Below are 51551 nucleotides of genomic sequence, written 5' to 3'. Positions count from 1 at the left end.
GCCGCATCCATGCGGCCGCGACAGCCTGACTCAGAACCTGGGCCGACAGGCCTCGACGAGGCGCCCATCGAGCGCCTCTCACCGAAGCCGATCCATTGCATTCGAGGTGCGCTACAAGAGTTCGTTGGGACGTGCAACCGTATTCGATGTCGATTGACGGGTTATCGTTCCGTGGATGGGAGCGATTCCAGTAGCGGCCTCCGGCAAGGGATCTCAGCGACGTATCGATCGCCGGGTTTCTATAGGCGGCCAGTGATGTGTCTTAGAGTTTGTCTAGAAAAGTATCTAATTCTGCCCATTTTGGCGACGGTGGGTGCCAGATGCCTGAGTAGGCTGCATGCCGTGTCAGAACTACGATATTAACACCAAATTGCCGTTAATTGTAAGAAAACATGCCAAAGGTAGACGAGTGGACCGGCTGGGATCATCTACCTATCGCAACGAAGGGTTGATCATGTCGCAAGTCGCGGAAATTATTGTTACGAATTACTCGGACTTGCGACGCCCTCATATGTTCTATGATCCCGCAACGCCTCCGACCATCATAGATGGGGTCGTCCATGTTTTCAGCCGCTCCGATGTCACTCGAGTACTGCAAAATGACGAGCGTATTTTCTCGCGTCAACTCGGTCCGAAGCTCCCGGACCCGCATCCGACTTTCCGAGCTCCGTGGGGTCTGGATTGGTATCCGCTGCATAACGTAACAGGTAGGCATACACACCTGCACTCGGTTATTGCTCCGTGGTTTCGCGCGACGGCAATCAAAACGATCGGTCCTGAAATCCAGGCTGCGCTAACCCTTTTGCTCGACGCTGTCATCGTAAGAGGCGAAGCAGACCTCGATCTTGCCACCGAGATTGCCTACCCCCTGGCATTACAAGCGAGCGGGATGCTCCTTGGCCTCGATCTGGAGCAGACGGATTGGCGGGAGAAACTCAACACCCATCTGGCGGCGCCCAGCTTCGATCAGATCCCCAGACAGCACGATGTGGACGCGGCCATTTGGCAGATTGTAGCCGAGCGCCTGATCTCGGGCGAATCTCGCGGCCAATTGGTGGACCGACTTATAGACGGATGGCGAGACGGGGACATCGAAAAGGACGATATAGTCCCCATTATCTGGATGAGCCTGGTTGCCGCGACCGATACCACCGCCGCCTCATTGGTAAGCATGATCGGGCTCCTCGACGAATTCGATCTGCTCGATCAAATCAGGGCCGGCCAGGCCGACGATCGGCTTATCGCGGGCGCCGTAGAGGAGTCGCTGCGGCTCGGCCAGGTCTTCGACAGTACCGCCACCCTCTGTACCGAAGCAACCCGGATCGGCAGCATCGACGTCCCACCCTACACGCTGGTAGTCGCCTGGTATTCGGCTGCAAACCGAGATACCGTCCGTGGAAACGAGTTCGATATCGCCCGGCGGCCTAATACTCATGTGACATTTGGACCACCACAAGATCCTCACGTTTGCCTAGGCGCTGCAATGTCTCGTTACATATTGAGGATCGCACTTCGCGAAGTCAGCTCCCGCTTCTCCGGGCTACGCCGCAATCGTTCAAAACCGACTAGGCAGATAATTGGAATTACCAACCGGTTTGCATCGGCTCCATTCACATACGATCCGTCACCGAGGTGAACCTTGATATTTCGGCTGCGTGGTGATCAAGAGGAAAATGTGGATGCGTGTCCACAATCAGCCGCGGCGGCGGTTTGAGTCAGAGAAACCTCGGTTGGACTATCGGGTTTATCTGAATCGAGCACAATTATTTCAAAACTCATCACCATCCAACTATGGGCCGCCCATCTCTGTGTTTGCTTGGGGCAAGTGGAATCAGGACTTTGGCTCGGCTAGGGCAGTCGTAAATTGCCCATCAAGGGTTCCGAACCGAGCCGTGCAGGTTAATCCCCACGAGTCCTGCGGACAGGTCATTGTTGCGTCTCCCACGACTCAGGGTGAGGCCACGTGGCTGAGGATTCACGTCGCAGAACAGGGGTTGAAATAGGGTGAGTATCGACCCGACTTCCGATCTTTTTCGCAAAATTAGAGATCTTCTTTCACACCGAATTCACTCGGTCAGCAGCGAGATAGCCCATCCGATACGCGATATCGCCAGAACCACACGAGCGGGTGTCAGCGAGCCCGTGTCGGCGGATGCTGACTTGGTGCGAGAAATCAGGACACGGGCGGGGTTGTCACCAGAAACTGAGTACCCCGATATTCGGAGATTGCGCTCTAATGAGATGCGCCAAACGGACGATATCCGGGCGGGCTACTTCCAACTGGGGCGACGGCCTCACGAAACCGAGCCTGCAACGTTCGAAGCGTCCCAGCTACGTACAGAACCGGCAGAGGACCTCGACGCCTTGATAAGTCAGGCCCGCACAGCTGAGGGCGGAGCTCGACTGGTGATAGGAGGAGGGCACGAGTTCAGACCTGCAGAACCCGGAGAAGTTTTCGTAAACGTGAACCCGGACTCCAGACCAGACGCTATCGCCGACTTCCGCAACCTATCGATATTCGACGACTCCGTATTCGATCGAATATATCTGGAAAAAGTGCCCCTCGCGGATGAGCTATCCGAAAACGGCGCATCCGAGCTTGGCCGTGTGATTAGGGGCGGCGGCCAGTTGCTCATTGCAACTGGAATAAGCAGCATTACGCCCGGAACGGAACGGAATATAAATGTTCGTGCGCTTCGAGCTGCCGGGTTCGGTGAAGTCAACTTCACCGTAGTCCGAGACGATCTGCTGGATCCAGATGAAATGAGCACTCTCGGCGATTGGTATGAGATCAGCGCTATCAAGACAGTAACAAGCAGCTCTGATGGTGTGCGAATCGATAGTAAACGGTCGAGTATCAATTTGCCGAATCAGCCGAACTCTGCATAGGTAGTTTTCGGCAATTTCTCATAAGGTCAAACCCTCCGAACCGCGTAATCTGAGCGGAAGTAGTGACGGAGGTGCGGCGCTGCGATGTCAATTTGCAGTGGTTTTCATAGATTTCGTCCGCGTGGACGATTCAAGCCATATCTCGTGTTAATGGATTCGACGATCAAGAATAACCGAAAACCTTGTGACCAGCGTAGGGGTAGTGGGGCGGGTGAATTTGACCGACGCCCTGTGGGTGCGGCTGAATCCGCTACTGCCTCACGGCCAGAAGGCTGACGCCCGGGATGGAGGAAGTTGCCGCTCATCGATAGGAACCCTGTGATGACCCCGAAGGATTGCCCGTCACGTGACGTTTTCCGTGCCATGGGTTGCGCGCAACCCATCGGTGACCTGCGGGCTCTTCGGGCTCCAAATAGGGTGGCGGGTGTTACCTAGTGATTGTGAAATCGCTGCAGGTCTTCGCCGAGGTCGTCGGCTGAGGCTGGTGGCGGATGGGCGCGTAATCGGCGATCGTGCGAGTCCGCCCGCACATTGACGGCGTGCTGTATCGACGGCGACCATCCGGCCGAGCCGCCGGACGAATCTGGACCTGCCGATCACGGTTCGGGTCGCGTCTAGCAGCGACAACTTGCAGTCCGATACCTGGCAAGCATTCACCTCGCTTGCTGCCTATCGGTTGCTAAGGCAGCCCCGACCTATCCCTTCGTAGTTCTGGGGCGAACGAGCCGACCTTGCGAGTTGGTCGTCAGGTCGACCGGCAGATGCCGAGACTTGCTCGGGCCAACGTGACGGTTTAGAACCGCAATGGTTCTATCGGTGATCTGTGGGATCTGGCTCACTTTCCGTGACGAAGACCGCGCCAGAGGGCTGCGGCGTCATCATTGTGCGGCCGTGAGAAGTCCAGATTCGCTCTGCGACTCCACCTGGCCCGCTCGGGCCCAGAGCCCCACTGCCGGGCCGGCTCGATCCCGGTTTCGTGCGGAGGAAGGTCCCTCTTGCTCTTCAGGGATGCTGCTGGTCTGTCCGATCGGAGCCGAGACATGCGATCAGTGTGTCCACCACAGACCGACCGAACACACCCTCCTCAGGAACGACCACGGTGATCATCCACAGTTCTGAGCCCACCACGGTGATCTCGTAGGGCTCGTAGATGAACCCTCCTAGGTGGATATAGGGGTCCTCCAGAGCCGTGGCCTGCAGCGATTTCCAGCGCAGTGGAGAGTACATCAGCATGAACGGACCTTCGTCCCGCCCGTCGAGTGCATAGCCATCCTCGTCCCAGGCGGTCAGCATCGCCTCGTCTCGAGCAACGAGTATTTCGTCGGTGAGTTCGCCCCATGCCACTGTTGCGGGGGTCCACGGTGAAAAAAACGCCTGAGTGTTCTCATCGGTCCCCGAGGCGACCAGGAGTTGCGGCCATTTCTGCGACCATCGGTCGAGAAAGCGCTCGATTGCCGCCGGGATGGGGCCAGGCGCCACCAGTACAACGTCGTTTCCTGTGATCATGATTTCCGTCCACATGGTGAGACCGCAGCGTCGGCCATTGTTCCGGGCACAGTAACCCGCACAGGTGGAAAGCCGTTCCGGCGGCGCCCTGGAAATCTGCGAAGTGACGTCCGCTATTCGAAACTGGCCCACCCTGATGGCGTGGCCTGAGCGCGGCGGGTGGTTGGGGTCTTGCGATCATGTCCGGCTGTGTGTTGATCATGGTCTGCGGTTGCTGCTGCCGCACCTGGCCGGAGTGGCCATCGAGGAAGTTACCGAGGTCAGCGGCGTGGTGTGCATCCGGGCGTCCGCGCTGGCGGCGGCTGTGGCTTGTGGGCGTTGCGGGTATGACGCGACCAGGGTGCACAGCCGGTACGACCGCTACCTGGCCGACGCACCGGTGGGTGGTGGTCCGTCTGCGGGTGCGGCGCTGGTTCTGCGACCAGCCGTCCTGTGGAGTAGGAACTTTCGCGGAGCAGGTCGAGGGGGTGACGGTGCGCCACGGGCGGCGAACGCCACTGCTGCGGGCGATGCTGGAGGGTGTCGCGATCGCGCTGGCCGGGCGGGCCGGCGCGCGACTGTCCACCGCGCTGCATTGCTCGGTAAGCCGGTCCACTCTGCTGCGGCTGCTCCAGATGGCGAAAGTGCACGATCTACTCGCGCAGGGACACAGCATCCGCGGGATCGCTCGCGGCCTGGGCTGGGGACAACGCACAGTGCAACGCTACTCACACGCTGCGACTTGGCAGGAGTTGGTCGATGGCAAATGGAAGGGCCCGCGGCCCAGCAAACTCGACCCGTTCAAGCCCTACCTGCATCAGCGCTGGGAATCCGGCTGTTCCAACGCCTTACAGCTCCACCGTGAGATCACCGAACTCGGCTACCCCGGCAGCTACGGAATTGTGCGCGCCTACCTGGAACAACACCGAACCAAACCAGGCCCCATCACCCCATCACCACCGACGGTCCGGCAGGTCACCGGGTGGCTCACCCGCCACCCCGACAAACTCGACGAGGACGATCGTCCACGCCTGAAAGCCGTGCTGGAGCGGTGCCCGCAGCTTCGCGCCGCCGCCGGGCACGTCCGTGCTTTCGGAGAAATGCTCACCACGTTGCAGGGCCAACACCTACCAGCCTGGATTGCCGCCGTCCGCGCCGGCCTGACCTCCTTCGCCAACAAGCTCGAGACCGACCTGAACGCGATCACCGCCGGGCTGACCGTCCGCTGGAACTCCGGCCCTATCGAAGGGCGCGTCAATCACATCAAGATGATCAAGAGACAGATGTTCGGCCGGGCCGGCCTTCCACTGCTACGCAAACGCGTGCTCCTCACAGCCGCACAACGATGACGCCGCGGCCCTCTGGCGCGGCCTTCGTCACGGAAAGTCAGCCAGATCCCGTAATTCGCTGGCACAACCAACCGCAAGGTTACCCATATGACCCCAGCGACGGTTAGCGCCCGCTGGGTGGCCGTAGTTTGAGAGAGTTGCCCGGCTCCGGTCGAAGGTCTGACGGCGAGCGGATCGCAGTGCCCCGTGGAATTATCGTGGCAACGACGGGCTTGCCGGTGGTTGCGTCGGTGAGCTGAACGGGCGGTCCGCTGACGTCGCCGCGGTAGCGGTCCCCCATTGCCTGAGGCCGACGATCACAGGCTACAGATCCCATGCCTTTGTCGTGGGTCGATAGTCGCAACGCTCGCAATTCCGTTCTCGCGGTCTGGCTCTCGGCTGAGCAAATCTTCGTCAACCATCTCTTTGAGCAGGTAACTCAGGGCAGGCGGTGAGATTCCGAGGTGATTGAGAAGTCCTCGAAACGATGTTTGTGATGCAATCTCGGGCCGCTCCGCGGTCTGCGGTGAAGTATCCGCAGTCGCCGCCGCTCATGTCGATGATCTTTGTTGTGGGACGACATCGGCGCTGGACATTGGCTGGCCGATCGGCAGCCCGATCGTGTTAGCGAATCATGGGGTGTGTCGCACTAGCGATGGGTGAGTTCAGCGGGACGGCCGGGCTGGCGGTTGCTTCCGCGATGGCTTGAAAGCCCGACGGCATGCCATAAACCCACGGACGAGGCTGCCTAGCTCGATCCGAGCCGGCGCGAAGCATCTGTAGTGCCCGAGGTGCGACGGGTAGCGGCTGACGATGTCCTCCAAGTGTTTGACTAGAAGTGAAACTTGGTCATATAGTCATCTCGTGGGACATCAACCGCGCGCGGACCGCATCCTGGATGTGGCGGCGGAGCTGCTGCTGCAGTGGGGGTACCGGAAGGTGACCATCGACGACATCGCCGAACGAGCCGAAGTTGGTAAAGGCACCGTTTACCTCCACTGGAAGACTCGGGCGGATCTCTTGCAGGCAGTGTTTCGGCGCGAATTAGCTGCTGCGGCAGATGAGTTGATTGCTGCTGTGCGCGCAGATCCGCAGGAAGTCAGGCTGCATCGACTCACAAAAAGACACTTCTTGTCCGTCATGAACCGGCCGTTGCTCAAGGCAATGGCACACGCTGACGTAGCAGTGCTCGGCGTCCTTGCCCGCGAACGAATGGCGAGTGGACATCAGAACGCACTGGAAGGTTACGTCGAGTTGCTCGCAGAGAATGGACTCGTACGGCCAGTTCTGCCGATCGACGATCTGGTGTACGCCTGGCATGCCCTTCTCACTGGCTTCTTCCTTGCGGAGCAGCACCCTCACGGCGTCGAACATGCAGCGAACGCCCTTGCGGTGAGCGTTAGTGCCGCGTTCGAACCCCGAGACGGAGGGTCGGAGCGAGTTCTGGCTGAACTTTCCGACCAAGTCGTCGCCCTGCTCACCGAGATCGCCGATAACCACCGTAGAAGCCTGCGCCACGCATACGGATAGGAGAAGAGATATGCGTATTGGTTTGATGGTAAACGAACGCGGCTTGACCATGGAGCAACTCGGCGACGAAGCGCGGATTGCCCGCGACGCCGGACTTGCAACCTTCTGGATGGGCCATCATTACGATTGGGATCCGCTGGTCGCCCTCACTGCAACAGCCCGTGAAGTATCGCGCATCGAATTAGGCACCGCGATTGTGCCGAGCTACCCGCTGCACCCGATTGCGCTTGCGAGTCAGGCGCTGAGCGCGCAAGCCGCGACTGGCAACCGCTTGACTCTTGGGGTCGGACTGAGCCACCGGCCGATCATCGAGGGCCGTTTCGGCTTCAACTACGACCATCCAGCCCGGCATCTTCGCGAGTACCTCACGGTGCTCGGTCCATTGCTCCGTGGAGAGACCGTCTCTTATCGAGGGGAAACGCTGAGTGCGGCTGGATCGGTCTCGGTAACTGGCGCGGTCCCGCCAGCATTGTTGGTGTCCGCCCTGGGCAGGCTCACATTGAAAATCGCCGGCGAATTAGCCGACGGCACCATTACCAACTGGGCCGGTCCGCGTACCCTTGCCAACCACATCGTTCCCGCTGTTATTCGAGCTGCAGGAAATCGTCATCCGCGCATCGTCGCGATGATCATGGTTTGCGTGACAGACGATGTTTCTGCTGCCCGCGAATCAGCCGCTACTAGCTTCCGGTTGGCCGGCCAACTCGACTCATATCGCGCGATGCTCGAACGTGAAGGTGTTGACACCATAGCAGACTTGATAATCACTGGTGATGAAGAGAGCGTCGAGTATCAACTCCGCCGCCAAGTAGACGTCGGCGTGACGGAGTTCGTAGCATCGCTTCTTGGCTCGGCAGCAGAGCGCAAGCGCGCGATAGAGTTGTTGGCGCAGCTGAATCAAGGTTCAAAGGAATCTTGACGTAGCGGGTGCAAATCGAATCGTATGTTCCGGGTACGAAGAATCTATCGACTGCCGGTACCTGCCGCTCGTGCTGCGATTCTGCCTGGTGAGACGTCAAGGCTACCGGATCGATGTTGTCGAGCCTCTCATGGATCGATGTTGCGTTTGCCCAGCGCCGCCGCTACAGCGGCGCGAGTGGAGACGTTGAGCTTGGTGAAGATGCGTGCGAGGTGCTTCTCGACGGTCTTCGGGCTGACGAAAAGCTCTGAAGCAATTTCGCGGTTAGTGAATCCCTGGACGACTAGCTCTGCTATTTCGCTCTCGCGGTCGGTCAACATCGGTGGCCTCCCGAGTTGATCACCCGTAGGCTGACGCCGTACACGTTTTCCCAGCGCTCGAAGCTCTTTGGCGGCCTCATCTCGCAAGCGCTCCGCCCCGGCGTCTCGAAGGATTCCGTAGGCGAGTTCGAGTTCACTCAGAGCCGCGTCTTGTTTGCCGGCATGGCGTAGGCCCTGGCCCGCAAGTAGCCAGCAGCGACCGACCCATACGCGCATTTCCACGGCGTCGAAGCATTGAACAGCTCTATGCGCACACTCTGTAGCGGCGAGGAAGTCGCCACGCGCTAGATGGATGCGGGCGCGAGCGTAATGAGCGCTTCCTCCAGGTGAGTCCTGTCCATAGGGAGCTTCCTCGACGCGTTGAGCGAGCGTTTCGGCGGCGTCGATGCGGCCAGTAGATAGTTCGGCCATGACCAACGCCTGGTACCAGAACGGACGGGTTATAGGAGGCAGGTGTTCGAGTCCAGGTTGGCTTACCGACAAGATTTCTTGCCGACCGCGTTCGTGCTCGCCGGCTTGGAGCAGAGCGTCGCCGTAGCACGCATGCGCCAACCACGCGAAGGTCGCATCTGGCTGGCGATCAGCGGCGCGTACTGCAGCGCGGCCAGCGGCCAGCGCCGCGGTCATATCGCCTCTCGTCGTTTCTACCCAGCAACGTAGTGTTTCTGCCGCAGATAGCAATTGGTCGTTCTCGAGGCATCGCGCTGCCTCGATCGCGGTGTGAGCGGCTGATTGAGCGTCGTGGAGATGACCGAGGTGCAACTTTGAAGTCGTTACACCAAGGGTGAAGCGACCGTAAGTGTAGGCATGACCGGTAGCGCGACTGACTCGCAGCCCACGTTCGGCATGCCTATTAGCGGCTCGAAATCGGTCGAGCGCCATCTCTGCGAAGACCAGGTCAGCGAGCGCTTCCAGTAGTAGGGGAGTGAGTGCGACATCGCGTGCGTCCATTCCGGCAGCAGCGATGTCTACCAGTGACCGAGCCTTCGTGGTTGCGCCCTGGAAACTGACGAACCAAGCGAGTGTGCAGGTTGCAGCGAGCAGCAGCGCCGGATCGCCCAGCGCTTGCGCCTGCATGCGGGCCTCCGTCGCCGCTTCAACAGCGGGCCCCCATTGATGCATCATCAAGCGGTTGTGAGCGAGCTCGAGACCAAGGGCAACGGCGTCTGCACTACCTTCGGATGCCTGCTCCAGGGCTGCGGTAATTAGAGTGCGTGCTTCTTCGGCCCGTCCTAGCCCGTGATCGGCGCGGGCGATCATACCGATGATCCGAACTCGGTCGCCGTCTGAGTCGGAGGGCAGGAGCTCCAGCGCCTGCTCCAGCGCGGTGCGACTTTCATGCAGACGTCCTACAGAGGCCAGGGCATCGGCCAGCGAGACGACGAGGGGCAGCCGTCGTTCACGTCCACTGTTTTCCGGAAGCAGCCGCAACGCGGCTTCGAAGTATCGTGCTGCAGCGGCGGGCGCTCGGGCCAAGACTGTGTGCCCGGCCTCGGTGAGAGTAGCTAAGGCCTTCTCGTCACCGACTGTGGCCGACCGCTCGATGTGATGTGCACGCGTAGTCAGAGAAGCGCCGCGCCCGGCCAGCGCAAAAGCGGCGCGCTTGTGCGTTCCCAAACGCCAGCCCGGCATAGCGCCGTCATACACCACACGGCGGACGATCGGATGTCGGAAGCGGAACTGCCCCGCGATGTCGGTCGCCCGGACCAAGCCTGTCGCGGTGAGCGAATCGATGCATTCCAAGACCTGGTACTTTCCGAAAGCCACGATCTCGGCCACCAAATCCACATCGAACGGATCGCCTGCGACAGCAGCAGCCTGGAAAATCTCAAGCGTTCGGGAAGGCAGGGCGGCGAGTTCCTCGTCGACCGTTGCCCGAATCAAGTCGGGAATACCAGCTCTTCCGATCCTGGGGGGTTTCGTCGCTATCTCATGCTTGGTGGTCTTTGCGAGTTGCTCAAGGTAGAAGGGGTTTCCGCCGCTCTCTCGGTACAGGCAGCGGACTGAAGAAGATTGCGGATCTTGGTTCAACAAGCCCGCCGCGTCTTCGATTGTCAGAGGAGCTAGCGTCATCTCATGTAGAAGCCCGTCGCGTGTTGCTTCCTCGATGGCCCGGAGCAACAACTTGGGGATGCGCTGCAGTCGGTACGCCAGCGCCAGCGCCATGCCGGGCACTGGATGACGAAGCAAGTGTCCGATCAGCTCCACGGAAGCCGGATCTGCCCAGTGGACGTCGTCAAGCGCCAGCATCAGCGGCCGGTCTCGTACCAGTCGCGCGAATGTGGCCCGAACTGCGCGATGAAACTCGAATCGCTCCACGTCGAGCGAGCTGGCAAGTTGCTCACCGCGAGTCGACATTGACGGCAGTACCGCGGCGAGTTCTGCTGACTGAGATTGTCCGAGCTCCTCGACAATTGTAGGTTCGAGAGCCCGGAACCGCCCATCGAGGGCATCGACAACCAGACCATACGGCAGTTCGCGTTCGATCTCTGACCCACGTCCCGTCAATACTTCCACGCCCTCCGTGGCGGCGCGTGCACACAACTCACCTAGCAAGCGAGATTTTCCAATACCCGGTTCACCTGTGATCGCCAGTGCGCCGGCCGAGCCCGCTATCACGGCGTCAAGCGTTGTTTGCATGCCAGCCAGTTCGTCTGCCCTGCCCATGAGCTGGCCCTCCCGGGAACTCAAGGCGCTGGGTTGCGGTGCCTTGAACGATCCCGAGATATGGCGACGTGGCAGACCGTGCGTGGCGAACCCTTCCTGAGCGGTGACCTTCCGAAGCTCGCTGAAACCGTGATTCCAGGTTTGACGTCGGAATTCCTTACCCATGCACCATACTCTGCAACGTGTGGCACGCCCGCGAGCGCGGATGTTGACAGTGTTTGCGGGACCTCCCGAATCTGTGTATGCCGCACGTGTCTGCCGATGTCTGCCGTGCCCGGACTGTGGGACGATCCGTAGTCGCTGTAGGTGAATCCCCCATACCGCGTCGGCCTGGGTAGTGGAAGTCTGGGTTAAGGCCCGGATCGAAGTTCAGCTACTACTTGGAAACTATGAGGACCTCGGCACGGAAGAGTGGTGGCGAGCTGCCGTGCGGGTCCCGAGGGGCGGCAATGCCAGCTGCAACCTAGTTGGTGGCAGTTCGTCGGCAGGATCGGGGCGTCGGTGCGGAGCGCTTTGCGGTACGCAGTCTTCGGTCTCGCGATCGACAGGCAACGTTGTCGCAACCGATCAGATATTTCTGCAGCTGGGGCATTGGAGATGTTCCGCCTCGACAAAGGGGTCGATGGTGGTCACAACGACGTGGAGTTCGAGTGATTCGACAGTCGCAATAACTAAAGTACCTGTTTGGCTCGACGAACATGCCATGTCCCGGGAAGGCAGGAATATCCATCTTAGTGTAGGTTTCGGATTTGATAACAGAACGGCGGTGTGGCAACTGTCAGGCTGACAATTCGGGCGCCTGTTATTTTTCTGTCGACGTTCATTGAATGCGCGAGGGTCGTGTGTCATATTTTGAAAGGAAATCAGTATGTAAACGTGAAATCAACGGCTATTTTTGCAGACTTTATCGACGTGTAACAGGCTGGAGCTTCCATGGAAAATATCGGGGTGGCGAGGTTCAAGGACGGATCCGTAGCTACCGGAGAGGAACTCGACGCCATCGCCCAGTGCCTGTTCTATGCTTCCGCTCTTGCTATGGAGCGAGCGCTACAGCGAGCGGCCGCAGCACGCCGCGCTCGTGAGTGTCTGCTCGAAAGTGATGAAGCGGCGAGCCTTTGTCCGCAAAGCCATGTGTCAGTGAGATTGGGCAATATTCGATCGATGAATTATCCTACCGGTCCTCAGGTTGGTCAAAAAGCTTCGGATTTAGTGTAGTTGGAAATCTGTATTGCTCGAAACCCATGGGTCGATAACTATGAAAGGAGTAATATGGGCAGCGTGGATTACAGGCCGAGTCAGATCCATCCCTCTGGTCAGTGGCAGGTTCGTCCGCTGATGTATGGATACCTCCGTCTTGACCTTCTGAAAGATGCGGAAGTCTCCGAGTGGAGCTTCCGAATGAATAAGTTCGCAGAAAAGCAGGGATATGAATTTGGGACAGTTTTCCACGAGGAGTCGCCCCAGACTTGGGCAGTTCCTGAGGCATTTGTCGAACTTGCGCATGAATGCCGCCGGACGGAGGCGCACGTCGTAGCAACACCCTATGGTCACCTCTCCGGAATGGCTATGCCGAAAATGTGTCTATTGAATTTTCTTGCGGCGCGTGGCCATGCCCACCTCGCAGAGTTGCCTGTATTGAGTGGGCAACTGTGGCGCCAGTGGGCATTTGCCAGTATTTCGATTCCTGAACTGGGGGCCGGCATCGAAGTGGCCGACAGGGCGGCACCGTGAAGTGCAGCAGATCGGACGACCTGGCTGGTCTGTGAGTATCACTGACTTGTGATTGCCATGCCGCTCACCACATTCTGCAGATGCTGCCGTGAGGCGGTCGGTTCTCTGCATCAACACCTGAGGTCCGGGCCGCTCGACCCGTTGCTGGTCCTAAATGAAGCCCCGCCCAAGGCCTGTCCTGCAATGCATCTTGCGCTCAATCGGTCAGTGCATAACGCGTGGATGATCATGTCGACGTGGCGGGTTCAGTGCGGGACTACGGGTGTCACCTGCTGGTCGGGATGAGCTGTGGAGACCGTGGCGTGCAGGTGAATCGCTCAGTTCGATGTCGCGGTCCCTCGGGATACCGCTGCAGCATGTGCGAGGGTTCCTAGCCCAGACCGGGGGAGTTGCAAGGTGACCTCTAACTCGGCGAAGCGGGAATTTGATGATCGCTGATCGGGAAGAGTTCTCGCGAGGTCTGGCCGTGGGCTTATCAGGAGGAACGATCGCTGTGTTGCCGGCGCACTCGCCGTCGACGATCTTGCGTGACATTGTCCGCAACGGCGGCCGGATCGCTCACTGGCCGCGGCTGCTGACCAGCTGGCCTAGCAGCGCGCGCGTCGACCGAAACCAGCCACACTCGCGGCCTGCCCGAAGTTGTGGGCGTTGGTGGAGGACAAGCTCAAATCCATGTCGTCGCCCGAGCAGATCGCCGGATGGCTCCTCCGGCTGTTCCCGAAAAGCTCGATGATGTGGATCCCACGGAGCGATCTACCTGTTACTGTCCGACCCGCGGCGGACAGCGGTCGACCGTTCTCTCACGCAGCGGTTCCGTACCAGACGCCCGATGCAACATCCGAAACGGGGCCGCAAGCCTGATGGGAGAGGCGTGATCCGGGAACTCGCGCCGATCAGTGAGCGTCCGGCCGAGGTCGAAACCCGGCAGGTCGCCGGTCACTGGGAAAGTGACTTGGTAATGGGCTCTCGGCCGTAGGCGATCGCCACGCCGGTGGAGCGGACCAGCTGGTTCACGGCTCTGGTGGCACTGCCCGACAGCACCGAATCCGAGCAGGTAACACCGCACCTGACACGCTTGCTGCTTTGGTTGCCCGCGGCGATGCGCCGGACCCTACCCGGGACCGCGGCCGCGAGATCAGTGGCCGCCAAACCATCATCGCGGCGACGCAGACACCGATCTATCTCCGCAAAACCGGCAGTCCTTGGCAACGCGGCACCAGTGAGAACACCGATCGGCTGCTGCGGGCTCGCATCAGTGTCGGCACCAGTGAAGTCTGTTATGACGACGTTGAGAATGGACCGTAGGCTGTGTTAAACGCTAGCTTTGCCGGCGTGCGCGTAGTTTTAGTCTTTGCCCGGGATATCCATCGGTAGTGAGGCCTGGCTATCTGTCGCCTCAGGTCGTGCCATAGAGGTACCCCTGGGTGCAGCTAGAGTTAGATCGCCAGCTCGCTGCAGGAAATACGCTCCAGCGAGTGCCGACAGAGGGATCAATAATAGGGCTGGGCGCAGCCCTCCCACCAGGCTGCTGACGATACCGACGGCAGAGGGGCCCAAGCTTTGTCCGATCAAGTTGATGGCAAAGAGGTATATCCCGGACGCGATGCCTCGCTGCTCGGGGCGACAAACGTTCTGCACTGCAGCGGCGAGAGGCCCCTGGAACATCCCGAGTAGTCCGGCCGGGATGGTGAGTACCGCCAGAGCCACGGTATCCGAGGGAGCGGCGAGGAACGCGGGAAACAAGACTGCGATCGCTAGTAACGACAGCTGGACCGTACGAGTGTGTCCATCGGCGCGTCGGCGGTAGAGATAGTCCCCGCACAAGCCTCCGGCCCAGATTCCGGTTAGTCCTAACACTCCGAACATCGGCCCCAATAGGATTCCGGCCCGGGCGGGCGTCCAGTCGAAGGCACGCTGGAAATATGTTGGTAGCCAAGCCAAAGCGCTGTACGCCGCAAAGGCACACATCATGCCTCCGAGGAGGACATAACGCAGCGGCCGGATGGATAGAACTTCCCGCGCGTGCGCCGGAAGAGTTTGTCTCCGTATGCTTGTGTGGCTTCGGCTCGCTACGTGCAGGCGCGGGCGGCGCAGCACGATAGGAATCAATAGCGTGAGCAGCAGACCTGGGACGGCCGAAGCGTAAAATGCAGCTCGCCAACCGTATTCCTGAGCGATCAGTCCGCCCAGTGCGAACGCAACCAAGAGACCTAAGGGGGATCCGGCCTGAATAGTCGCGATGGCGAGGCCGCGGCGCTCGGGCGGGTATAGATCCGAAGCGATGGAATGCGCTGGAGGAGTCGCCCCCGACTCTCCGACTGCGACACCCATCCTCGACAAGAACAGGTGCCAGAAGTTGCCCGCTAGCCCACAACTTGCGCTGACGATACTCCAGGCCGCGACGGCCACTGTGATGATCTTCGCTCGACTAACACGATCCGCCATCCAGCCAACGGGGATCGTCATTACGGCGTACACAGGTGCGAAAGCCGCACCACTGAGCAGGCCGAGTTGTGAGTCGGTGAGATGAAGGTCTTTGCTGATGGGGTCGGCCAGAATTGACAAGATCTGTCTGTCCAAGAGACTAACTGCGGTTACACCGAGCAGCAGCATCAGTGTGACCCGGCGTCGGGTGGCTGGCATGGAGACCGGTGTGGTCACTGCAGGTCGCCAGGCAAACTGCTGGGTGTCGACACGGAGGCATTCCAGGGCCATCGAGCTTCGATCGCCTGCTCTAGCAATTCCACCTGCGGCAGCAAACTCAGCGTGTGATCAAGTTCGTCGAGCCCGTCCAGCAGGCGCTTCCTGGCGAATTCGGCTATTGAGAACACATGAACTGTGCCGTTCCGGTCATCGATGGTCCGGGTTTCCAGGTTCAAGGTCAGGTGTGCGCCCGGGGCGCCTAGAAGGTGGTTGCTCAACGCGTCGACGTCAGATCCTGGGAGGGTGATGGGTAGCAAGCCGTTCTTCAATGCGTTTCCATAGAATATGTCACCGAAACTGGGTGCGATGACTGCCCGAATTCCGAAGTCCCACAGAGCGTATACAGCTTCTTCTCGAGACGAGCCACACCCGAAGTTGGGACCGGTCAGAAGGATCTGTGCCTCTGAGTAAGCGGGCTCATTGAGTACGAAGTCGGGATTGGGCTCGCCTTTGGAGCTGAATCGCAGATCATGCAGGCAAGAGCGACTGAACTCGTCACCGCGCCTGGCTCCCAGAAATCGCGCCGGCACGATTTGATCCGTGTCAACGTTTGCTCTCGGCAGCGGCGCAGCGATAGCAGTCAACGTTCGGAACTTCTCCATCAGCGCTACACCTCGATCAATCGCCGCACATCGGTGAAGCATCCGGTGACTCCAGCGGCGGCGGCCATCGCTGGGCTCATCAGATGAGTACGCACGCCGGGGCCTTGTCTGCCGACGAAATTACGGTTGGAGGAGGAGGCCACTCGTTCTCCAGGGCTTCCAATGTCGCCGTTGAGTCCGACACACATCGAGCAACCAGATTCATGCCATTGGAAACCTGCATCGCGGAAAACGCGGTCGAGCCCTTCGTGTTCAGCTGCCCGTTTGACGGCTGTGGAGCCCGGAACGACGACGGCGGTGACCCCCGAGGCGACGTAGCGACCGCGGGCTACGTGTGCCGCAGCCCGAAGATCCTCGATCCGTCCGTTGGTGCAGGAACCGATGAAGACCCGGTCGACCGGGATTCCCTCGATCGGAGTGCCGGGCTGGAGGCCGATGTAGTCCAGAGCCTTGACCATCGCCTCTTTTCGGACGCCGCTAAATCCGGCTGGATCGGGAACGCGTCCGTCTATGGCCGCGGTGTCCTCTGGGCTGGTACCCCAGGTGACCATTGGTGAGATCGTTGTCGCGTCGACCTGCACTTCTCGGTCGAAGGTCGCGCCTGGATCGGACGGAAGAGCCAGCCAGTCTTCCGATGCCTGCTGCCATACTGCCCCTTTCGGGGCATATGTACGATTGTGAACGTATTCCAAGGTGATGTCGTCGGGCGCGATAAGTCCTGCGCGGGCACCAGCTTCGATCGACATGTTGCAGATGGTGAGGCGCCCCTCCATGGACAATGCGCGAATTGCCGCCCCGGCGTACTCGATCACGTGTCCGGCAGCGCCGGCTGCGCCTATTCGACCGATGACGGCAAGTATCAGGTCTTTCGCGGTAACACCCGGTGCCAACATGTTATCGACAAGTAAGCGCATCGTTTTGGGCCTTTTTTGCCACAGTGTCTGGGTAGCCAGGACGTGGGCGACCTCTGAGGCGCCGATGCCCAGGCCGATTGCGCCGAGCGCCCCATGCGTCGAAGCATGGCTGTCCCCGCAGACTACAGTCATACCCGGGAGGGTGAGGCCCTGCTCTGGACCGACGACATGGACGATCCCTTGCTGAGGGTGACCAAACCCGAACGTGCGGACTCTCGATTTTTGGAGATTGCCGTCGAAGAGATCCAGCGCTCCGCGCTGGAAGTCTGTCAGTCTTCTGGCGCCGGGCTCTGTCGGTACAATGTGATCCGCCATCCCGATCGTGAGATCCGGGCGCCGCACTGTCAGTCCACGGGCGTTCAGAATCTGGAACGCCCGTGCCGAGCCCTCATGGACCAGATGTCTGTCGATGGCCAGAAGGGTTTGACCATCGACGTCCTCAACCAGGCTGTGGTGGCGCCAGATCTTCTCGAACATCGTCATCGAGGCGCCCATCATGCATCTTCTTTCCCGAACTGGTGCCGATGGCCGTCCCATTCGTCAGCACCAAAGCGAGCGAAACCTTCTCGTAGGCTGGGTATACTGAAGTCGGGATGGCGCCTCTCGGTGAGGGTTTCCGTTAGGATCCGGTCACACGCGCCGACCACCTCAGCCAGCAACACGCCTGGCAGGAGCGTCAGCTGGTAGCCTGCCTGCTCGATTTCGGCGAAGGGCAGCAGCGGGGTCCTACCCCCTGGGACCAGGTTGAGCAGGCAGGGGCCGCGAACGAGTTCCGGTATCGCCTTGATCTCGGCTACAGTTTGCGGCGCCTCGACGAATGCCAGATCCGCTCCGGCATCCAAGGCTGCGTTGGCTCGGTTTACGGCCTCCTCAAGTCCCAAGGCGGCGCGCGCATCAGTCCTCGCGATGATCAACATCTCGTTCCGTGCAGCGACCGCGGCTCGGATCTTGCTGATAAATTCATCAGCCGGGATCACGGACTTGTCGTCCAGATGGCCACACTTTTTAGGGAATAGCTGGTCCTCCAGATGTAGTGCTGCAACCCCTCGCCGCTCATATTCCGTCACGGTACGAATCGTATTGAGTTCATTACCGTACCCAGTGTCGGCATCGGCGATCAGGGGAATTTTGACGGCCTTGGCGATCCGGCCGGCATTGTCGGCCATCTCGGTCATGGTGAGCAATCCATAGTCGGGGTAGCCGAGAGCGGCCGATGTACCTGCTCCGGTCATGTAGACCGCCGCAGCGCCACCGTGCGCGACCGCGCGAGCGGTGATGCAGTCGTACGCGCCTGGGGCCAGTACGTGCTGTCGCTTCTCGAGTAAAGTCCGAAGACGGGCTGCGCCGCTTTGCTGTGGTATCACCAGTGACCCCTCTCGATTCAATCGATGACAGAATTGCTGATAATGTCTCAACTGTCAAGATTTGATGGGAGTTGCCAACGATTGAGCCCCGCTTGCATGGTTGTGGTGGCGGAGCGACCATGATGGCCGTATGGATACCCGAGAACGGATCTTGCGGGCGGCGGCTGTTGTGTTCGGTCGATATGGCTTCCGACAGAGCAACATGGAACTGATCGCACAAGAGACTGGGCTATCGAGGCAGGGGTTGTATCGATACTTCACCAGTAAAGAGACCCTTTTCGCTGCGGTGGTGGACGACTTGCATCGCCGCGCATTAGAAGCCGGGGAGGCGGCAGCGGCGGCCGCATCCCGAGCGGGCAAAGGTGTGGACGAGATCGTCTTCGCCCAGCTAGATGCACGTTTCGGTGTCTTCATGGATCGGCTTGGGGAATCCCTCCATGCTGCCGAATTGACGGAGGAGAACGCACTCCTCGCTGCGGACGCATCCAGGCAGTACGGAAGGCTCCTGGTGGAGTCGGTGGGGCGGGTCATTCGGACGGCTGCGGCAGTGGACAACATGATCTTTTCGCCCGATTTGCCCCCGGACCGGCTCGCCTACCTGATTATCTATGCGGCCCGGGGGCTCAAGGTTGCGCGCCCGGCTAGTGACCGCGCGGCCTTTGGTGTGGATCTTCGGCAGCTAGTGAAGTTGATGATGGCCGGCGCCCTGGAGGCTGGCAATGAGGCGTCAAATAGGCGCGCGCTGTAACGAACGAGTCGATCCAGGGCATTGACGAAGTGTACAGAAAATGCAATCGTGTAAACGCCATAGCAAGGAGGCTGGTATGACCGACACGCTCGGCTGGAGGCGGATCTACGGCGTCGCGACGCCGTCAACCAACACGGTTGTCCAGCCTGAATACGACGCCATGCGTCCGGTTGGTGTGTCCAACCATGTTGAGGGTATGCACATTCCGGACGACCTGTTGCGTAGCAACGCTGACGGTGAGGAGTTGATCCGCCGTATAGACGCGGCCCTCGAGAACGCCGTCGACCGGCTGGCCACCTGCGGTCCCGACCATATCGTCCTGGGCATCTCTGCGGAGAGTGTCTGGGGCGGCGGATTGGAGCCGTCGCGCCGCATCGCTGAGCGGATCCGGTCCCGCGCCGGTGACCTACCCGTGACTCAGGCCGCAGACGCGCTGCCGGCGGCGTTGAAGGCAATGGGCGTCACTCGTAAGGTCGCGGTCGTGGATCCGTACTCGGAGATTGCGGAAGGTCACCTTGCCGAGTTCTTCGAGGAGGTGGGCTTTCAATTGGTGCGTTGTGCGCATATCCCGGCCACGAGCCCGACCCTGATTGCACACACCACTGAGGCTGCGCTGATTCGGGCCTTGCACGCGGTCGACGGGGATGATGTCGGGGCGATAGTACAGTTCGGTGCGAATCTCCCGGCTGCGCAGTTGATGGGTGAGGCCGAGCGCTGGCTGGGCAAGCCGGTGATCGCGGTGAATACTGCGACGTACTGGCATGCACTGCGTAGTGATGGTATCGATGACAAGATCCGGGGGTTCGGCAGTTTGCTCAGCCACTACTGAATCTATCTATATCGGTACTTGCGCACCCGGGTTGGGGCCGCCGCTTGTTGGCGACCCCGACCCGGAGCGGTTATTTGGTCAAAGCGGCCAGCAGCTGACGGCACTGGACGACCCAGCGGTCACGGTCGTCCTCGATCTCCTTTATGCTGCGGCCCGCCGCCTCGGCATGCACACCAGCGACAAGGCGCGCCATCGGCGTGTCGGCGTAATCATCGCCGATGAGCGCGCCGAAACTGGCTAAAAACCCTTCTATGCCTCGCTCGCCGCCGGCGAGATGCATGTTGAGCAGGGGACCGATCCTTGGCGACCGAAGGCCCGGCCCCCAGGTCATTGCCTGATCAACGACTTCGGGGCTCCCGATGCCTTCTAGCACCAGGTTGACGGCCTCGCGAGTGAGGGCCGATTGCAGGCGATTGACTATATGGCCGGGGGTCTCTTTGCTCAGCCGTAGCGGTCGCTTACCAACGGAGCGGTAGAACTCTATTGCGGCGAACATCGTCGCATCTGTGGTCTTGTCTCCTCCGACAACCTCGACCAGCGGCATCAGGTGAGGAGGGTTGAGCGGATGGCCGATCACCATTCGCCCAGGATGAGAGGCGTCTTCCTGGATCTGGCTCATCGGAATGCTGGACGAGCTGGATGCGATCGTGGTTTGTTTCGGCGCTGCATCGTCGATTTGACTGAACAGTCCCCTCTTTATCTCGAGATCCTCGGGGCCGTTCTCCTGAACAAAGTCGGCATCGGTCACGGCGGATGGGATATCGTGCACGAAGCGGAGCCGATCCGGCTCTGGTTCCGAATCAACTTCCCCTAATTCGCGCAATACGGGCCAGGCGCGCTCCAGCCGCGCACGCATTCTTTGTTCTGCCTCCGGATCGGGGTCGGTCACGATGACCTGATGTCCGTACGCCAGGAAGGTGGCAGCCCAACCTGCCCCCATCAGTCCTCCGCCTACGAGCGCGATCTTGCTCATTCAGTCAAATCCTCTCTGTCGGTTTGCGCAGGGTCTTTGGAAATCCGTAGAGCCGGGCCGGGTTGTGCACCAGAATCGCGGCGAGGTCGGCTGCGGCTGGGATCGCGCGGCTCAGCAGGTCCAGCAAGTCGCCCTCCTCTGGAGCCGGCGCGGCCAAGCCGGGGTGCGGCCAATTGCTGCCCCATACGGTGCGGCTGGGAGCAATCGAATACAGAGCCGCCATCAGCTCAATTGTGTCGTCATGATGCGGACGGTCTGGTGAGATGAAGTATGGCGCCGACAACTTGACCCAGGCCCCCGCGTCAGTCAGCAGGTGCTGCAGAGCGGCGAAGGCCCTGCTGGCCAAAGCCCCCGCGGCGGGCAGCATTCCCATGTGGTCGATCACGACCGGTACAGGGAGCCTCGCAAGTGTTTCGGCGTGTTCGGCGATATCCTCGGCATCGAGTATGACCTGGATGTGCCAACCGAGATCGGCCAGTCGGGCTGCAATGGCATCCAGGTCGGCGAGCGTCACCGAGTTCGGGTAGCGCGGATTGATTCTGAGGCCTCGCACGCCCGCAACATGCAGCCGTTCCAATTCGCGGTCAGCGACATCGGTTTGCGCAACCGCGACACCACGCAGACGATCGGGGTGAGCATTCAACGCGTCCACCAGCAAGCGGTGGTCGGTTCCGTAAACGCTGGGCTGAACTAGAACCGCCCGATCGATTCCTACTATGTGGCAAACATCCAGGTAATGCCGCAGAAACGCATCGGCCGGAGTGTACGTGCGTGGCTCAACATACGGGTATCGATCAACCGGTCCGAAGACGTGGAAGTGAGTGTCGCAGGCTCCCGGTGGCAACGGTTCCGACGGTGGGCGTGGCTGAAGGTTTGGCGGCAGGAACTGCGGATTTGTCTGCATGGCGTTGTCCTTAGGAACACGGGGTTTGCGCTCTCCTCTTGACAGAGTAGCGAAAAGTGTCCTATATGTATCACATGCGAGCAAGTAGATTCTCTGGACGAACTGCAGTCGTGACTGGCGCAGCGCGCGGGATCGGGCTGGCATGCGCCGAACGCTTCGCCCGTGAAGGTGCATCCGTTGCGATAATCGATCTGCCTGAATCGGATGGAGCCGCGCAAGCCGAGCGGCTCACGGAGGAGGGCGCAACAGTGCGTTTCTACCCCTGCGACGTCACTGTCAAGGATGCGGTTGCTGAGACATTCGATGCCATCGCTGCGGAGATAGGCGTGCCGGACATCCTGCACGCCAACGCCGGTATCCTGCGAGGCAGTGACTTTCCTGACACCACCGAGCAAGAATGGGGCGAGGTGCTCGGGGCCAACTTGACGTCCGTATTTCTGTGCGGACAAGCCGCCGCGCGGTTGATGATCGCGCATGAACAGACCGGCGCGATCGTGAACACAGCATCGATCGCCGTGCTGCTCACAGCGGCCGAAGGGGCCGCATACAGTGCCTCTAAGGGGGGAGTTGCTGCGCTGACCAAGGCGATGGCGCTGAGCCTTGCCCGGCATGGCATCCGGGTCAACGCAATAGGGCCGGGCACTGTCGTCACGGATATGATGGCACCTGCTCTGGCTCATGATGCACTCTCCGAGAAGATTCTGTCACGCACGCCGTTGGGACGGTTCGCCCAACCAGCTGACATCGCAGGTGTTGTGGCATTCCTTGCATGTGACGATGCTGCCTACCTCACCGGGCAGGTCATCTACATCGATGGCGGTCGGCTCGCTCTCAACTACACCACGACTGCATCGCCGACGGCCGGTCGCTCATGAACACCGACGCGCATGTTCTACTAACTGAGCCGATTCCTCCTATCCTTTATGGTTTGGAGCAGCATTTCACTGTGCACCGCCTGTGGGAAATGGATCGAACCAAGCTTATCCGCCAATTCGGACCCCGGATCGGAGCGATCGCTGTTGGCCCCAAGGCTGTGGTGGATGCCGAGTTGATCCACGCGTTGCCCGCCTTGGGGATAATTGCGAAGTTCGGCGTTGGCTACGACACCATTGACGTTGAGGCCGCTGCGCGCCGTAACGTCGTGGTTACCAACACAGCCGGGGTGCCGACCGAGGAAGTCGCCGACTTCGCGCTCGCCCTATTGCTCGCGGCCGTCCGTCAGATACCACAGGCTGCTCGATATCTAGCCGATGGCTCGTGGGGGCCGGAGCAATTCTTCCCTCTCACTGCAACATTGAGGGGGCGGAAAGTGGGTATCCTGGGGCTCGGGGCGATCGGCAAAGCTGTCGCCCGACGGTGCGAGGGCTTCGGTCTACCGGTTGCGTACTACAGCCGCACCAGGCAACGAGATGTCCCATACGTCTACCATGCCTCACCGCAGGCCCTTGCCGCTGACGTCGATACGCTATTCGTCACGGCAGCAGGCGGGCCCGACAGTATCGGGCTAGTGGATGCCGAGGTGCTGCGCGCACTCGGCCCGAACGGCGTGCTTGTCAATGTTGCACGTGGTGCCATTATCGACCAGTCAGCGCTCGTCACTGCACTGCGTGAGCGCACCATCCTAACGGCGGCACTGGATGTGTTCCTCGGTGAACCTGAGGTGCCGAAGGAATTATTGGCGTTCGAGCACATCGTGGTGACCCCGCACACTGCAGCCGGGTCGTTGCATGCGGTACTGGGCATGTGCCAATTGGTCGTGGACAATTTGGCGTCCTGGTTTTCCGGCGGCGGTCCGCTGACCCCCGTCACTGAAACTCCTTGGAAGAAAAGTTGATGCGCGCAATTCAAATCACCGCCTTCGGCGGACCCGAAGTGCTCAGTGAAACGGTGATATCGGCGCCGAAGCCCACTGCCGGACAAGTCGCGATTGAGGTTGAAGCGGCGGGAGTTAACTTTGCCGAGATTCTCATCCGAAAAGGCATGATGCCTGGGATTTATCCACCTATTGTGCCCGGACTGGAAGTAGCCGGCCGGGTTTGCGCATTGGGTGAGGGTGTGCATGACTTCACGGTCGGCACGCCGGTTGCTGCCTTTACGTTTTCGGGGTACGCCCAGACCGCTGTTGTGGACGCACGGCTCGCAGTCTCATTGGCTGGGCTCACCGACAGCCTGTTTGCTGCGACGATTCCCTGCGCTGCAGTTACGGCATATCTCATGCTTGAGCGTGTTGCCCGGCTGCGGGAAGGGGAAGATGTTCTTATCCACGGGGCTGCTGGCGGGGTGGGAAGTATGGCTGTGCAGATTGCGCGCGCACTCGGAGCGAGACGTGTCTTCGGCACAATCGGAAACTCTGAAAAGTCGGTGTTTGCAGCCGATTTAGGGTATGATCATGTAATCGAACGCGCTAATTTCGGTGAGGCCGTCTCACGGCTCACTCAAGGGCGTGGAGTCGATGTCGTGCTGGAGATGGTCGGCGGGGATCATGTGGCACGCAGCATACACAGCTTGGCTCCCGGCGGCAGGGTCGTCTATTTCGGAGACCCTGGTTTTACCAGTGAAGCCACTGTGGCTCTACAGGGTCTGCGATCCGGAAACCACGGCGTGCTGGGCTTCTCGCTCGGCGCGCTGTGTGGACAGAATCCTGAAATCTGGCGACCGGCTGCCGAAAATCTCCTACGAATGATCGATAGCGGGCATTTACGCAGCACGGTAACCGAAATATTTCCACTGTCCGGGGCGGCCGATGCCCATGAGCGTTTGGAATCCGGACAAACAGTTGGCAAGCTTGTCTTGCGCGTTCCTTCCGCCAGCTGATCGCCCACGTGGCCGCGATTATCCATGTCAGTTCACAACGGCAACTAGGACTGGCATCAGCTCGTTGGCGGCCAAGGCACTAGACCGGTCTTGAATATTACGCGCAAAGGGACGTCATTTCCCAAGCACCGGAAATATTCAAATCCCAGCGTGACGGTTGATGACTTTAGCGATTACCTGTAGCCAGAGTTGGTTCAGATATACGAACGAACGTTCCACCGACGTGAAGGCGAGCCATGACGAGCAACCTCCCCACCTTTGCAGCTGCGGCCGCCGAGCCTAGATTGCGCCGCCTTGGCTACTGGCTGGAGGCTCACCGCCGAGCTGTCGTGATGCTGTCCTTGCTGGGAGTCGTCGCGATGGCGGCCATTGGCGTCGCGACAGTCGGCGGGCTCTCGCTGGCGCGGTTCGAAGCGCCCGGTTCGGAATCGGATCGTGCTGCGAAGGAACTCGCCGATCAGTTCGGTACCGGCAGTGTGGATCTGGTCCTGCTCGTCACTACGCGAGGCGGCTCCGTGGACCAACCGGCGGTCCAACATGCTGGAATCGCTCTCACAAACAAGCTAGCCGGCTATCCCGGGGTTGCCGAAGCGGCCTCCTATTGGACCAGAGGGAATCCCGCAACGCTCCGAAGTGACGACCACCGGCAGGCCCTAGTTGTCGCTCGGATCCCCGGCAGCGCGAACGTCGTCCGCTCGGAGATTCTCCCTGCGATCGTTCCTGATCTAACGCGCAGCGACGACCTCATCGAAGTACGTGCAGGTGGTGGCGAGGAGATCTTCCGACAGACCGTTCCACAGGCTCGGCAGGATTTCCTGCGCGCAGAGCTGCTCATATTTCCGCTCGCCTTCCTCCTTCTCTGGCTCTACTCGCGCAGGGTTCTCGGCGCAGCAGTACCCTTGGCGATCGGTGTATTTGCCATGATTGCCACGCTCGCAATACTGCGTCTGGTTCTGCTCTTCACAGATGTCTCAACCTTCGCCTTGAACATCACACTAGCAATGGGCCTCGGTCTCGGTATCGACTACTCATTGCTGATCATCGCACGATATCGGGAGGAGTTGCGATCAGGGCGCCCAGCCCGGGACGCCGTTGCATCTGCTGTGGAGCATGCAGGCCGAACGGTGCTGTTCAGCGCGATGACGGTGGGTAGTTCTCTCGCGGTGCTATTCGCGCTGCCGTTCGAATTTCTGCGCTCCTTCGCGTATGCCGGAATTGCCGTTGTGGTCGGCACGACGGTCGGTGCGATCATCGTCCTTCCAGCAATCCTGGCAATGTGGGGCGACAGAATCGTACACGCTGCGAATGGCGGCAACAGTGTCGGCGGCAGGTGGCATTCGTTCGCTCTACGCGTTATGCGTCGGCCGATCCTTTACGGTGGTATCGCGGCGGCCGTCATAGTGTTGCTTGCCTCACCGGCGCTGAGTCTGCGATTCGGTGTCGCCGACGACCGAATCCTGCCTGAGTCGGCACCAGCACGACAGACGCAGGAACTCATACGGCAGAATTTTCAATCGGAAGAGACCGATGCATTACAAGTCGTGGCAACCTCACCGGTTGTCGACCTAGCTCGGTATGCGCAGAGATTGTCAGAGCTCAAAGGAGTTGCTCAAGTAGACTCCGCCGCAGGTGCATATGTCAAAGGAACACCGATTGGGCAGTCGGATACTGCTCGATTCAGCAGTCGACAGTCAGAGGGAACCTGGATTTCCGTTGTCCCCACTGCCGATCAAATGGAACGCGACCCAACCGGTCTGGTGGAGCTAGTTCGAGCGACGCCGGCGCCTTTCACTGTCGCAGTCGGGGGGTATCCGGCCGAACTGGAGGACTATCGGTCTTCTGTGGCGGAGCGGCTGCCAATATTGTTCTCGCTGATCCTGTTGGTTACGTTCCTACTTCTATTTGTCATGACCGGCAGTCTGCTGATTCCGCTCAAGGCAGTCGTCTTGAACTTCGCCAGTCAGGCTGTGATGTTCGGCGTACTGGTCTGGGTGTACCAGCAAGGCCATTTGTCGAGTATTCTTCACTTCACTTCGACTGGTGCCCTCGACCCAAGTATTCCGATCTTGATGTTTTGCATCGCCTATGGGCTGTCCATGGATTACGAGGTATTCCTCCTGTCGCGAATTACTGAAGAATACGAGAAAGTGCGCGACACGGAAACAGCAGTGGCCGTGGGGCTTCAGCGGAGCGCGCCGCTGATCACCTCTGCTGGAATAATATTGGCACTGTCTTTTGCCGCATACGCTTCGGCCGACATTGTCTTTGTCCAAATGATCGGAGTAGGAATGGCGGTGGCCATCTTAGTCGATGCCACTCTGATTCGCGCAGTATTGGTCCCGGTGATGATGCGGTTGCTTGGATCCGCCAATTGGTACGCGCCTCAAACTTTCCGCCGCGTAAACAGCCGCTGGCGCGTCGTTCATTGATACCGCAAGAAACTCTGAAATCAAGAAGGGTGAGGAATGGTAATTGGTGCCCGATGGGACGGTAGGTGAAGGACATGGCCGATCAAGCAGCGACTGTCGTTCAGTCGGGTGACTGGTTGGTGTTGGTCGATCCGCGCTGGCAGGAAACCGCGCGCGAGGTGATGCCGTCGCCCGGGATGATCCTCGGTGGCTGGGTGATCGGCAAAGATGGCGTTGCGGGTCCGTTCGAACCCAATCCGAACTACTTCCCTATCGACGAGACGGTGCCGACCGATCCCATCGACGCCGTGCTGAGGCGCAGCGCTGAAGGTGACAACGTCGGCGGCGAAGAGATCATCGCGGCGCTGCACAGCGCCTTAGTGGAGATCGGATGCGACAACCAGAACGAACTGCTGGTGAGACCGGCTCCGGACGGGGTGCCGTGCGTTGCAGTCGCCACCGCCGCACTACACAAACACCGTGTCAAGGCGGACCGGTGGTGGCCAGTGCAGGGCACGGTGCTGGCCGACATCGTGCCCGCCGACACCGATATCTTACTCAATCCAGGCAGTCCCGCCCAGTTCCGGTTACTGGCCCGCAGTCTGCGATCGGCCGAATGATGCTTGCTACTCAACTTGCCCGAATTACCCACCGACTTCGCGCAGCAGCTACCGAGGCGGGCGGCGCACTGCAAAAGGGCATGCACGGAATCTCCAATGATGTCCGCAAAATTTCCGATAATCTCGTCACAGCCGACGAAACAGGCGTCCGGGCGATGAGTCGAGTTGACCCGGACACGCCACGCCTTTTCGGTCAGAGCCTCCACACCGGACTCGTTCACTTCTTCACACCCGACCAAGTCCGCAGCATGCCGATCCTAAGCCCCGACAAGAAGGTCGTCGGAGTGGTATTTCCGGCGATGCTCAGAGACATAAAGAAGCCAATTATTTTCGATCGTGACGGATTCGAATTCGGGAGCCACTCGTACCACCAATTCGCAGAAAGCGGAGGAGTCTGGCGGCCGGAGTGGGTCTACGAAGGCGCGGTCCCAGCCCCTTGGGGTGAAGAGAGAGTATTCGCGATGGCACACTCCACTAAGAACAGATACGCCGTCCAGGTCAAGAAGAAGATCCCGTTCACGAAATGGAGTAGATGGGTGCCCGTGCTAGTTAACGGAGAAACCTACGGGCAGATCCTTGCCGCCGACAAGCATTTCAAGCGGGCTGTCAAAGGCGCGCCAACGGCCGAACTGATCCAGATGTCATGTTCACCCGCCGCGGGCCGGGCCGCACGCGAGTCCGCCGAATCGCTACATTCGACGGGAATAGGCTTCGACGTACACGCTTCCGAAACAATCTGTCTGCACCAAGGCAACTTCAGCGAAGAGCAGGGACCAGGCTTGGTGAAATTGAGCGCCGACATCATCACCGATTTCGGTTTCGAAGTGAAACCGGACCAATCCGGTGGCCCGACGAAGTCAACCTTGAGTAGATACGAGGCACCCAGACAACCACGGAACACACAAGTCTGACGCCCCACGACCCAACCCCGTTGCACACGACTTCGAACACCGCGCAGTCGACTTCGAACATCGACATTCGCGCCGAGCCAGCCGGCCAGCGTCGAGAGACTGTGGATTTCTCGGCTCCTCTCTGGTCAAGCCCCGGCCAGCAGAGAGGTACCGGTATCCAGAGCATGACCCAGTAGACGACGTCGTCGAGCTTGCGTTTCAGGCATCGCAGGGCTTCTTCATGGCCTTCCCTGCGGCGCGTTTGCGCCGGCAATAGGCGCGTCCGGCGGTATCGCGGCGGATCTGGGTGATGGCGATGACATGGAGCGCGTAGTTGAGCTGCCGGTCGCAGGCGCGGGAGAGCCGCTGGTGGCGAGCGTCTCCGGAGGAAACTTCGACCGGAGCGACACCACCATAGGAAGCGAACGCGGCAGCGGATCAGTAGCAGCCGATGTCACCGTGCGCGCGAGAATCTTGGCAGATACCAGGGTGCCGTGGTGGTGAGCTGGGTGCGTGATTCGGTGACGACGGCGTTGGGTGGGTCGGTCGCGTTGTCGATGCGGCGATCGAGCCGGCGAAGTTCGCCGACCGGATCGACTGCAACCTGCCGGGGAGTCCGGCCGTAATGCTCACTCCGACGCACCGACCGCAGCAGCTGGGCCGCGGCCTCGGCGGTGAGCCTCTTCGGCAGCCCCGCGGGCACCAGTTGGACCAGCAGGCGGTGCAGTCATTGGCGGTCTGAGTGCGGGTGCGGATCAGGTCGTCGCGGTACTCGGTGAGCGTTCGCAGGACCTGGGCGGTCGGGTTGGTGCGCATGGACTGCTGTCCGGTGCTGGTGAGTGCGGCTATACCGACTGACAGGGAATCGGCTTCGTCGGTTTTGCAGCCGTGTCTGGTCGAAAGCATTCTGACCCGGTGTGCGAGTTTACCTGGAACATCGAGGCTTTCGATCCCGTCGATGGCCAGCTTCTGCGCGAGCGGAACGCCGAGTCCACCAGCTCCTTCGATCGCCCAGATCGTGTGGGGCCAGGCTAGGCGAATCGGCGAAGCTGCCGATTGCCGGTGCGGTTGACTTCTACACGCAATGAACCGAGGGGGCTGGCACTGGTTGATCGACAACGACTGCCGTCCAAGATGCTTTGTGCCGGTCGGCAGCTATCGCGACCTGATCGGTGGGAGTGGTTTTTCGCCACGGCAACCTTTATGAGGACCTACGAACGATCGGTTCCAACGAGGAGTGCAACCAACTTCGGGCGGTGCAGACCCCTCTCTCGAGCCACTCCCTGTCAGCAGCCGCGGCCGGGACGCATGCCGTTAAGAGGTCAATCCCGGAGGGTGACAGGTGTTTCCCGAGCGACCCCGACCGCAGCCTTGAAGATCATGGCTGCAGAACACGAACTCCGGCTCCTATTCAACAAGTTGGTACCTTTCTGCTGGCCGGGGCTTGACCAGAGAGGAGCCGTTAGCGAGGCTCTGGCCCACTTTCGGTGGTGCATGTGAGGTGACGGCGGCACGATTGGTTACATCGGCGAACCGTGACGTCGTTCATCGGTGAATCCTGACGGCGGTCTCACCGAGCAAAATGCTGTGTCGGCGAAATCTGACGTCGCGATCGTGCTTGACACCCACCATCGCTGGCTGCTGCGGACCGCGCTCAATGAGCGGCTGTTTCCAGACGGCATCCTTCAGCAGCGCAGATACCGATGCCCCGTTGCGAGATGAACCGCCCGCGTCGACGCACCGCTCACCTCGATCGCAACCGTCCACAAAGCGTCTCCATCGAGCGGGTCTCCGGGAAACGGTACGGTGAAATCCGCGTCCTCCAGCCGCAGCCCGAGTAGCCGCCGGTAGAAACGTTCGGCAGCAGCGGGGTCCACGGACTCGTGCACGACCCGGCCGGGAGTCCGCGGTCCGAGCGGATGAGACCATCCGGTGAACATCTCCGGTTGCCACAGCGACACACTCGCGCCCAGCGGATCGAGGATGGTCGCGAGGATTCCTTGGTCAGCAATCGAGGTAGGAGCGAGCAGGCTGGTCGCCCCGTGGCTGATGGCCAGGGTGTGCACAGCGGCTGCATCCTCGACACCGAGGTAGTAACTGACGTGCGCAGGCGTTCCGAGTGGATAGAGCGCGCTGTCCAAACTGCTGACCCCGGCCAGCCAGTGGCCATCGGCTCGCGCTTTGATCGCGCCCCGCCAGTCGTCCGGGTCGACCAGGCATTCCCAGCCGAACTCCTCGGCGAACACCCGACCGGCCACCTCGACGTCCGCGGACTTGAAGTCCATCCAACAGAACTCTCCACGCGGCCTCGAGCCGGACGTATGCAGGCAGGTCAAGACAACTCCTCTCGCCGACGACCATTCTCTCAGTCCGGAAGCCGTCGCGATCGTGCCGGCGGGATGCTGTCAGTACGACGCGTCACCGGCCTGAGCGCGCGATCGGTCAATACGGCCGACCAGCAAGATACGTTCGTCAGTAGCGTCAGATTTCGCCGATACCGGTAGATCTCATCCTCGCCACCAGACGTCAGAACTCACCGATAAACGACGTCCAAATTCACCGTCCTAACCACACGATCGTCCGGTGGCTGAAATGAGTGTTGTTGTCGGCGGTGCGGCCGTGCGGAAGCTGGCCGGGCGGGCCGCGGCCCGAACGCTCGGGCGGTGGTCGGTGCGAATGTCGCGGCAGACCGCGGTGCGGGTGCTGCTCGGCATCCCGCTGCAGACCCCGAGGGGGCCAAGGGTGCTCAGTGTGGATGATTTCGCTTGCTGCGCCGCCACCGCTACGGCGCCGTGCTGATCGACGCGCGACTCACCAGCGCGCCGATGTCCTGCCCGACCGCCGCTCCACCACCCTGGAAGCGTGGTTGCGGGCCCATCCCGGCGTCGATTTCGTCGTGCGTGACGGGTCGGCCACCTATGCCGAAGCGATCCGCCGCGGCGCCCCGACGGCGATCCAGATCGCCGACCGCTGGCACCTATGGCACAACCTGGTGCGAGCAGCAGAGAAGGTGGTCGCCGCCCACGCCCGCTGCTGGGCCGCTGTCGGCCCGGAACGTCGGCAGTTGACCCGCTAAACCACCACCCTCGCCCGCTGGCACGCCATCCACGACCTTCTCGACCACGGGGTCGGACTCATGGACTGCGCCCGCCGTCTCGGCCTCGGCTTGAACAACCGTCAAACAGTATTCCCGCGTTAGTGAACCCGAGAAGCTGCGCCGTCCGCCGCAATGCCGGGCGAGTCTGGTCGACCCCTACCGTGATCACCTGCGTGTCCGCCGCGCGGCAGAACCCGGCGTGCCGGTCACGACCTTTTTGGCCGAGATCACCGATCTCGGCTACACCGGTAGCCTGAATCTCCTGCACTAGTAACTGAATCAGGGCCGCGCTGAGTCCGACCGAGTCATGCCCTCGCCCCGGCGGCTGACCGCCTGGATCACCACCCGCCCCCGCGAACGCTCATCTCACCGAGTTGCTGGCGACCCGTCCGGACCTGACCGTCTCGCGGAGCTGGTGAGGAGGTTCGCCCCCATCGTCACCGAACATCGCGGCCGTGACCTCGGCGACTGGATGAGCAGGGCTCGCACTGCGGCGCTACCGGAACTCGACCTGTTCCTGCGCGGTATAGACCGTGACTACCACGCGGTCTTGACCGGGCTCTGCATCCCCTTACAGCAACGGCCCGGTCGAAGGCGTGAACACGAAAACCAAACTGATCAAACGACAAATGTGTGGCCGCGCCGGACTCCGGCTGCTCCGCCACCGCATCCTCCTGGCCTGAATCCACCCAGCTACCACCGAAAGTGGACCAGAGCCGTTACCGAGATAGTCCCCGCTGTGCCGGTCGGCTCTACCGTAGCCAGCACGCAGTGTGTATATGCTGCGGCGGATCCTGATCCATAAGCAGGCGAGAGGTGCCTGATAAGTCTGCCGCAAACGGTATTCTGCTCGCGCTGCTGGGCCTGGTCGTCCCCGGGGTCGCCTTCTCGGTTGCCCGTCGCCGGCTGGTCGGACCGGGCACCGATGAGAAGGATTTCAGCATGCGGCTCGCGCGTTCAATCGCGGTGAGCGTAGTGCTCGATTGCATCTGTATCGGTCTCGGCTGGCCCTTTTGAAGAAGTTCTGGAGCAGGGACCCGAAGGGTGCGCCCGGCCACCTGTAACACCCGCAGGAAGCCGCGGGAGCAGTTCTGGGGCAAAGCTCTGTGTATGAAGCGAGTCTTCCCGGTTTCAGTTCGTTGGTGAGCGTGGTGCTCGGTGGGGTGGGATGGGGGGTCTCGGCTTCGCTGCGAGTAGTGCGTCACCGACCAAGGAGTGCGGAAGTGTGCTGTGTGCGCGGTGGTGGAGGAGGGTCGGCTATCGGCAGAGGGTCGTTAGCGGCGTCCGGTGGAGCGGTTGCGCGAGGTTTTTGCCGTTCTGTCGTGCCGATTCGTTGGAGTGTCGGTGACCCGGATAGTGCTATGTCTGCAGTCTCAGTCCGTTGAGGTTGTTGTCGGTGTTCGCGCGGGTCACTTTCGCGCGTCCGCTGACTTCGTTCACGAGCTGCCTTACGTCTCGGTGCGGAATCGGTTGACACCTTCGCCGCGGCGGCATACTCTGGCAGTTATAGCAACAATGTGTAGCATTAAGGTTCGCGCAGGTTCGGTTCAGAGGACTACGGCCGGGCCCGCCGCTGGAATCTGATCGGGCGTTTTTGGACCCGAGCGCATATGAGGAGCACGCCGATGGATACGAACCAGGGCAACCGTGAAGTGCCGATCGCCGGCGCCGGACCGACAGGGCTGATCGATGCAATGCAGGTTCTTGCCCCTGGCGATGGGCGGGATGGAAACTATTCGATGCTCCGCATCGGATATTTCGAGATCGCCCGGACGAAAAGCAAGAACTAGTGGGCGAATTCGTGAAGAACTTCGGCCATTCCATGTGGCATGGTATCAATGGAGAAGCTTATGGCGTTCAGTACGGTCGAGTTGGCACGAGAAACGGCACGGGGTCGAAGATCTGGATCCGGAAGGGCGAGCGTCACTCTCTGCCGAGGACGGCGTGATGGAAAATCCGCTGGCGGCCGAGTGGGTGGCCCGTCGTTTATGGGGGCGGGAATCTATTCGTAGGACGCTTTCCGATGCACCAGAAGCAGCCAGGTGGTCGGGAGTTCGATTCGTCGAGCACCACTCCATTGCGGCTCATCAAAATGGACAATTCTGGGATAGTAGCAGAATTCTTGGTTTGGGCGAGTCGTCGACGGTTCGCCACGAAGTTCTGTATCTGAAGATATTTCGAGCCCACAACCGAAGAGGTCATACAATTTCAAGATTACTGGATCTTCGATAGTGCCCAAGTATTGTTCGACGATGCAACAGCCGATTTCGTCAATCGAAAGGCGTCGAAGATAGGACTGGCTAACTAAATTTAGTTCTCAAGCATGAACCATCGAGCATCAAGAAAGCTGCAAGCGTGAATCGAAATGGATCCACCTGAGGAGTGAGTGGAATTGCTGCATCAAGGTCTTTGGCCAGCGGCCGAGTCGTTATCTGGCGACTATTCATCGGGCAGGGTTCTGCCTTTGTTGGACTCTGAACAGCTTTTTCGTGCTATCTCCGGCCGCTCCTCCATTGCATCACCGCTCGTTGGATGGGCGCGTGAGTTGAGTGACTTGTATGCGAAACTAATTTCAGCCTCGCCGAAGGAGATTCAAGAACGACCCGGTTTCAATCCCGAGATCATCCGGCTAGACCTCGAGCGAATTATTGACGAGGTTGACAGTTGGGCGGTGGAAAACATTCCACGGTCAAGAGGCGCGCGAAAGCATACACACTCGCTGGGGCAAGTAATAAGCCACGTGGCAAGGCTTTACGCTAACGCGTGGTGGGCGGTTCTGAACTCGGAAGATGAAGAATTGCGGCATAAGTTATGGTTTCACCTCGGAGAAGCTTGTGAAGGCTATGCCGATATGGTAAATGAAATAGAGACTCGGCATCTCCAGTTGCCTTTGGGGGCAGGTGGAAACCGAACGACCTAAATCAACAGGTGGTCAAAGTCGGGTTGCATTGGGAATAGCGGATCCTTGAGCGCAACTCGAGTAATTCGGTAATGCCGTACTTCCCGGTTTCGAAAGTGGAAACCTGTGCAAATGGTGGTGCCGTTTTCAACATCTTAGGCGAAAGTATTTGAGGAATCGTGGGATGTAGCAGCTCCCGGACTGGATGAAAAATCCGCGCGGCACGGTTCGCGTCGAAAATTCTGCATTTGAAATGATCTGGTATAGCTGCTTGTCTGAATAGCCGAGATAGCTTGCTGTGGAAGTTCTGAAGAGTCGCGCACGAGTTTTCCGACATGCTGCTGCGCAACTCGAGCGGTGTTAGGCCTCGAAATTGACATCGGCGTTGGCTTACGAGCTTGCCCGTTCGGTAGAGATCGGTGTGGCGGTTCCGGCGACCTCGGGGCCAATATTATCCACAGGAACTTGGTGATCGGCCCGTGCGGATAGCCGCAGACATTCGGCACCAACACGGCTCGGCCCCGGAATGCTGAAGCCGGCCCGAGCCTCAGAGTAGGGGCGGCGGTCAAGACTTATTATCACGGGTGGGCGACGAGCTAGGTGCGTGGATTGGGTCCGCTGATGATGCGGTAGGTGGTGCGGCTGGCGCTGCATCCCTCGGCCAGATCGGCCAGGCTGGCTTCGTCGCCGGGGTTGTGATACTGGCGGTAGAATGTTTTCCGCGCGGTGAGAGGCAGTTTCGTTTGCTTGCCCTTGAGACGGCCCCTGGCAGATCTGGTTGCCCAGCCCGAACAGGCATCGCGCTCACGCAGGTTGGTCAGGATTTCACCGGCCGCGACCTTTTTGCCGGCGAACCGGTCGAATTTCGTGGTGGTCAGCTTCGCCTGCCGGTCCGCGACCGCTGCGGCGGCGGAGGTGACTGTGGTGCGCGCGTTGTCCAGGCCGGTGCGGTTGCCGCGGGTGATGCCGGAGAATCCCTTGTCGATGAGGATCCGTTAGCGTGACACCTGCGAGGGCGAGCAGTTGCTCGGTTTGGATCCCGACGTCTTGTTCGTCGGTGGACGGCGCACATATCCGACGCGGAAGGGCTCGATCACAACGGCGATCGGTCCATATGACGGGGGTTCACCGGAACAGTTCGCGGAACACCTGTACGGAACACCGCCGCCCAAGGCCGGATTCCTGTGGCTGCGGTGCTCCGTTGGCCGATCGGCTTAAACCCCCGGTATGGCTCAGTACAACCCCAGAAGTGCTGCCCGCCTGAACCGTGGGGGCCGCTCCACGACCCGGTGTAGTCGTTTCCGCGTGGCAGTACGTCAGCTCATGCCGCCGAGCCAACCTTCGGCGTCGAGCCGGAAGGCAGTGGGGCCGAGACCGTGCGAAGGTCGTCTTCCATTGCACGGAGGCAAGCTTCGCCCACCTGTTCTGACCAGCCGGCGCGGAGGCGGTCGAAGATGGCGGCGGAGCGGGTCAGGGAGTCAAGTCCGTGCGGGGTGAGGCGGACAATTTTGCGGCGGGCGTCGGCAGGGTCTTGAGTCCGTTCGGCGTAGCCGACGGCGATGAGACGGACGACGGTCTTTCCAGCCGACTGTTTGGAGATCCCGAGGCGACGGCCGATATCGCTGGCGGCCGCCCCTCGAGGCCGATTGCCTGCATCGCGAAACCGTAAGCGGGACGCGCGCCTTGATGCCCCTGCCGGGCGAGCTCGTCGTGTAGTTCGTCTATCAGCTGACGGAATCCCGCAAACAGCAGCAATGGAACCTCGTATCCGGCCCCGGGGAGTGCGTTGTGACCTCTACTGTTGCCAGAAAATGCAACCCGGTTTCGTATTTTACCGTCAATCATGTTGTCTATGCTGGGGGACTCTATGTTCGACCCGCACACGCTGGAAGCCGCCCCGGAGGCTGCACGACAGGCAATGGCGACCGTCGCGGAACTCGGGCGGGAAGTGCCCGAGGCTGTTGCGCGGTTGGCGGCCTCGCCGGAGCTGCTGAACGGGTTCCTCGCCATGAGCGCGAGTCTCGAGCACTGCACACCCTGGATTCGTTGGCACGCGAAATCGTCATCATGTCGTCGCGGTACGCAACGGCTGCCACCTCTGCATCGCCGTGCACACCGGCAAACTCCGCAAGCTCGGCGCGGATCCCGAGCTGATCGCCGCCCTATGCAAAAGCCGGATGATGGAAGATCAGCGCCTCGAAGCTGTCCGAGTCTTCACCCTGGAGGTGCTGGCTGACGCCGGTGCGGTGGGCGATGATGAGCTGAAAGCTTCTTTGGCACAGGGGTATACCGAGCGAAATGCCCTGGAGGTCGTCCTGAGAGTCAGCACATACACCATGTCCACACTTGCCAATCGCCTCGTCCGAGCCGCGTAAATCTCAAGCGGCCGTCGGCCCGCTGTTCGTTGAGGCGGCGCACCGACGACGGCCAGCCAGGATCCCGGGACTCGTTCCCGGGGGAGGTTCAGGCGGGTGTCCCTGTCGGGCCGGAATCGTCCGTAGGGTAGATGGCAGGCAGCGCGCTCAGTGCGCGGCGTTCGGTGTCGCCGACCAGGTCATGGAACTGCGGGTCCTCCAGGACGGCTTCCAAAGAAGGGTCTTGATGTGCACCATCGCCGACTGCAGTACGTGCAGGGCGAGCATCGAGACCTCGGCGTGCTCGCAGTCGGCGCCGGTGCGCTGGGAGTCTCTGCCGTGGAGCGCGACTGTATTGGCGGAGCACCAATTTTCCACCACTTGCAACCCGAGGCAAAGATTGTGCGGACGGACCGGCCCGGTTCTTCGAGGGCCTCGTAGGTGGGATGCTTCGGGCGCCGCGGGTGAAACGGCGCAGGATCGATTTACTCTCAGCAGTCCCGAGCCGTAAGGGCGGTAGCGTATTTGACCATCTGGTCGCACTGCTGGGCGAGTCGCACCGGTCTCGTTCCCACCTGATGTCAGTCACCCCCGACCAGCGTCCACGACCCGATCAAATCCTCAGTCGACCACTCCCGACGCACGCCCGGCAACAACAGCCGAGTCAACCTGCGTACGACGCTACTTTGCGGCTCGGGCCAGCTTCAGGATTCTGAGGCCAGCTTGGAATGGTTTCATTCGGGCGCTGTAGTCGGACTGTCGAGGGAAGTGCGATCCGAGGACGGAACATGGCTAACAACTTACGATCGTATTGATTGCTCGACTGCGAAACGTGTAGCATCGGAGACCTTCTCGGATTCGGAAATATCGAGCATACCGACGAAGAAAATCCCTATCCGAAAATCAGCCTTGAAGGGCATCGCATCTCTCGCGACGTTTTCCCCCGTTGGCCGCCGATCATATGAAGATATCTATGGTGCCGCTGTCGTAATCGGTAACGCGTTTGATAATCCCAGTTCACTCTGGTGGGACGGGTCGCTGCGCCGGGTATCGGCCCACGCGATCCCAATTTAATGTGAGCAAGGTGAATGGTCAAACGCTGGCGGCCATCAGGTGGGTTCAACCTCTAAATCGACCCTAAAGGGTTCACGAATTATAATTTGCTATGTCTCTTCAGGAATTCTAATTCCACGCGCAGAACGTTCTGGTGGTCTAGACCTCCCTCATATACATCGTAGTGGCCACCACGACTACGGTAGAGCTCACCACGCGGCGCCCGCATGGCAGCCTTCAGAGCTGGGGTGGTGGGTGCGACGGAGTCTGTCTCTGCGACCACCATCAGTAGAGGGCATCTAACCCGGCTTGCAGTGCGCACTGGTCGGTGCACAGAAATATCAAGCACCGACCTTGCTGTAATCTGATTTGGCCAAGCGCTCCCATCACGTGGGGCAAGGCGTTGTAGTCCGATAATTGCATCGTCGTTTGCGATAACGCCGCTACCGCCCGACGACGTATTGATCGGTAGGTAACGCGGTGACCGTCCCACGATGCCGCCGATCAAATCAGCGACCGCGGTCGTGCCCAGTCGAAATGCTCGCCGTGGAGGTGTGGCGCGAGTGCCGGCGAACCCGTCGGCCAGGGGGCACTGAGCAATCGCACCTGCAAGATCGACCTTCGATACGGCAAGGTCGAGAATATGCATTCCAGCGAAGGACGTCCCCCAGGCAAACAATCGTCGCCGATCCAGCGATTCGTGTTCAGCAGCCCATTGCAGAGCTGTGTGGTAATCCTCCCGCTGCCTACGGATGGACAGATATTCTCGCGGTGACCCCTGAGAAGAACCCCAATGACGATAGTCGAACACCAATGCCGCGAATCCGTGGTCTGCGAAAAACTCCGCGAAAGGAGCCAAGCCGGCAGCCTTGATGCCACCCAACCCGTGCGCCATCACGACAGTTGGAAGAGGTCTCGTCGTAGCAGGCAAATATAGCCAGCTGTCGAGATGGTGACCCGAGCTAGTAGGTATCTTCAGATTCTCTCGTTCGATGGTGCTCATCAACGAGTCTCCTTCAGACGGTAGATGGCAGGGAGCGGGATGTACCGGCGTCGGTCGCGGACATGCCCGAAGCGCGCGGTTTCGGAATTGAAGTAGTAGTTGTTGTACTAGGGAGTAGACTCGATATTGTTCGCGCGTGAGCCGCGATGGGAAGCGGTTGCGGCCACTCGCGCCGTCGAGCACACCGCCGTCGGTACGATAGAAGGTGGCGCGTGAGCACGCATTTAACGAATCGCGCAAGAATTGGACCGGTCTCGTCCGCTACTCAATGAGCTGTTAGACGAACTAGCACAAGCTATCGGATTCCTTTTGCTGAACTATTCGGAGAGGCTGGAAGAGGAGGCCGGCTTCCTCCTTTACCGAAAGCGCCTACTGTGGAGTGGAAAAGGCCCATAACTAATGCGGCCGCAGCGGCAGCCGTAGCTGCAGGCACTGGGTGATTTTGAGGGTGGGCAAAAAATAGAAATATACCCATCAAAACATACATGAGCCAGCCGGCTATCAGGTTCGCAACTGGCGAGTTACCTAGCGAACTTGGAAATTGCTCCTTTGTGATTCCTTTTACAAAATGTGGTGTCGCATTGGTGGCAAGTAAGCTCGCTACGAAGCTCAAAGCGACGGTTTGTAACATGAGGGGACTCCTGACGTGGATCATCTTTCGAAAAAAGACCGAATTTGTGCATCAGTGCAACGCGCGGTTAGTAGCAGTGTGAGAGCAACCGCCGCCTTTATCGGATCATGCCAACCGCCCGCAATCAGTCCGTGTGCCAGAAGATTCTGTTCAGACCCTGGGAAAGCGTATGTGCTGCTTAGTATGCGGCCGCTCCCTACCCGTGAGCACAATACGACTGGATGCCGAGCGGAAAAGGTGGCTAGTGGCTCAACCCAGGATGGATGGACGTGCCCGCCGCCGAAAGCTACGAGAACCAGGGCATCGGGCGGGTCGCTCAACAGCCAGTTCAACATCTCAGTGCCGCCCCCAAATAATGCGGTAATAATTTCGATGCGTGGGATAGATGGCAGGCCGACCAGAGGGATCGCCAGCGGCGGCTTTGCGGGACGAAGTTCGAGATACGGCTCGCCCTCATGGATGTAACCGAGTCGGCCCGGCCAGGACTGAAATGCATGTAGATCGGTGGTATTGGTTTTACGCACATGGGCTGCTGAGTGTATCTCGTCGCCGAGAACCACAAGAACGCCGGCTCCTGCGCAACTACGATCGGCTGCGACAGCAATTGCGGCCGCGAGATTGGCGCCTCCGTCGGCGCTAGGGGCGGACGCTGACCGCATCGCTCCTGTGACGACAACTGTAATCGGATCCGAAACTAACAAAGTGAGGGCATAGGCGACCTCCTCTATGGTGTCCGTACCTTGAGTAATGACTACACCCTGGTAGCCATGAAGGTGGGCGGTCTTGATTTCGTGTGCTAAGGCGAATATGTCGTCGTAGTCCAGATGGACGCCCGGGACGATGCGGAGATCGCGTACATCCACCCGCACGGAGTCGCTCGATGTATCGATGAGCTCTGCGGCGCGTAAAGTCGGACGAGCATCTCCTCCGACGGTATCGATCATCGAGATCGTGCCGCCGAGGCCGAGTAACAGGACTCGCGAGTTCGGTTGCTCAGTCACTTGCGCACCTCGAATCCTAGACCCGGTTGAAATTCTCCATTGCGGACTTCCGTCAATCTACCGTCTTCGCATACGATATTTCCTCGCAACAATGTCAGCACCGTCCTGCTTTGCAAGTGACGGCCGGAAAATGGCGACCACCCTGCATTCGATAGTAAGTCGGAGTCTTTGATCAGCCATTCCGATCTCGGGTCTACCAACACGAGGTCGGCGTCGAAGCCGGCTGCTAACTGTCCTTTTCGCTTGAGGCCGAAATGTTCTGCAGGGCGGCGTGAGTAGATGTCTGCAATCCGCTCGGCCGTTATCATACCTGACGCAATCGCGTCCACGAGTAACGGAAAGGTAGTATCAAGTCCCGGGAGTCCGAAAGGCGCCGACCAGATATCTCCAGAAAGCTTCTGTTGACGCGTAGATGGAGCATGATCACTTGAAATCGTGTCGATTTCACTTGTGGTCAGAAGTGCCCACATTGCTGCCTGTTCCTGATCATTTCTGATCCTTGCGGGAGGCGTGAACTTGCGCAACGCACCTTGCTTAGCTACCTCATCCTCTTTCATGAGGAGGTATTGAGGACAGGTTTCGGCGCTGATTGTGACACCGGACATTCGCGCATTCGAAACATGGGACACTATGGCCGGATGGCTGGCGTGCGCTATTCGGACATTGGCCTTGGTCAACGCTGCGGCCGCTGTCACCTGAGATACGGCGACCAATTCTGCCTCTCGGGTGCGCCACTCCGTCAACAGGGCTGGATCGACGCGGTCTGCATCGCGAAGTAGCCGCTCAGCAGCTGCGGTGATCAGTTCATCCTCGCAGTGCACCAAGCATCGAGCATCGAGTTCGGACAGTCGGCCTAAGACATCGAGCAACCCGCTTGATCCGATGCCGGGTACGCCATGCGTTGTACATGTGAAGATCTTGAAGAACGCGACTCCGGCGTGCCAAAGCGGCTCGATCTGCTCCAGGCGATCGGGCCAGACGTGGGCGGCCAGCCCATAGTCAATATGGGCGCGGTCGGCCAAGAGATCCCGTTTTTCTGCAAGGCGTGTCAATTCGTGCACAGGCCAGCTGTGGGTATGCTCGACGATTGTCGTGACTCCGGCGCGCGCTGCCGCAGCGGTTCCCTGTACGAACGTTTCCCTGCTCGGGTCGCCGGGCTCCATCAGATGGACATGGGTATCGATCATCCCAGGGAAGACCAGTAGGCCCGAAGCGTCGATGGTTGACCGCGCGACGCCGTCCCAGGTACCAACGACGACAGTCACGATACGACCAGAGCGAATCAGGACGTCCGCTACCGTGGTTGTTTGAGTGGTCACGACCGTGCCATTGCGAATGACGAGATCGATGTCCGCGGTCACCTTATCCTTAGGCGAGCGCACCATGCGGCTCATTGCGTTACCCGTAGGCATTGGTAAGATTTCCAGCAGTTTGTGGAAAAATTGAAGTTCTGTAACGCAACTAACGCGTCTCGGAGAGGCGTCTCGTCAATCTCGATAACTTTGCGTCCTACGGGAAATTTCAGGCTCACGTCTGCGAACGAATGAGATCTACGTAGAGTCTGGTTAACACAGCGCTGCGTTAGCTTCAGAAGGTTCTTCTGGGCTAGGCCGCCGGGGTTTGTCCCCAAACGTCGTCGAGTATGTCTAGTTTCTATCTCGTGGCGGGCTGTGGTGAGGGATTGGTTTGCTCTCGGGGGCGAGAGTGCACAGTGTGGGTCGAGGTGAGCGGCTGTTGGGTTGTTGTGCGGCATGCCGCTTCCCTTCTGTGTCGGTAGGTGCTGCGGTGCTGCAGCTCTGGCATTGATAATGCAACGTTCCTTCTTGATAAGCAATAGTTGGGAAGAGGTTCAGTGCGGGCGACTTGAGGTTGGAGGGGGTGGGATGTTCTGTGGACGTGTCGTGATGGTTTCGATGGCGTTTCGTGCAGGGTTTTCGTTGGCTTTGTGTGTGAAGCGGGTCTTCTCGGTTTTGGTTCGTCGGTGAGAGTTTGGCCCGGTTGGGGCGGGATCTGGGGTGCTCGACTTCGTCGCGAGTAGTCTGTCGCCGACCATGGGTGTGGAAGCGTCCTGTGCTGCGACAGTGGTCGAGGAGGATCGGCGATCGGCCGGGGGCCGTTCGCCACGCCTGCGGGTGAGGTTGCGCGAGGGGCTCAAGCCGTTGTGTCGTGCCGGTTCGTTGGAGTGTGGGTGACCCGAGTGGTGCTATGCCTGCATGTCCCTGCTCGTTGAAGCCGTTATCGGCGCTCGCTGCAAGTCCCTTTTGCGCATCCGGTGGCTTCGATCACGAGCGGCCTTTTGTGGCGGTGAAGAATCGGTTGACACCTTCGCTGAGGTGGCATACTCTGCTAATTATAGCAACTAATTGTGGCTTTAAGATTCGCCCGGGCCGGTTCAGACGACTTCGACCGGAGCCGCCACTGGAATCCGATCGGGCGTTTGTGGACCCGAACGCATATGAGGAGCGCGCCGATGGATACGAACCCGAGCAACCGTGAAGTGCTGATCGTCGGCGCCGGACCGGTAGGGTTGACTCTGGCAAATGATCTGGCCCAGCGTGGGGTTCCGATCCGGATCATCGACGCGCTTCCAACTGCGAACCCGCACGCTAAGGCTCATGGTCTACAGGCGCGCACGTTGGAAGGCTTGGACATAATAGGACTTGGCGGAGCCATGATGCGTGCCGCGGTGACGCCTCAGCCGACTATTCTTAACTGGGCGAACGGGCGCGCGGTGAGCGAGCTGCCGGCAGGCGGCGCGCTGCGGCTGCCTTACCCTTATCAGCTCAGCATCTGGCAGCAGGCCATAGAAAAGGTACTCGCTGATTCTCTGGCCGAACTCGGTCATCAGGTTCACCGTAGCAGTCGCCTAGTCGATTTCGAAATAGATGAAGATGGGGTCGACGTAGAGATTGAGCAGGACGGTGGACGGCATCGAATACGCGTAGGCTGGATCGTAGGCTGCGACGGAGGGAGAAGCGCTGTCCGGAACCGGTTGGGATTACAGATGCACGGTGATGCTGAACCTGGAAAGTGGTTCATCGGCGAGTTTGATATGGATTGGAATACGTCGCGTGACGTGATCTTTTTCGGCCGCCACAGAAAAGGATCGGCAATCGCATTTTTCGATCCACATACTGAGAGATGGCATGCTTGGGTGACTCTTCTTGAAGACAAGATTCCGCTCACTCTCGAGAACTTCAATGAAATCTGGCATGAATATACAGGTCTCAACACCAATGTATCCAACCCATTATGGATGCACGAGCTCCGTGTAAACTATGGCACTGTGGACCGCTATCGCGACCGCCGGGTATTTCTTGCTGGTGATGCGGCTCATGTCCACAGTTCGGCGGGCGGCCAAGGACTGAACACCGGTGTCCAAGACGCGCTGAATCTCGGATGGAAACTAGCTCTCACAATTGACGATCGAGCTGCGTCGAGCCTTCTCGACACTTATACCGAGGAGCGATTGGCCGAAGCTAGAAACGTGTTGGCCCGTTCGAAACGGATGCATCGGGTAATGTACCCTCGAGGACTCGGGTCGCGAGTCGTCTCCTCGGCGATGGCGATGGCGGTGCGAAGTCCGGTACTAGCCGAGAGGCTGGCCGCCAGACGAATGAGTATGGTGCATATTAATTATCTGGACAGCACGCTTTCGTGGAATAACTCGCGTCAGGAACCTGCAGATGCTCGGGCTGGATCATTTGTTCCGGATGTATCTTGTCGGCGAGCAGGGCGTGGGACCAGCTTGTTCTCGGTTCTGCGTGGTCCTACAGCGGAGCTGCTGTTATATGCCGGCGAGACACCCTCATTCGATGTGGTCAGTAGATTGGCTCAGATAGCTAAGCAGCTTTCAGCACTTCAGGACCTATTGCGGGTGCATTTTGTATTTCAAACTGAAGTAGACGCGAGAAAGCTTGGCCGGGAAGTCGATGCTGCAGATGTGATCATTGATGGTGGTCGAAAAATGCGTGGCTCGTTGGGGCTTTCGAAGCCTGAAATTATATATGTGCGACCTGACGGCTACATTGGATATCGAAGCACCGCATTAGATGGACCGCAACTAGCGGAGTACCTCCGACGGGTGTACGCGAGTCGAATGCTCGAGGAATTGAACGACGGGAATCGGTAATATGCGACACAATAGCCTGGGCCAAACCGGCCTGCAAGTATCACGACTAGCATTGGGTACGCAGAATTTCGGCTGGCAACTTGATCTCGCCGAGGCCCGAGAGGTGCTTGATTCAGCTGCTGAAGCTGGTATTACCTTCATCGACACAGCCGACGCCTATCCAGGTTCCGAGGATATCGTCGGCCAATTGCTGCAAGGGCGCAGAGATGACTTCATCTTGGCTACCAAAGGCGGAGGGCCGGTCGGGCAGCGCGTATGGGACAACGGGGCTTCCCGGAAGCACTTGCTCGACGCCATCGATGCTTCACTCACGCGCCTACGAACCGATTATGTCGATATTTACTTTCCGCATCTTTACGATCCTCTCACACCTCTGGATGAGACCCTTCTTGCGCTCGACGCCATCGTCTCCAGCGGCAAGGCGCGGTACATTGGCGCATCCAACTACCTAGCTTATCAACTTGCTCGCGCGCTAGGACGTAGTGCACTGCATAATACGACCCAGTTCGTGTGCACTCAAACTCGGTACAATCTCCTGTCTCGGGAGGCTGAGAAGGAACTGGCCCCGCTTTGCCAGGAAGAAGGCCTGGGTGTCCTCGCTTACAATCCTCTTGCTGGCGGGCTGCTCACTGGTAAGCATAACCGGATCGAGCCGCCGCAGGACGATACTCGCTTCGGCTCGAAGGCTGGCCCGTTCGGTACAGTCTACCGCGCTCGCTACTGGCATGAAGAACAGTTCGACACCGTCACGGAATTGACTCGAATCGCTGGAGAAGCCGGGCTCGATCCCGTGACGATGTCGGTCGCCTTCACGCTTGAGCTTCCTGCTCTCGCGGCGACAATTGTTGGTGCCAGTAATCCCCGTCAGTTGGGGCCGACCCTGGCCGCACTTGACCTTCGGCTGGAATCGGACCTGATCTCCACCCTGCGCTCGGTTACGCACAGGTGGCGTAACGGTGAATGATGAAGGGAAATCGAATGTCGAATATAGATGAAAACAAGGAAATTATCCGAACCCTCCTAAAAGGGTGGGGCGACTGGACTCAAGGTCCTACCATTGATCTCCTTGCTGATAATTTTCAGTATGAACACCGCTGCAATGCGGAGACCTTCCCTTTCTTGCTGTCGTATGACGGTAAGAAGGAAATGATAAGGCACTGCTTGACTATGGTGGAAATGTTTCCCGACATATCACGGACGCCTACCAATATGGTCGCCGAAGACGATACTGTAATTGTTGAGAATATTTGCCGTGGCCATAGTATCGATGGAAAGCTTTTTGAGGTATTCCTCATCGATATTTTCAAAGTTAGTGAAGGAATAGTAATTTCTCAACGAGAGTACGCGGATACGGCGTATTTCCTAAGTTGGCGCCAAGCTGGCGAATTTATTAGAGGACACTGAGAGGCTCGCGCTAGCATTGGAAGAGTTCGAATCACCCTCTAATTCAAAGGCCTGTCGGGGAAAATTTTGTCAATTTCTTCGCAATTTGTTGTAAAGCACTGTACAGGCCTGTCAGAACTTGCTGCCTGCACTGTAGAGGATAGCGGCCTCGCGACCAGGGTCGTTGCCCGCGGCTACGACCTGCAACCCTGCGGCGAGTGCGTATGGCGCAATCGCACCTATCCGCGCCGGCCGGATCATCGTCGCGTATGGCAACCCCTTCCTCTGGAGCACGAATCTTGAAAGGCATCAACTACGAACCGCCCTGGCTGTTGGTGGAGAGAGTGCCTCTACCTGATCCGGTCGACTACATCGGGGAGGCCTGCAGCATTTTCAGAATGACGAGCCAGATTCCGGCGCACTGCCATCGCTGGAACGGTTCAGAGATTGCCGATCATGATCTGATTTCGACAAACCCGACCCGGGGATGGGCCCCACAACCCACGCTTCCAGAGGCTCGGAGCGGCGGTCGGGCAGGGCATCGATACGCTGATTGATCGCGGCGCCAATTTTTACAGTCCCGCATGTGTGGCGGCGCGAAAAAGCGGATCATCCAGGCTGAGAATCCTCGGCACCTTATGGAGCTGCAGCGGAATCCCGAGTTGTACCCGCACCGCAGTCTGCCGCGGCAGTCGCATCGACCACTATCCGAGCATCCGGACCGCGGCCCGGTCAGCTCACGCACCGCTGCACGAACGTGTCCGCTCAACTGCGTAAATGTGCTGTACCTTTCCAGCGCACTTGCTCTCAGAACGTGCGCCTCGTATCCCTGGGTTGGGGAAGTGCAGGTGCCTGACACGCACCCGCGCTACCATGCAGCGCCCACGACCGGAAGATTGGCCAGCCGCTGTCGTGGACACATGAACTCGGGCCGTCAAGCATCGTGCCACCGTCACTTGACAGCGCCTCTGAAAGCGAGCCAGAGCCCGTGCCGAAAAGGTTCCCTGTGCGGCAGTTGATACCGGTCCTGTCGAAGGTGTCGGTGCCAGTAGTCGTATCGGTGTGTGAGGAGACCTATTCGAGGATCGACCGGGTCTAGTGTCAAGCTAGATCGAATCATAGGGTGCTATCGGACTGCACCGCCGAGGAACAGGCCGCGTTGGGAACCGGCTTCGGTGACTTCCAGCGCTCCCCCCAGCATTGCCTGGCAATTCCGGCATGGTCCGCGGTGTTGTCCATTATGTACTGTCGCATAAGCGTAATCTTCTAGTGCGGGATTCTCGCCTGTCCTCTGGGCGACCAATAGCGCACGATTAGCGGCGTGAATCTCCGCGCAGCCCCCTGCCGGCCAGTCCTCGAGACTCCTTTTCGGCATCCTCGACTCGAGTTCCCAGTGCAGCGGAAACGGAGGCCCTAATCGAATGCCTTCCGCTTCCTTCGCGTACGTGCCAGCGCCGGGATAGAACGTGTTGTTCGATCCGAAGAAGATTTTTCCAGTCTTACGGTTGTAGAATGCTGTTGCCAGTTTTGCTGGTCGTACTCCGTCCTGAAGTGCTTGAAGTTCGACTTCGTCGGAGTGCGTCCTGGCCTGACTAATCAGGTCAGGTGCGAGATCGATTCCTCCACTCGAAGTCGCCGATGAAGGGAAGACGAAACGTGGAATGCGACATTTATCAGCCTTTCCGATAAGGTCAGCGGCGGCGTCGGCTTGTTGCGCTGCCCTGTTGGTGGCGCTTTCTAAACCAGAGCTAATCGATCTGGCGCTAACGGCAAGTTTAGTGGCAAGGCCCTTGATCGCCAATGCGGGTGCTCCGCTGTATTCCAATTCGATTTTCCTTCAATAGAACTAGATGAATCTCTTGTCGAGCATTCGTGCTGCCACGAGTCGCGTGGGATGTTTTTTTGCAGGCCTGCGCTTCAAACGCTTTCCGGCTCGATTCAACGGCCGCTGTTGCGCCAGTTGTCCAAAACCGGGCCTATGGCAGCGACAAGATCTGGCTCGAACCGGACGACGAGGCCCCCTCGACGTCTGGTTTATGCGGGTTATTAGCGCCGATAACTAGTCCATGTGAGTCGAGGGCAGTTAGTGGGACCATCGCTCCAGGCCCGACCTCCGCTCTCTGAGTCGAAGTAACATGCAAGTGTAATACAAAGTATCGTTGCGTTAGCAGAGGTTAGGTTGTCGAACACGGACTGTCAACCGCTTCTGTGCCGAAGCTGTGAGCGGCTCCTCGGCTGCGACGCGCCCGTCACCCTCCTTGTCGCGGTCGGCTGCGGCGCACGGATTCTACACGCCCTCAAGCTCGTTACCCGCGTAGGAAGAGTCTCGCAACGGTTCGCTGACATCCGAAGTGGCATCGCGGCGTGCCTGCTGCCCGCAAGTCGAACCTCGCAGTGACTCGGGGCTCGGATCTGGTGTTGTTCGCTTGATAAGCGCGATATTGTGTTGCATTATGGAGGTTAGAGCTCGATCATCACAGCGCCCGCTGGAACAAGAGGTGCTGCGGTATGTGGTGAGCCGCCCTGGGGTTAAGGGCCTTCCGTGTTGTGGCGGCTCGGGAAAACTATCTGCGACAGTGGTGAGAGGCGTGAGTAGAACGGCTTCGGGCGGTATCGCACTCGGCTATTCGAATGCGGATGGCGGATACGGTGCAGATCTATCTGGCAACGCTGACGGTGCGAAACACGCATGAGGCATACGGTGTGGCGCGGGATCAGTTGCTTGTCGATTCCGGGGCGGATACGGATGTGGCGCTGCTGAATCGGGTGGGTGGCTGGTTTACGTTCGTGCGGGAATCCAGGTCGGCAACGACGTTCAACATCCGGTTGATCGCACTGGCGTCGGCGTGCGGGTACCGGCGCGAGCAGGGCTGGCTCGCTGATGATCCGTTGGTTCGGTTGCGGGTGAAGCCCGCGCAGCCTGACACCGCAAAATCGTTGCGTGGGATCTGGTCGCGCCGATTCTCTGATCGCATGTGCCGCTGCGAACCGGTGTTGGGGCCTCTGCTCTCCGGTTCTTCGGCCCGCGCCGAAGCGGTCCTGATGGAGGATGTGCCCGATCTCGAGACCGCGAACCGGTGGGCGGTGGTGAGTGGCAAAGGCGGAGCCCGCAAGGTCATCGCGTGCCAAACCGGTGCCGCGGAGTTGTTGCCCCGGACGCTGGCCGGACGCCGGTCGGGACCGCTGTTCCTGACCGACCGCAAAGCTCGTCTGTCGGTCGCCGCAGCCGGTGTCGACTTAGCGGCGCATCGTGCTCGGTTGTCTTACCGTCGCGCTGCAGAGCTGCTCGAGAACCAGATCGCGCTCTTCGGTGGCGGTCCGTACACGTTTCATCGGCTACGGCATTCTAGGCAAGGTGGCTATGTCGTGGAGGACGGAGCGTCCACGCCGATGCTGATGAAGTTATCGGGGCATATCTCTGTGCGGAGCCTGGTCAGGTCCGCGCGGGTGTACGACGAGGACTTGCGCCGGTATCAGGCCGGCAGCGACCCTGCCGCGCGGCGGCGGCGATCTCGGCAGTGGGTTTTGTGTCGGGTTCCGTCTGGCACAGTCGATGACGGGTGAAGCGGGACGTGAGCTGCTCCAGAGCATGCGTGACGTCATGGTCAGGTTGCTCAGGGACGAATACGGTCCCCACGTGAATCGCACGCTGGGGGATCTGGCGGAAATTGCGCGTGGGGAAGATGCCCGCGGGATAGGAAGGACCGTCGACGCCGATCGTGACGGCCGTGAACTGATCGAAGCCGGCATCCGGCTACAGGATCGGCTGACGGTGCACGGTGATGGTGGCAGTGAACACGGCCGGGTTCCCGATAACGTGGCAGCGCTGCTGGCCAGGGTCCACGCGAGCGGGGTGGATCCGGGGACCGCGGCTCGGGTCGAGCGGGCGGTGCTGAACCAGTATCAGCAGCTGCGGGAGCGGACCCTGCGGCAAGAGTTCCTCAACAACAGATCCCGTGACCTGCGCGGTCGAGGCGAGTCTGCTGACCGACGTTGCGCAGCCGGGTCGCGAGTCAACACCGCTACCCTGGACCGGTCACCCGCCCGAACTCGACTTTCATCGCGTGCGGAACACAGCACCGCCGCGATCGGCGACCGGTGCAGGGTTTCCGAAGGCGCGAGTGAAGGCCTCGGTGAAACCTGGATGCCGCGACATCATCCAATACCAGCTCCGGGAGATCGACGCGCGGCAGCATAGCCGCCACCCGCGCCGCGGATCGGTCAGCGCGGCTGCGTGCAGTTTGCCGACGTCGTCGACCGTGGCCAGTGAATCGCCATCGAGCCGGGCGCGACCTCCCGATAGGCGGTATCCAGCGCCTCGGCATGCTCAGCGAGCATCGCTAACGGGTCCGTTGTTCAGGCCCGGCCTCGCGGGCGATCTCCCAGTGCTCTCCGGCCAACAGGTGCCCACGGAAATCACGCCATTTCGACGAGGCTTCCAAGAAGACGCTGCGGCGCTTGAGACGAAGGTGGAACTGTTCGAGCACACGGAACACGTAGGCCGCGCGATCAACGGTCTCGGCCGGGCGGCCGGTCACATAGACCAGCCGAGACCACGACCCGCCGATCAGGTCGTGATCGACCGGCGCTTATCGAGCCGCCACATCCCGGAATTACCAGGCTTTCCCTGATGAACTTGGCCAGCGTGCGCATCGCGACCAGAACCGGTGCACCGTCAGGGGTCGTACCGTAGCCATGCCGTGCCTCGGTTGGGGCGGAAACGGCCGCACGGTGGCGGAACCGCCCGGCCAACTCGTCCGCGCGCCTACCGTCGAGTTCGGCATCGCCGGGTGGGGCCAATTCGTCGATTCCCGCGACCGCCGGCCTCAGCGCGGAGCCGGTCACCTTCGCTTCGATCAGATCCCACACCACTCCCAGGTTGAGCCTGTCTGCCTAGCCTGACTCGTCACCCCGGATGAGCCTCAATCCCTAACGCGCCTATTCATCGGAAGCTTTCGCGGCCCACCGTACGAGCCGTTGTCGGAGTTGGGCCGGTCAGTGATTGCTCGTTGTGTCGTCGAGGACCGCTGAACCTTGCGTCGAGTAGAGCAGAGAGGTTCAAAGGCTTGGCGACTGCTGTCAAGCGGTGGGCCGCCCCCTACCGCGATCACAACACTGCCGGGGGTGGCGGATCCGCCTGAGTCGCCCGCGCCGGTTACCGAAACGCGCCGAATGCCGCGCCATCAAGCCTAACGAATCGCTGATCGCGCGATAGCGCCGGTCGCCGATATCGCGTCGGGCACATCGGGCGCTGCACCGACGCGGGGGATCGGGTTGGCAGCATCAGGTTCGGTCGCGGGTGCCGGAGGGGATCGCGCAGCCGGAGGACATCTCCGACGCGGTGTGCTGGCTGGCGAGCG

General features: G+C 59.9%; 42 protein-coding genes and 4 pseudogenes. 27 read left to right on the top strand and 19 right to left on the bottom strand.

The features are described 5' to 3' along the window. Positions 1–409: 409 nt before the first annotated feature. Both ACWCPQ_RS29545 and ACWCPQ_RS29540 read left to right on the top strand, forming a co-directional pair. Positions 410–1636 (top strand): cytochrome P450, encoded by a 1227-nt coding sequence (locus tag ACWCPQ_RS29545; protein ID WP_449904944.1) that lies wholly within the window; start codon positions 410–412, stop codon positions 1634–1636. Positions 1637–2004: 368 nt separating this feature from the next. Next, on the top strand, positions 2005–2889 hold the full coding sequence (locus ACWCPQ_RS29540; protein WP_449904942.1) for a hypothetical protein: 885 nt from the start codon (positions 2005–2007) through the stop codon (positions 2887–2889). Positions 2890–3891: 1002 nt separating this feature from the next. On the opposite strand, the gene ACWCPQ_RS29535 is transcribed toward ACWCPQ_RS29540, so the two are convergent. Next, the gene (locus ACWCPQ_RS29535; protein ID WP_449904940.1) at positions 3892–4395 is read right to left on the bottom strand and encodes a hypothetical protein; all 504 of its coding nucleotides are present in this window, start codon (positions 4393–4395) and stop codon (positions 3892–3894) included. Between the two features lie 383 nt (positions 4396–4778). On the opposite strand from ACWCPQ_RS29535, the gene ACWCPQ_RS29530 reads away from it, so the two are divergent. Next, positions 4779–5723, top strand: a complete 945-nt coding sequence (locus ACWCPQ_RS29530) for a transposase (protein ID WP_449904938.1) — start codon at positions 4779–4781, stop codon at positions 5721–5723. Positions 5724–6019: 296 nt separating this feature from the next. Here the strand turns inward: ACWCPQ_RS29530 and ACWCPQ_RS29525 are convergent, their stop codons facing one another. Beyond that, positions 6020–6205 carry a MarR family transcriptional regulator gene (locus tag ACWCPQ_RS29525; protein WP_449904954.1) on the bottom strand — a complete coding sequence of 62 codons (186 nt, stop codon included), beginning with the start codon at positions 6203–6205 and terminating at the stop codon, positions 6020–6022. Positions 6206–6566: 361 nt separating this feature from the next. On the opposite strand from ACWCPQ_RS29525, the gene ACWCPQ_RS29520 reads away from it, so the two are divergent. Together ACWCPQ_RS29520 and ACWCPQ_RS29515 are read left to right on the top strand one after the other, a co-directional pair. Then, positions 6567–7232: a TetR/AcrR family transcriptional regulator gene (locus ACWCPQ_RS29520; protein WP_449904936.1), complete on the top strand. Its 666-nt coding sequence runs from the start codon at positions 6567–6569 to the stop codon at positions 7230–7232. A 10-nt stretch (positions 7233–7242) separates the two neighbouring features. After that, a complete protein-coding gene (locus ACWCPQ_RS29515; RefSeq protein WP_449904934.1) occupies positions 7243–8151 on the top strand; it encodes a TIGR03564 family F420-dependent LLM class oxidoreductase in 909 nt (302 codons plus the stop codon). A gap of 128 nt (positions 8152–8279) precedes the next feature. On the opposite strand, the gene ACWCPQ_RS29510 is transcribed toward ACWCPQ_RS29515, so the two are convergent. Continuing rightward, positions 8280–11303, bottom strand: coding sequence for a helix-turn-helix transcriptional regulator (locus tag ACWCPQ_RS29510; RefSeq protein WP_449904932.1), 3024 nt, complete (start codon positions 11301–11303; stop codon positions 8280–8282). A 768-nt stretch (positions 11304–12071) separates the two neighbouring features. Between ACWCPQ_RS29510 and ACWCPQ_RS29505 the strand changes: the two genes are divergently transcribed. From ACWCPQ_RS29505 to ACWCPQ_RS29495, 3 genes are all read left to right on the top strand, one after another. Next, the gene (locus ACWCPQ_RS29505; protein WP_449904930.1) at positions 12072–12353 is read left to right on the top strand and encodes a hypothetical protein; all 282 of its coding nucleotides are present in this window, start codon (positions 12072–12074) and stop codon (positions 12351–12353) included. 54 nt (positions 12354–12407) lie between these two features. Next, positions 12408–12869: a hypothetical protein gene (locus ACWCPQ_RS29500; protein WP_449904928.1), complete on the top strand. Its 462-nt coding sequence runs from the start codon at positions 12408–12410 to the stop codon at positions 12867–12869. A gap of 1083 nt (positions 12870–13952) precedes the next feature. Next, entirely contained in the window at positions 13953–14174 is a 222-nt protein-coding gene (locus ACWCPQ_RS29495; protein WP_449904927.1) for a hypothetical protein, read from the top strand. A 39-nt stretch (positions 14175–14213) separates the two neighbouring features. On the opposite strand, the gene ACWCPQ_RS29490 is transcribed toward ACWCPQ_RS29495, so the two are convergent. The 4 genes from ACWCPQ_RS29490 to ACWCPQ_RS29475 are packed head-to-tail and all read right to left on the bottom strand — an operon-like array spanning position 14214 to position 18452. Then, positions 14214–15482 (bottom strand): spinster family MFS transporter, encoded by a 1269-nt coding sequence (locus ACWCPQ_RS29490; RefSeq protein ID WP_449904952.1) that lies wholly within the window; start codon positions 15480–15482, stop codon positions 14214–14216. 44 nt (positions 15483–15526) lie between these two features. Then, a complete protein-coding gene (gene leuD, locus ACWCPQ_RS29485) occupies positions 15527–16174 on the bottom strand; it encodes a 3-isopropylmalate dehydratase small subunit (RefSeq protein ID WP_449904925.1) in 648 nt (215 codons plus the stop codon). Positions 16175–16179: 5 nt separating this feature from the next. Beyond that, positions 16180–17571 carry a 3-isopropylmalate dehydratase large subunit gene (leuC, locus tag ACWCPQ_RS29480; protein ID WP_449904924.1) on the bottom strand — a complete coding sequence of 464 codons (1392 nt, stop codon included), beginning with the start codon at positions 17569–17571 and terminating at the stop codon, positions 16180–16182. 11 nt (positions 17572–17582) lie between these two features. Then, positions 17583–18452 carry an isocitrate lyase/PEP mutase family protein gene (locus ACWCPQ_RS29475; RefSeq protein ID WP_449904950.1) on the bottom strand — a complete coding sequence of 290 codons (870 nt, stop codon included), beginning with the start codon at positions 18450–18452 and terminating at the stop codon, positions 17583–17585. A 130-nt stretch (positions 18453–18582) separates the two neighbouring features. Between ACWCPQ_RS29475 and ACWCPQ_RS29470 the strand changes: the two genes are divergently transcribed. Further along, on the top strand, positions 18583–19200 hold the full coding sequence (locus ACWCPQ_RS29470) for a TetR/AcrR family transcriptional regulator (RefSeq protein WP_449904922.1): 618 nt from the start codon (positions 18583–18585) through the stop codon (positions 19198–19200). Between the two features lie 76 nt (positions 19201–19276). After that, positions 19277–20029: a maleate cis-trans isomerase family protein gene (locus ACWCPQ_RS29465; RefSeq protein ID WP_449904921.1), complete on the top strand. Its 753-nt coding sequence runs from the start codon at positions 19277–19279 to the stop codon at positions 20027–20029. A gap of 70 nt (positions 20030–20099) precedes the next feature. Here the strand turns inward: ACWCPQ_RS29465 and ACWCPQ_RS29460 are convergent, their stop codons facing one another. Both ACWCPQ_RS29460 and ACWCPQ_RS29455 read right to left on the bottom strand, forming a co-directional pair. Next, positions 20100–21002, bottom strand: a complete 903-nt coding sequence (locus ACWCPQ_RS29460; protein ID WP_449904920.1) for a 3-hydroxyacyl-CoA dehydrogenase NAD-binding domain-containing protein — start codon at positions 21000–21002, stop codon at positions 20100–20102. A gap of 4 nt (positions 21003–21006) precedes the next feature. Beyond that, positions 21007–21906, bottom strand: coding sequence for an amidohydrolase family protein (locus ACWCPQ_RS29455; RefSeq protein ID WP_449904918.1), 900 nt, complete (start codon positions 21904–21906; stop codon positions 21007–21009). A gap of 65 nt (positions 21907–21971) precedes the next feature. Between ACWCPQ_RS29455 and ACWCPQ_RS29450 the strand changes: the two genes are divergently transcribed. The 6 genes from ACWCPQ_RS29450 to ACWCPQ_RS29425 all read left to right on the top strand — a co-directional run bounded on the left by ACWCPQ_RS29450 (position 21972) and on the right by ACWCPQ_RS29425 (position 28659). Continuing rightward, complete coding sequence (locus tag ACWCPQ_RS29450) at positions 21972–22781, top strand: SDR family NAD(P)-dependent oxidoreductase (protein WP_449904948.1); 810 nt, start codon at positions 21972–21974, stop codon at positions 22779–22781. Further along, positions 22778–23740: a 2-hydroxyacid dehydrogenase gene (locus ACWCPQ_RS29445; protein ID WP_449904916.1), complete on the top strand. Its 963-nt coding sequence runs from the start codon at positions 22778–22780 to the stop codon at positions 23738–23740. The genes ACWCPQ_RS29450 and ACWCPQ_RS29445 overlap by 4 nt, the downstream gene beginning before the upstream one ends. After that, entirely contained in the window at positions 23725–24720 is a 996-nt protein-coding gene (locus ACWCPQ_RS29440) for a quinone oxidoreductase family protein (protein WP_449904914.1), read from the top strand. Before ACWCPQ_RS29445 ends, ACWCPQ_RS29440 begins: the two co-directional genes overlap by 16 nt. A 236-nt stretch (positions 24721–24956) precedes the next feature. Further along, complete coding sequence (locus ACWCPQ_RS29435) at positions 24957–27149, top strand: MMPL family transporter (RefSeq protein WP_449904912.1); 2193 nt, start codon at positions 24957–24959, stop codon at positions 27147–27149. Between the two features lie 74 nt (positions 27150–27223). Then, complete coding sequence (locus ACWCPQ_RS29430) at positions 27224–27748, top strand: type VII secretion system-associated protein (RefSeq protein ID WP_449904910.1); 525 nt, start codon at positions 27224–27226, stop codon at positions 27746–27748. After that, entirely contained in the window at positions 27745–28659 is a 915-nt protein-coding gene (locus tag ACWCPQ_RS29425; RefSeq protein WP_449904908.1) for a hypothetical protein, read from the top strand. The genes ACWCPQ_RS29430 and ACWCPQ_RS29425 overlap by 4 nt, the downstream gene beginning before the upstream one ends. Positions 28660–28857: 198 nt before the next feature. Here the strand turns inward: ACWCPQ_RS29425 and ACWCPQ_RS29420 are convergent. The 4 genes and pseudogenes from ACWCPQ_RS29420 to ACWCPQ_RS29405 form a co-directional block, all read right to left on the bottom strand. Further along, positions 28858–29016 (bottom strand): annotated as a pseudogene (locus ACWCPQ_RS29420) (hypothetical protein); the annotation flags it as partial. A 76-nt stretch (positions 29017–29092) separates the two neighbouring features. Next, on the bottom strand, positions 29093–29341 hold the full coding sequence (locus tag ACWCPQ_RS29415) for a hypothetical protein (protein ID WP_449904956.1): 249 nt from the start codon (positions 29339–29341) through the stop codon (positions 29093–29095). 71 nt (positions 29342–29412) lie between these two features. Continuing rightward, positions 29413–29757: pseudogene (locus ACWCPQ_RS29410) on the bottom strand (IS110 family transposase); the annotation flags it as partial. 566 nt (positions 29758–30323) lie between these two features. Then, a complete protein-coding gene (locus ACWCPQ_RS29405) occupies positions 30324–30923 on the bottom strand; it encodes a hypothetical protein (RefSeq protein WP_449904906.1) in 600 nt (199 codons plus the stop codon). Between the two features lie 470 nt (positions 30924–31393). Here ACWCPQ_RS29405 and ACWCPQ_RS29400 point away from each other — a divergent pair, with 470 nt between their 5' ends. The 6 genes and pseudogenes from ACWCPQ_RS29400 (at position 31394) to ACWCPQ_RS29375 (ending at position 35638) form a co-directional block, all read left to right on the top strand. Further along, positions 31394–31714, top strand: coding sequence for a transposase (locus tag ACWCPQ_RS29400; protein ID WP_449904905.1), 321 nt, complete (start codon positions 31394–31396; stop codon positions 31712–31714). A gap of 602 nt (positions 31715–32316) precedes the next feature. After that, positions 32317–32418 (top strand): annotated as a pseudogene (locus ACWCPQ_RS29395) (hypothetical protein); the annotation flags it as partial. Between the two features lie 133 nt (positions 32419–32551). After that, positions 32552–32752, top strand: a complete 201-nt coding sequence (locus ACWCPQ_RS29390) for a DUF6338 family protein (RefSeq protein ID WP_449904903.1) — start codon at positions 32552–32554, stop codon at positions 32750–32752. A gap of 608 nt (positions 32753–33360) precedes the next feature. Next, the gene (locus tag ACWCPQ_RS29385; RefSeq protein ID WP_449904901.1) at positions 33361–33525 is read left to right on the top strand and encodes a hypothetical protein; all 165 of its coding nucleotides are present in this window, start codon (positions 33361–33363) and stop codon (positions 33523–33525) included. Between the two features lie 596 nt (positions 33526–34121). Beyond that, entirely contained in the window at positions 34122–34655 is a 534-nt protein-coding gene (locus tag ACWCPQ_RS29380; RefSeq protein WP_449904900.1) for a hypothetical protein, read from the top strand. Positions 34656–35218: 563 nt separating this feature from the next. Continuing rightward, positions 35219–35638, top strand: coding sequence for a hypothetical protein (locus ACWCPQ_RS29375; RefSeq protein ID WP_449904898.1), 420 nt, complete (start codon positions 35219–35221; stop codon positions 35636–35638). A 317-nt stretch (positions 35639–35955) separates the two neighbouring features. Here the strand turns inward: ACWCPQ_RS29375 and ACWCPQ_RS29370 are convergent, their stop codons facing one another. Continuing rightward, the gene (locus ACWCPQ_RS29370) at positions 35956–36234 is read right to left on the bottom strand and encodes a MarR family winged helix-turn-helix transcriptional regulator (protein ID WP_449904946.1); all 279 of its coding nucleotides are present in this window, start codon (positions 36232–36234) and stop codon (positions 35956–35958) included. A 481-nt stretch (positions 36235–36715) separates the two neighbouring features. Here ACWCPQ_RS29370 and ACWCPQ_RS29365 point away from each other — a divergent pair. Continuing rightward, positions 36716–37009: pseudogene (locus tag ACWCPQ_RS29365) on the top strand (carboxymuconolactone decarboxylase family protein); the annotation flags it as partial. A gap of 1132 nt (positions 37010–38141) precedes the next feature. On the opposite strand, the gene ACWCPQ_RS29360 reads toward ACWCPQ_RS29365, so the two are convergent. The 3 genes from ACWCPQ_RS29360 to ACWCPQ_RS29350 form a co-directional block, all read right to left on the bottom strand. Continuing rightward, positions 38142–39044, bottom strand: a complete 903-nt coding sequence (locus ACWCPQ_RS29360; RefSeq protein WP_449904896.1) for an alpha/beta hydrolase — start codon at positions 39042–39044, stop codon at positions 38142–38144. A 651-nt stretch (positions 39045–39695) separates the two neighbouring features. Continuing rightward, positions 39696–40676, bottom strand: a complete 981-nt coding sequence (locus ACWCPQ_RS29355) for an asparaginase (protein WP_449904894.1) — start codon at positions 40674–40676, stop codon at positions 39696–39698. After that, positions 40673–42037: a dihydroorotase gene (locus ACWCPQ_RS29350; protein WP_449904892.1), complete on the bottom strand. Its 1365-nt coding sequence runs from the start codon at positions 42035–42037 to the stop codon at positions 40673–40675. The genes ACWCPQ_RS29355 and ACWCPQ_RS29350 overlap by 4 nt, the downstream gene beginning before the upstream one ends. 1109 nt (positions 42038–43146) lie before the next feature. Here ACWCPQ_RS29350 and ACWCPQ_RS29345 point away from each other — a divergent pair. From ACWCPQ_RS29345 to ACWCPQ_RS29335, 3 genes are read left to right on the top strand one after another with little or no spacing between them, the layout of a single operon-like run. Beyond that, positions 43147–44808 (top strand): FAD-dependent monooxygenase, encoded by a 1662-nt coding sequence (locus ACWCPQ_RS29345; RefSeq protein ID WP_449904890.1) that lies wholly within the window; start codon positions 43147–43149, stop codon positions 44806–44808. Positions 44809–44860: 52 nt separating this feature from the next. Continuing rightward, positions 44861–45772, top strand: coding sequence for an aldo/keto reductase (locus ACWCPQ_RS29340; RefSeq protein WP_449904888.1), 912 nt, complete (start codon positions 44861–44863; stop codon positions 45770–45772). 14 nt (positions 45773–45786) lie between these two features. Next, complete coding sequence (locus ACWCPQ_RS29335; RefSeq protein WP_449904887.1) at positions 45787–46212, top strand: nuclear transport factor 2 family protein; 426 nt, start codon at positions 45787–45789, stop codon at positions 46210–46212. Between the two features lie 1105 nt (positions 46213–47317). Here ACWCPQ_RS29335 and ACWCPQ_RS29330 read toward each other — a convergent pair. Further along, positions 47318–48016, bottom strand: a complete 699-nt coding sequence (locus ACWCPQ_RS29330; protein WP_449904885.1) for a hypothetical protein — start codon at positions 48014–48016, stop codon at positions 47318–47320. A gap of 812 nt (positions 48017–48828) precedes the next feature. On the opposite strand from ACWCPQ_RS29330, the gene ACWCPQ_RS29325 reads away from it, so the two are divergent. Then, positions 48829–49755 (top strand): tyrosine-type recombinase/integrase, encoded by a 927-nt coding sequence (locus tag ACWCPQ_RS29325; RefSeq protein WP_449904883.1) that lies wholly within the window; start codon positions 48829–48831, stop codon positions 49753–49755. Between the two features lie 776 nt (positions 49756–50531). On the opposite strand, the gene ACWCPQ_RS29320 is transcribed toward ACWCPQ_RS29325, so the two are convergent. Next, positions 50532–50729 (bottom strand): hypothetical protein, encoded by a 198-nt coding sequence (locus tag ACWCPQ_RS29320; protein WP_449904881.1) that lies wholly within the window; start codon positions 50727–50729, stop codon positions 50532–50534. Between the last annotated feature and the right edge of the window lie 822 nt (positions 50730–51551).

The sequence above is a fragment of the Nocardia sp. NPDC001965 genome (assembly GCF_053594175.1).
Note: the sequence above shows the minus strand (reverse complement) of the source record. Positions and strands in the feature narration are given on the sequence as shown.

Excerpts from the sequence above, each read along its gene's own strand:
- ACWCPQ_RS29490 (WP_449904952.1), bottom strand. The coding sequence starts at position 15,482 with ATGCTGCTGCTCGGTGTAACCGCAGTTAGTCTCTTGGACAGACAGATC.
- ACWCPQ_RS29455 (WP_449904918.1), bottom strand. The coding sequence starts at position 21,906 with ATGCAGACAAATCCGCAGTTCCTGCCGCCAAACCTTCAGCCACGCCCA.
- ACWCPQ_RS29360 (WP_449904896.1), bottom strand. The coding sequence starts at position 39,044 with ATGAGCACCATCGAACGAGAGAATCTGAAGATACCTACTAGCTCGGGT.
- ACWCPQ_RS29425 (WP_449904908.1), top strand. The coding sequence starts at position 27,745 with ATGATGCTTGCTACTCAACTTGCCCGAATTACCCACCGACTTCGCGCA.
- ACWCPQ_RS29325 (WP_449904883.1), top strand. The coding sequence starts at position 48,829 with ATGGCGGATACGGTGCAGATCTATCTGGCAACGCTGACGGTGCGAAAC.
- ACWCPQ_RS29510 (WP_449904932.1), bottom strand. The coding sequence starts at position 11,303 with ATGGGTAAGGAATTCCGACGTCAAACCTGGAATCACGGTTTCAGCGAG.
- ACWCPQ_RS29400 (WP_449904905.1), top strand. The coding sequence starts at position 31,394 with ATGATTTCGCTTGCTGCGCCGCCACCGCTACGGCGCCGTGCTGATCGA.
- ACWCPQ_RS29535 (WP_449904940.1), bottom strand. The coding sequence starts at position 4,395 with ATGATCACAGGAAACGACGTTGTACTGGTGGCGCCTGGCCCCATCCCG.
- ACWCPQ_RS29445 (WP_449904916.1), top strand. The coding sequence starts at position 22,778 with ATGAACACCGACGCGCATGTTCTACTAACTGAGCCGATTCCTCCTATC.
- ACWCPQ_RS29505 (WP_449904930.1), top strand. The coding sequence starts at position 12,072 with ATGGAAAATATCGGGGTGGCGAGGTTCAAGGACGGATCCGTAGCTACC.
- ACWCPQ_RS29460 (WP_449904920.1), bottom strand. The coding sequence starts at position 21,002 with ATGAGCAAGATCGCGCTCGTAGGCGGAGGACTGATGGGGGCAGGTTGG.
- ACWCPQ_RS29515 (WP_449904934.1), top strand. The coding sequence starts at position 7,243 with ATGCGTATTGGTTTGATGGTAAACGAACGCGGCTTGACCATGGAGCAA.
- ACWCPQ_RS29405 (WP_449904906.1), bottom strand. The coding sequence starts at position 30,923 with ATGGACTTCAAGTCCGCGGACGTCGAGGTGGCCGGTCGGGTGTTCGCC.
- ACWCPQ_RS29435 (WP_449904912.1), top strand. The coding sequence starts at position 24,957 with ATGACGAGCAACCTCCCCACCTTTGCAGCTGCGGCCGCCGAGCCTAGA.
- leuC (WP_449904924.1), bottom strand. The coding sequence starts at position 17,571 with ATGACGATGTTCGAGAAGATCTGGCGCCACCACAGCCTGGTTGAGGAC.
- ACWCPQ_RS29450 (WP_449904948.1), top strand. The coding sequence starts at position 21,972 with ATGTATCACATGCGAGCAAGTAGATTCTCTGGACGAACTGCAGTCGTG.
- ACWCPQ_RS29430 (WP_449904910.1), top strand. The coding sequence starts at position 27,224 with ATGGCCGATCAAGCAGCGACTGTCGTTCAGTCGGGTGACTGGTTGGTG.
- ACWCPQ_RS29345 (WP_449904890.1), top strand. The coding sequence starts at position 43,147 with ATGGATACGAACCCGAGCAACCGTGAAGTGCTGATCGTCGGCGCCGGA.
- leuD (WP_449904925.1), bottom strand. The coding sequence starts at position 16,174 with ATGGAGAAGTTCCGAACGTTGACTGCTATCGCTGCGCCGCTGCCGAGA.
- ACWCPQ_RS29500 (WP_449904928.1), top strand. The coding sequence starts at position 12,408 with ATGGGCAGCGTGGATTACAGGCCGAGTCAGATCCATCCCTCTGGTCAG.
- ACWCPQ_RS29470 (WP_449904922.1), top strand. The coding sequence starts at position 18,583 with ATGGATACCCGAGAACGGATCTTGCGGGCGGCGGCTGTTGTGTTCGGT.
- ACWCPQ_RS29465 (WP_449904921.1), top strand. The coding sequence starts at position 19,277 with ATGACCGACACGCTCGGCTGGAGGCGGATCTACGGCGTCGCGACGCCG.
- ACWCPQ_RS29385 (WP_449904901.1), top strand. The coding sequence starts at position 33,361 with ATGGATACGAACCAGGGCAACCGTGAAGTGCCGATCGCCGGCGCCGGA.
- ACWCPQ_RS29335 (WP_449904887.1), top strand. The coding sequence starts at position 45,787 with ATGTCGAATATAGATGAAAACAAGGAAATTATCCGAACCCTCCTAAAA.